This is a genomic window from Undibacterium sp. GrIS 1.8 (assembly GCF_040544445.1).
Lineage (GTDB): Bacteria > Pseudomonadota > Gammaproteobacteria > Burkholderiales > Burkholderiaceae_D > Undibacterium.
In genome coordinates this window covers 57,672-110,761 of record NZ_JBEONQ010000013.1, presented here as the reverse complement: position 1 = coordinate 110,761, position 53,090 = coordinate 57,672, and the positions used below count along the sequence as shown (strand labels likewise).

Annotated in this window: 46 protein-coding genes, 2 tRNA genes and 1 riboswitch (1 of these 49 only partly in view); of the genes, 23 read left to right on the top strand and 25 right to left on the bottom strand. The window is 47.5% G+C overall.

Features of this window, described 5'->3' with window-relative positions:
- The coding region (locus AAKU64_RS08475; protein WP_354362005.1) for an ExbD/TolR family protein at positions 1–195 on the top strand (195 nt) is incomplete at its 5' end.
- Between the two features lie 129 nt (positions 196–324).
- On the opposite strand, the gene AAKU64_RS08470 is transcribed toward AAKU64_RS08475, so the two are convergent.
- The gene (locus AAKU64_RS08470; protein WP_354334357.1) at positions 325–1,257 is read right to left on the bottom strand and encodes a sulfurtransferase; all 933 of its coding nucleotides are present in this window, start codon (positions 1,255–1,257) and stop codon (positions 325–327) included.
- Between the two features lie 150 nt (positions 1,258–1,407).
- Here AAKU64_RS08470 and dnaE point away from each other — a divergent pair, with 150 nt between their 5' ends.
- The 4 genes from dnaE to waaF all read left to right on the top strand — a co-directional run bounded on the left by dnaE (position 1,408) and on the right by waaF (position 9,256).
- Entirely contained in the window at positions 1,408–5,004 is a 3,597-nt protein-coding gene (dnaE, locus tag AAKU64_RS08465) for a DNA polymerase III subunit alpha (protein ID WP_354334355.1), read from the top strand.
- Positions 4,997–6,367 carry an O-antigen ligase family protein gene (locus AAKU64_RS08460; RefSeq protein ID WP_354334353.1) on the top strand — a complete coding sequence of 457 codons (1,371 nt, stop codon included), beginning with the start codon at positions 4,997–4,999 and terminating at the stop codon, positions 6,365–6,367. The genes dnaE and AAKU64_RS08460 overlap by 8 nt, the downstream gene beginning before the upstream one ends.
- Positions 6,368–6,461: 94 nt before the next feature.
- Positions 6,462–8,210, top strand: coding sequence for a lipid A export permease/ATP-binding protein MsbA (msbA, locus tag AAKU64_RS08455; protein ID WP_354334351.1), 1,749 nt, complete (start codon positions 6,462–6,464; stop codon positions 8,208–8,210).
- Positions 8,211–8,218: 8 nt separating this feature from the next.
- Positions 8,219–9,256, top strand: a complete 1,038-nt coding sequence (waaF, locus tag AAKU64_RS08450) for a lipopolysaccharide heptosyltransferase II (RefSeq protein ID WP_354334350.1) — start codon at positions 8,219–8,221, stop codon at positions 9,254–9,256.
- A gap of 18 nt (positions 9,257–9,274) precedes the next feature.
- Here waaF and AAKU64_RS08445 read toward each other — a convergent pair whose 3' ends face one another.
- From AAKU64_RS08445 to AAKU64_RS08405, 9 genes are all read right to left on the bottom strand, one after another.
- Positions 9,275–10,369: an acyltransferase family protein gene (locus AAKU64_RS08445; protein WP_354334348.1), complete on the bottom strand. Its 1,095-nt coding sequence runs from the start codon at positions 10,367–10,369 to the stop codon at positions 9,275–9,277.
- 256 nt (positions 10,370–10,625) lie between these two features.
- Positions 10,626–12,089 (bottom strand): ribonuclease G, encoded by a 1,464-nt coding sequence (gene rng, locus AAKU64_RS08440; protein ID WP_354334346.1) that lies wholly within the window; start codon positions 12,087–12,089, stop codon positions 10,626–10,628.
- Between the two features lie 35 nt (positions 12,090–12,124).
- Entirely contained in the window at positions 12,125–12,757 is a 633-nt protein-coding gene (locus AAKU64_RS08435; protein WP_354334344.1) for a Maf family protein, read from the bottom strand.
- Between the two features lie 19 nt (positions 12,758–12,776).
- Positions 12,777–13,247, bottom strand: coding sequence for a 23S rRNA (pseudouridine(1915)-N(3))-methyltransferase RlmH (rlmH, locus tag AAKU64_RS08430; protein WP_322119912.1), 471 nt, complete (start codon positions 13,245–13,247; stop codon positions 12,777–12,779).
- Positions 13,248–13,555: 308 nt separating this feature from the next.
- The gene (gene rsfS / locus AAKU64_RS08425) at positions 13,556–14,290 is read right to left on the bottom strand and encodes a ribosome silencing factor (protein WP_354334342.1); all 735 of its coding nucleotides are present in this window, start codon (positions 14,288–14,290) and stop codon (positions 13,556–13,558) included.
- Positions 14,290–15,093: a nicotinate (nicotinamide) nucleotide adenylyltransferase gene (gene nadD, locus AAKU64_RS08420; RefSeq protein WP_354334363.1), complete on the bottom strand. Its 804-nt coding sequence runs from the start codon at positions 15,091–15,093 to the stop codon at positions 14,290–14,292. Before nadD ends, rsfS begins: the two co-directional genes overlap by 1 nt.
- A gap of 39 nt (positions 15,094–15,132) precedes the next feature.
- Entirely contained in the window at positions 15,133–16,032 is a 900-nt protein-coding gene (gene hemF / locus AAKU64_RS08415; protein WP_354334340.1) for an oxygen-dependent coproporphyrinogen oxidase, read from the bottom strand.
- Positions 16,033–16,052: 20 nt separating this feature from the next.
- The gene (purD, locus tag AAKU64_RS08410; protein ID WP_354334338.1) at positions 16,053–17,327 is read right to left on the bottom strand and encodes a phosphoribosylamine--glycine ligase; all 1,275 of its coding nucleotides are present in this window, start codon (positions 17,325–17,327) and stop codon (positions 16,053–16,055) included.
- Between the two features lie 77 nt (positions 17,328–17,404).
- Entirely contained in the window at positions 17,405–18,130 is a 726-nt protein-coding gene (locus AAKU64_RS08405; protein WP_354334336.1) for a YebC/PmpR family DNA-binding transcriptional regulator, read from the bottom strand.
- 131 nt (positions 18,131–18,261) lie between these two features.
- Between AAKU64_RS08405 and AAKU64_RS08400 the strand changes: the two genes are divergently transcribed.
- Entirely contained in the window at positions 18,262–19,893 is a 1,632-nt protein-coding gene (locus AAKU64_RS08400) for a helicase HerA-like C-terminal domain-containing protein (RefSeq protein ID WP_354362004.1), read from the top strand.
- 104 nt (positions 19,894–19,997) lie between these two features.
- Here the strand turns inward: AAKU64_RS08400 and fghA are convergent, their stop codons facing one another.
- The 5 genes from fghA to glyA form a co-directional block, all read right to left on the bottom strand.
- Positions 19,998–20,858, bottom strand: coding sequence for an S-formylglutathione hydrolase (fghA, locus tag AAKU64_RS08395; protein ID WP_354334332.1), 861 nt, complete (start codon positions 20,856–20,858; stop codon positions 19,998–20,000).
- A gap of 36 nt (positions 20,859–20,894) precedes the next feature.
- Positions 20,895–22,001: an S-(hydroxymethyl)glutathione dehydrogenase/class III alcohol dehydrogenase gene (locus tag AAKU64_RS08390; protein WP_354334331.1), complete on the bottom strand. Its 1,107-nt coding sequence runs from the start codon at positions 21,999–22,001 to the stop codon at positions 20,895–20,897.
- 127 nt (positions 22,002–22,128) lie between these two features.
- Complete coding sequence (locus tag AAKU64_RS08385; protein ID WP_354334329.1) at positions 22,129–22,830, bottom strand: GAF domain-containing protein; 702 nt, start codon at positions 22,828–22,830, stop codon at positions 22,129–22,131.
- Positions 22,831–22,959: 129 nt separating this feature from the next.
- A complete protein-coding gene (nrdR, locus tag AAKU64_RS08380; RefSeq protein ID WP_322119903.1) occupies positions 22,960–23,427 on the bottom strand; it encodes a transcriptional regulator NrdR in 468 nt (155 codons plus the stop codon).
- A gap of 280 nt (positions 23,428–23,707) precedes the next feature.
- Positions 23,708–24,958 (bottom strand): serine hydroxymethyltransferase, encoded by a 1,251-nt coding sequence (gene glyA, locus AAKU64_RS08375; RefSeq protein WP_354334327.1) that lies wholly within the window; start codon positions 24,956–24,958, stop codon positions 23,708–23,710.
- A gap of 87 nt (positions 24,959–25,045) precedes the next feature.
- Positions 25,046–25,182: riboswitch (ZMP/ZTP riboswitch) on the bottom strand.
- Between the two features lie 286 nt (positions 25,183–25,468).
- On the opposite strand from glyA, the gene AAKU64_RS08370 reads away from it, so the two are divergent.
- The 14 genes from AAKU64_RS08370 to AAKU64_RS08305 all read left to right on the top strand — a co-directional run bounded on the left by AAKU64_RS08370 (position 25,469) and on the right by AAKU64_RS08305 (position 41,970).
- Positions 25,469–26,221 carry an SDR family NAD(P)-dependent oxidoreductase gene (locus AAKU64_RS08370; protein WP_354334325.1) on the top strand — a complete coding sequence of 251 codons (753 nt, stop codon included), beginning with the start codon at positions 25,469–25,471 and terminating at the stop codon, positions 26,219–26,221.
- Positions 26,222–26,353: 132 nt separating this feature from the next.
- A complete protein-coding gene (gene ybgC, locus AAKU64_RS08365; RefSeq protein WP_354362003.1) occupies positions 26,354–26,755 on the top strand; it encodes a tol-pal system-associated acyl-CoA thioesterase in 402 nt (133 codons plus the stop codon).
- Positions 26,756–26,914: 159 nt separating this feature from the next.
- Positions 26,915–27,610: a protein TolQ gene (gene tolQ / locus AAKU64_RS08360; protein WP_354334361.1), complete on the top strand. Its 696-nt coding sequence runs from the start codon at positions 26,915–26,917 to the stop codon at positions 27,608–27,610.
- A 5-nt stretch (positions 27,611–27,615) separates the two neighbouring features.
- Positions 27,616–28,068 carry an ExbD/TolR family protein gene (locus AAKU64_RS08355; protein WP_322119898.1) on the top strand — a complete coding sequence of 151 codons (453 nt, stop codon included), beginning with the start codon at positions 27,616–27,618 and terminating at the stop codon, positions 28,066–28,068.
- Positions 28,068–30,071, top strand: coding sequence for an autotransporter assembly complex protein TamA (locus tag AAKU64_RS08350; protein WP_354362002.1), 2,004 nt, complete (start codon positions 28,068–28,070; stop codon positions 30,069–30,071). The genes AAKU64_RS08355 and AAKU64_RS08350 overlap by 1 nt, the downstream gene beginning before the upstream one ends.
- A 58-nt stretch (positions 30,072–30,129) precedes the next feature.
- The gene (locus AAKU64_RS08345; protein WP_354362001.1) at positions 30,130–34,629 is read left to right on the top strand and encodes a translocation/assembly module TamB domain-containing protein; all 4,500 of its coding nucleotides are present in this window, start codon (positions 30,130–30,132) and stop codon (positions 34,627–34,629) included.
- A 339-nt stretch (positions 34,630–34,968) separates the two neighbouring features.
- Complete coding sequence (gene tolA / locus AAKU64_RS08340; RefSeq protein WP_354362000.1) at positions 34,969–35,907, top strand: cell envelope integrity protein TolA; 939 nt, start codon at positions 34,969–34,971, stop codon at positions 35,905–35,907.
- 7 nt (positions 35,908–35,914) lie between these two features.
- Positions 35,915–37,180 (top strand): Tol-Pal system beta propeller repeat protein TolB, encoded by a 1,266-nt coding sequence (gene tolB / locus AAKU64_RS08335; RefSeq protein WP_354362006.1) that lies wholly within the window; start codon positions 35,915–35,917, stop codon positions 37,178–37,180.
- 65 nt (positions 37,181–37,245) lie between these two features.
- Complete coding sequence (pal, locus tag AAKU64_RS08330) at positions 37,246–37,785, top strand: peptidoglycan-associated lipoprotein Pal (protein ID WP_322119893.1); 540 nt, start codon at positions 37,246–37,248, stop codon at positions 37,783–37,785.
- Between the two features lie 186 nt (positions 37,786–37,971).
- Positions 37,972–38,742: a tol-pal system protein YbgF gene (ybgF, locus tag AAKU64_RS08325; protein ID WP_416200120.1), complete on the top strand. Its 771-nt coding sequence runs from the start codon at positions 37,972–37,974 to the stop codon at positions 38,740–38,742.
- A gap of 91 nt (positions 38,743–38,833) precedes the next feature.
- Positions 38,834–38,909: transfer RNA gene (locus AAKU64_RS08320), tRNA-Lys, on the top strand.
- Positions 38,910–39,025: 116 nt separating this feature from the next.
- Positions 39,026–39,101 (top strand) — tRNA-Lys (locus AAKU64_RS08315).
- A 198-nt stretch (positions 39,102–39,299) separates the two neighbouring features.
- On the top strand, positions 39,300–40,193 hold the full coding sequence (locus AAKU64_RS08310; protein ID WP_354361999.1) for a class I SAM-dependent methyltransferase: 894 nt from the start codon (positions 39,300–39,302) through the stop codon (positions 40,191–40,193).
- Positions 40,194–40,512: 319 nt separating this feature from the next.
- Positions 40,513–41,970, top strand: a complete 1,458-nt coding sequence (locus AAKU64_RS08305) for a Ppx/GppA phosphatase family protein (RefSeq protein ID WP_354361998.1) — start codon at positions 40,513–40,515, stop codon at positions 41,968–41,970.
- Here the strand turns inward: AAKU64_RS08305 and AAKU64_RS08300 are convergent.
- Positions 41,967–42,515, bottom strand: coding sequence for a GNAT family N-acetyltransferase (locus tag AAKU64_RS08300; RefSeq protein WP_354361997.1), 549 nt, complete (start codon positions 42,513–42,515; stop codon positions 41,967–41,969). The two genes, AAKU64_RS08305 and AAKU64_RS08300, sit on opposite strands and share 4 nt — an antisense overlap.
- Before the next feature lie 256 nt (positions 42,516–42,771).
- On the opposite strand from AAKU64_RS08300, the gene AAKU64_RS08295 reads away from it, so the two are divergent.
- Positions 42,772–43,368: a hypothetical protein gene (locus AAKU64_RS08295; protein ID WP_354361996.1), complete on the top strand. Its 597-nt coding sequence runs from the start codon at positions 42,772–42,774 to the stop codon at positions 43,366–43,368.
- A gap of 154 nt (positions 43,369–43,522) precedes the next feature.
- On the opposite strand, the gene AAKU64_RS08290 is transcribed toward AAKU64_RS08295, so the two are convergent.
- Genes AAKU64_RS08290 through AAKU64_RS08275 form a run of 4 tightly spaced genes read right to left on the bottom strand, consistent with a single transcriptional unit; the run spans position 43,523 to position 46,029 of the window.
- Positions 43,523–43,981 carry a DoxX family protein gene (locus AAKU64_RS08290; protein ID WP_354361995.1) on the bottom strand — a complete coding sequence of 153 codons (459 nt, stop codon included), beginning with the start codon at positions 43,979–43,981 and terminating at the stop codon, positions 43,523–43,525.
- Between the two features lie 51 nt (positions 43,982–44,032).
- Positions 44,033–44,839: an HvfC/BufC N-terminal domain-containing protein gene (locus tag AAKU64_RS08285; RefSeq protein ID WP_354361994.1), complete on the bottom strand. Its 807-nt coding sequence runs from the start codon at positions 44,837–44,839 to the stop codon at positions 44,033–44,035.
- On the bottom strand, positions 44,832–45,755 hold the full coding sequence (bufB, locus tag AAKU64_RS08280) for an MNIO family bufferin maturase (RefSeq protein WP_354361993.1): 924 nt from the start codon (positions 45,753–45,755) through the stop codon (positions 44,832–44,834). Before bufB ends, AAKU64_RS08285 begins: the two co-directional genes overlap by 8 nt.
- 22 nt (positions 45,756–45,777) lie before the next feature.
- Entirely contained in the window at positions 45,778–46,029 is a 252-nt protein-coding gene (locus AAKU64_RS08275; RefSeq protein WP_354332975.1) for a BufA1 family periplasmic bufferin-type metallophore, read from the bottom strand.
- A 276-nt stretch (positions 46,030–46,305) separates the two neighbouring features.
- Between AAKU64_RS08275 and AAKU64_RS08270 the strand changes: the two genes are divergently transcribed.
- The gene (locus tag AAKU64_RS08270) at positions 46,306–46,524 is read left to right on the top strand and encodes an RNA-binding S4 domain-containing protein (protein WP_322117903.1); all 219 of its coding nucleotides are present in this window, start codon (positions 46,306–46,308) and stop codon (positions 46,522–46,524) included.
- 35 nt (positions 46,525–46,559) lie between these two features.
- On the opposite strand, the gene AAKU64_RS08265 is transcribed toward AAKU64_RS08270, so the two are convergent.
- The 3 genes from AAKU64_RS08265 to mobB all read right to left on the bottom strand — a co-directional run bounded on the left by AAKU64_RS08265 (position 46,560) and on the right by mobB (position 48,108).
- A complete protein-coding gene (locus tag AAKU64_RS08265; RefSeq protein WP_354361992.1) occupies positions 46,560–47,024 on the bottom strand; it encodes a hemerythrin domain-containing protein in 465 nt (154 codons plus the stop codon).
- Positions 47,025–47,323: 299 nt separating this feature from the next.
- Entirely contained in the window at positions 47,324–47,524 is a 201-nt protein-coding gene (locus AAKU64_RS08260; RefSeq protein ID WP_322117905.1) for a YjfB family protein, read from the bottom strand.
- Positions 47,525–47,577: 53 nt separating this feature from the next.
- Positions 47,578–48,108 carry a molybdopterin-guanine dinucleotide biosynthesis protein B gene (gene mobB / locus AAKU64_RS08255; protein WP_354361991.1) on the bottom strand — a complete coding sequence of 177 codons (531 nt, stop codon included), beginning with the start codon at positions 48,106–48,108 and terminating at the stop codon, positions 47,578–47,580.
- Between the two features lie 123 nt (positions 48,109–48,231).
- Between mobB and AAKU64_RS08250 the strand changes: the two genes are divergently transcribed.
- A complete protein-coding gene (locus AAKU64_RS08250) occupies positions 48,232–48,795 on the top strand; it encodes an outer membrane beta-barrel protein (protein ID WP_354332967.1) in 564 nt (187 codons plus the stop codon).
- Between the two features lie 118 nt (positions 48,796–48,913).
- Here AAKU64_RS08250 and ppc read toward each other — a convergent pair whose 3' ends face one another.
- Together ppc and pgi are read right to left on the bottom strand one after the other, a co-directional pair.
- Positions 48,914–51,664, bottom strand: coding sequence for a phosphoenolpyruvate carboxylase (gene ppc / locus AAKU64_RS08245; protein ID WP_354361990.1), 2,751 nt, complete (start codon positions 51,662–51,664; stop codon positions 48,914–48,916).
- A gap of 263 nt (positions 51,665–51,927) precedes the next feature.
- Positions 51,928–53,090 carry the 3' portion of a glucose-6-phosphate isomerase gene (gene pgi, locus AAKU64_RS08240; protein WP_354361989.1) on the bottom strand. It continues 457 nt past the right edge of the window, so the window shows 1,163 of its 1,620 coding nt (coding positions 458–1,620); its start codon lies beyond the right edge, outside the window; its stop codon occupies positions 51,928–51,930.

The window sequence follows — 53,090 nt, the reverse complement described above, 5'->3', positions numbered from 1 at the left end:
GGTGTAGCGATTCAGAACAATGCCGAGTTGGAATCCAAACTGACGGCAGTGGCGGCGACGCCGAATCAACCGGAAGTGCACTTACGTCCGAACAAACTGGTACCGTATAAAGCGGTGGCGCATGTGATGGCGGAGGCGCAACGACTGGGCGTCAATAAGATCGGTATGGTTGGTAATGAGCAGTTCTTGAAGTGATGCGTTAAAAATTGATCGAAAAATCACTTTGATGATAGCTTAAAGCTAGATCAAATAAAAAAGGCTCCAATTGGAGCCTTTTTTACGACTACTGATATGACTTTATGGCCTATCGCTAGCCTGGTAATATTATTTTGAAACTCGCTCTGCCTGTTCCGATCCAGCTTCGGGCGCGATACTGGTGATCTCTAATTTTTTGCAATGAGGACATGACTTGCCTGGCACATACCATGAGGAAAGCTGCTCTCGTGGTGTGACAACGGCTCGGCATGCGTAGCATTGTTCGGTGTCTGTCGCTTCTAACTGCGGGTTAAGTGCAGTTCTATAATCGAAGACAAAGCAGTCGCCGTGATAATGCGCGCCACCGACCTCTTCAAAATATTTCAAAATGCCACCTTCAAGCTGATAGACATTATCAAATCCTACATTTTGCATGTGAATGGCGGCTTTTTCGCAGCGAATTCCACCTGTGCAAAAGGTAACGACCGTCTTGTCGTTTAATGCATCGCGGTTTGCTTCAATCACCGCAGGGAATTCAGTAAATTTTGTAATACGATAATCAATCGTATTGTCGAAACTACCGACGTCTACTTCAAAGTCGTTGCGGGTATCAACCATTACGACGGTTTTGCCTTGATCGTCATGGCCTTGGTCTAGCCAGCGTTTAAGCGTCTGCGCATCCACCGCTGGAGCGCGACCAAGTTCTGGCTTAATCAGCGGCATGCGCATTGTGATGATTTCTGCTTTCAGCTTGATTAATAATTTGGTGAATGGCTGCGTCGCAGAGAGACTTTCTTTCGCCACAATATCGGCAAAGCGCGGATCGGTATGTAGCCATTCCATGTAGGCATCAATCTCATGGCGTAAGCCCGCCAGGAACATATTGATACCTTCTGGTGTCAATAAAACGGTACCTTTGAGCTTGAGCTCCTGGCATTTAGCGATAAATTCTGGACGTTTTTCAGCAGTATCGTTAAAGGTAATAAATTTATAAGCCGAGATGTTTACGTAAGGCAGGTCAGGCGAATTAGGACTTGCCAAGGTAGAAGTTGCAGACGACATGGAATAGTTTCAGTAAGTCATTGATTTGGCAGCATTATAAACTTTTCTGCTAGTGATTTTCCAGTTTTGCTCATTAAAACTAGAAAACCAAATCCCGATTTTGACTGCACAGAAATCGTTTTCCCTTCGCCAGCACGGTAAAATATCGGAATGACTACTGAACTAACTCTTCCCCAAGATTCAAGCCTTGCTATCGCTGCAACTGTTGACGCCGCTGCCGTGGTGGTTGCAACACCCGCTACAACATTAGCCCCAGCCTCAGCCTCATATCAAAACACTTTTCCTCAATTTGTACATTTGCGTTTGCATTCCGAATATTCGATTGTCGATGGCTTAGTGCGCATTGATGACGTGATTAAGGCGGCGGTTAAAGACAAGCAGCCTGCGTTAGCGATCACCGATTTAGCTAACTTGTTTGCGATGGTGAAGTTTTACAAAGGTGCTCGCAGTAAAGGGGTTAAGCCGATTGCAGGTTGCGATACATGGATCACGAATGATGCAGACCGGGATAAACCATCTCGCCTGTTGTTGCTGGTAAAAAATCGCAAAGGATATTTGCAGTTATGCGAGTTGTTAGCGCAAGCCTGGTTGAGCAATCAACATCGTGGCCGTGCAGAAATTCGCTTTGAATGGTTGCAGGCATTATTTGAAGCAGATCAGAAAACGGGTGAGCAACCAGGCTTAATCGTTTTATCCGGTGCTCATTTTGGCGATGTTGGTATTGCGATCGATAATGGTAATTTAGATGCAGCTGAGGCCAATGCTCAACGTTGGGCGACTATTTTCCCTAATCACTTTTATATTGAAATCCAACGTGCAGGGCAGCCGAATATGGAGGCGCATGTACGTCAAGCGCTTGCATTAGCAACTAAATTACGCTTGCCAGTCGTTGCTACTCATCCTATCCAGTTCATCAACAAAGAAGACTTTATTGCCCATGAGGCGCGTACCTGTATCGCAGAGGGCGATATGTTAGCCAATGGTCGTCGCGTGCGACGCTTTAATGATCAGCAATGCTTTAAAACGCAAGCTGAAATGGTCGAGTTATTTGCCGATCTGCCGGGGGCCTTACAGAATGCAGTTGAGATCGCCAAACGCTGTAATTTGACTTTGGAATTAGGTAAGCCAAAGTTGCCAGATTTCCCTACACCGGATGGCATGACGATTAATGATTTTTTGGTCGCAGAGGTTGAAAAAGGATTAGAGCTAAGACTGGCGCAACTTTATCCCGATGTGGAAAAGCGTGAACTACAAAGAGAGCGCTACGAATCGCGCCTTAAGTTTGAGACCGATACGATCATCAAGATGGGCTTTCCAGGTTACTTCTTGATTGTTGCTGACTTCATTCAATGGGCAAAAAATAATGGCGTACCAGTTGGCCCCGGTCGTGGATCAGGTGCTGGTTCATTGGTTGCGTATTCCTTGTTGATTACTGATCTGGATCCACTTGAATACAATTTGCTGTTCGAGCGTTTCTTGAATCCAGAACGGGTATCGATGCCCGATTTTGATATTGATTTTTGCCAAGAAGGGCGTGATCGCGTCATTCAATATGTTAAAGATCGCTATGGAAAAGAGGCGGTATCGCAGATCGCAACCTTCGGTACCATGGCCGCAAAAGGTGCAATCCGTGACGTTGGCCGCGTACTCGATTTTGGCTATATGTTTTGCGATGGTATCTCAAAATTGATTCCGTTTAAACCGGGCAAACAAGTCACTATTGCCGAGGCGATTATTGAAGAGCCAATGCTGGCCGAGCGGCAGGAAAACGAAGAAGAAGTCAAAACACTGCTCGATCTGGCACAACAAGTTGAAGGTATTACCCGCAATATTGGTATGCATGCCGGTGGTGTTTTAATCGCTCCTGGCAAGCTCACAGATTTTTGCCCTTTGTACACGCAAGGTGGCGATTCTGGTGTGGTTTCTCAATATGACAAAGATGATGTCGAAGCTGTTGGTCTAGTTAAGTTCGACTTTTTGGGTTTGACTACGCTGACGATTTTGGATCGTGCCGTTCGCTACATCAAAATGTTAGACCCAGCGATGGCCGATTTTGATCTGGCTAAATTGCCACTGAATGACAGACCGTCTTATGAGTTATTAACCAAAGCGAAAACTGTTGCCGTATTCCAGCTAGAAAGCCGTGGCATGCAAGGCATGTTAAAGGATGCGCGCCCGGATCGGTTTGAAGACATCATCGCTCTGGTCGCTTTATATCGTCCTGGTCCAATGGACCTTATCCCTGATTTTTGTAAACGTAAGCATGGTGAGAAGTTTGATTATCCTGATCCGCGTACCGAAGGCATTTTGTCCGAAACCTACGGCATCATGGTGTATCAAGAGCAGGTAATGCAGATGGCACAGGTGGTCGGTGGTTACTCACTCGGCGGCGCCGATTTGTTGCGTCGCGCGATGGGTAAAAAGAAAGCGGAAGAAATGGCGGAGCATCGTCAGATTTTCCGTGATGGTGCCGCTAAAGACGGTTTGCCGCAATCCAAAGCCGACGAGATTTTCGATTTGATGGAAAAGTTTGCCGGCTACGGATTTAACAAATCTCATGCTGCGGCTTACGCGTTGTTGTCTTATCACACGGCTTATCTCAAAGCACATCATCCTGCCGCGTTTATGGCAGCCAACTTGTCGCTGGCAATGGATGACACCGACAAGATTAAAATTTTGGTAGAAGATACGCTGGATGTCTGCAAACTGACTTTGCTGCCGCCGGATATTAACCAATCAGATTATCGCTTTATTCCTGTTGGTGAGCCGGGTAAAAAGGCAATGCAGATTCGCTACGGTCTGGGCGCCGTAAAAGGCTCAGGACAAAACGCGATTGAAAGTATTGTTGCCGCCCGCACTGCGGGCGGACCCTTTGTCAGTTTGTTTGACTTTGCCAAGCGTGTAGACAAACGCCAAGTGAATCGCCGCACGTTTGAATCATTGATACGCGCCGGTGCAATGGACAGTCTGGGCAAAGATCGTGCAGTTTTATTAGCGACCGTGCCGCTGGCGATGGAAGCTGCAGAACAGGCAGAAGCAGAGATTAACCAAGTGAGCTTATTTGGCGATCATGAAGATATGATCCCACCTCCGGAGTATGTGAAAGCGGAGCATTGGTCTGATAAGCAGCGCTTGATGGAAGAGAAATTAGCACTTGGCTTTTATCTGTCGGGTCATTTGTTTGATGCCTATGCACCGGAGGTTCGGCAGTTTATCAAAACCACTTTGTTGAAGTTAGAACCTTCACGTGATTTACGTTTGATTGGCGGTGTGATAGCTGCTTTGCGTACTCAGATGACACAACGCGGCAAGATACTAATCGTCACCTTAGACGATGGTACTGCTACCGTCGATGTAACGGTCTACAGCGAAATGCTGGACGAGTATAAAAACTTATTTAAAGAGGATGAATTCTTAGCCGTACTCGGCAAAGTATCCGAAGATAGATTCTCAGGCGGACTTAGAATCACTGCCGAAAAAATTATGGATATCGGCAGGGCGCGTGTTCAGTTTTCGCAAGGTTTACGTTTGTCATTAGATGCAGGTACTGACCTGAAGAAATTGCAAGACCTACTCAAGCCAAGTCTTAATCCAGAGGGTTGTCCAGTGTTGATACGCTATCAAAATAAAGATTCAAGTGCTGAATTATATTTATCTGATCAATGGCGCGTCAGTCCAGACGATCATTTGCGACAAAAATTAGGTGAGTGGTTATCGCCGGACAAAGTGCAGATTGAGTATGCCTGATCAATTATCTAAACTTGGTTTGGATCTGAGCAATAATCAAGTATCCCCGACGGGATCTTTTCGTTTGCTGCCGCAAGTGCCATCTCACATATTGGCCTACTTACCGTTGACTTTGTTTTTTCCAGTCGGTGTGATGTATGGCGGTGTTTTGCTGTTTTATATCGGCCTGATCGCCTCAGGTGGATTCGCGCAAAAGTGGCAGCGTATCCGCCAAAGTCCCATGTTGTGGCCGGTACTAACGCTAAGTGCTGTCAGTGTTTTGATTGCGTTGATACACGACAGACCAGATGGTGAGTTCTGGTCTGGCTTTTGGCATTATCAGACCTTTCTGTTTCTGTTTCCGTTTCTCAGTATTGGTGCCGGAATATGGCAAAAAAAAGCGCTGAAGATTTTTTTTGCTGGCGCGATTTACGCCGCTACTTTGTACTATTTAAATTTTTTACACTTATTGCCAAACAACACTTTATTCCGTAGTTATGTGGTGTACGAGGGGAATAAGTCCATCTTACTTGGCATCTTGCTGGCCATAGCTGCGGCTTGGATGTTGCACGAATTGTTCCTGAGAAAGAACCATCAGGTCATCAGAATCATCGTGCTAATTTATGTTGTGACCGCGTTGGTATTGCTGGCAAAGACCCGCACGGCAAGTTTAATTTTTGTACTGTTATGTGCATTGATGGCATGTCGTAATTTACGTTGCTCGTGGCGCAATGCGGCAGTGCTTGGATGTTTCTGCGCTGGGCTTGCCGGCGCCTGGCAATACGTACTCAGCTTGCCAACACCTAGCATTTGCGCTGTAAATGAGATGCGGCAAATCGGCCCGCTTCAGATATTGATCACTCGCGCTGAATGCACTATTCATCAAATTCATTCCTTTAGTGAGGGAAAGAATATTGGCGAAGATGGAATGCGCCTGGAGATTGATAAAATCACCACACAGATCATTATTGAGCAGCCATGGATCGGGCACGGAATCGCCAGTTGGATGCCGATTTACCAGCAGCGTGCTAAGGGCATGATGAGTGGCACAATGACGACTCCGCATAACGATTATCTGTTGTACTTTACCGAGCTTGGATTCGCAGGAGTAGTCGCGCTTTTGTATATTTGGTTTACGCAATTGCTGGTAGCGTATCGTATGCGCAGTTCGGCGTTACATCGTGAACGCGCTATGTTGCTGGCTATGTTGGTTATCACGATGATGGTTGGCGGTATGTTTAACGCCATCTTGCGCGACGGCGTATTTGGTATGGCGTTTATGATTTTACTGAGCATACCGCTGGCAGGTGTAGAACGTCGCTCTATGAATAAAGATGCAGACGTTGAAGAATATAACGATCCATCGCATATTAAAACTAATTAAAAAAACGAAAAAGGATTGTCCAATAAATATGCGCCTCCCAGCAATAAAATGCTCTGTAAGCCTTATAAGATCTGGACAATGAAAAATATAGACAATGGCATTATTTAATAAACAGACAGTACAAATTTCCCAACGCTTGTGGACTTCCATGCATGAGCATAGAAATATGTTGTGGGTAACGGCGCTTACCATGCTCTTGACGGCGTTGACCGAGGCAATGTTCCCACGGGTCTTTGGTTACTTGTTGGATCATGGTTTTAAAGGTGAGAAAACTAATCTGGCACTCTGGAAAATTCCTGCCGCCATTGTTGGTATTTTTATTTTGCGCGGACTGTGTACCTTTACCACCAGCTATCTCATGTCATGGATTGCAGCTAGTCAGTTAAACGATTTACGCGCCCAAGTTTTTGCCCGAATTTTAAATGTCCCGATTAATTTTTATCAAACAGAATCCAGCGGACGCGTGATTAATACCATCATGTTTGAGGCGCAGCAAATCGTAGAAATGGTCAAAGTATCGATCACGACTTTATTCCGTGATTCATTTACTGTCGCGGTATTGTTCATCTATTTGCTGTGGATTAATTGGAAATTGACTTTGGTTACTTTGATCCTGATTCCTGCAATGGCCTTGCTGATACGCAGGGTCAGTAAGCGACTGCGCAAGCTCAATCATGATCAGTTAGAAGTCAATGGCGAGCTGACGCAGGTCATTGAGGAAACCACTCGCGCTAGCCAGGTGATCCGTATTTTTGGTGGGCAAAAATATGAGCAACAGCGCTTCGATCTAAAGAATGAAAAGCTGCGTGGCTATGCGATGAAAACCACGATTGCGGTCGCATCAACCACGCCAATTACTCAGATTCTTGCGGCTTGTGCAGTCTCCGTAGTTGTCATGTTGGCGGTTGTGCAAAATAAAACTTCAGTGGGTAATTTCGTTGAATTTATTATGGCGATGATGCTGTTATTAGCACCCTTAAAAAGACTAGCTGATCTTAACGGCCCCTTACAACGTGGCATGGCCGCAGCAGAATCTGTGTTCTCCATGATAGACGCAGCGCCAGAAAATGATAGCCCTAGCGCCACTGCATTAACTGCCAGAGCTCAAGGCAAGCTGGAGTTTATTAACACTAGCTTTAGCTATCCAGGCCAAGAGCAAATCGCATTGAAAAATATCAATCTCAGCATCCAGCCTGGAGAGACCTTGGCCTTGGTGGGTATGTCTGGCGGTGGCAAGACCTCGCTGGTGAATTTGGTGCCGCGGTTTTATCAGGCAACTGGCGGAGATATTTTATTGGATGGCGTTTCGCTCAACCATATTTCACTCACTAGTTTGCGCGCTCAAATCGCAATGGTCAGCCAAAGTGTGGTCTTGTTTGATGATACGGTTGCTGCCAATATTGCCTATGGCGATGCGCAGCCAGACAGGGCTCGGATTGCTGCTGCTGTGACTGCGGCACATATGGATGATGTTGTGCAGGAATTGCCTGAGGGCCTGCAAACCATGATTGGTGACAACGGTAGCCGTTTATCCGGCGGTCAGCGTCAACGCTTAGCAATTGCCCGGGCGATCTATAAAGATGCGCCGATTCTGATTTTGGATGAGGCAACTTCAGCCTTGGATTCTGAGTCCGAACGCGCGGTGCAATCGGCATTGGACGAGCTGATGCAAGGCAGAACGACTTTAGTGATTGCACATCGTTTATCTACGATAGAACGCGCCAGCCGGATTGCCGTGTTAGTCGACGGTAGTATCAGCGAGATAGGGACACACGCAGAGCTGCAGGCAAAAGACGGTGTGTACGCTAATTTATATCGCCTGCAGTTCACGGCATCAGCATAAGTCTCAATATGAACGCAGAACCAATCAGCAAGGCACGCATCTTAGTCATCGCCCCAAACTGGATTGGTGATGCAGTCATGGCGCAGCCTTTGTTGCAGCTCTTAAAACAACGCTACCCACAGCATGCGATTGATGTACTGGCAGCGGCTTGGGTTGCGCCCGTATTGCGCGCCATGCCGGAAGTCGATAACGTGCTGGAGACACCGTTCAAACATGGCTCTTTGCAATTGCGTGAGCGCTGGCGCTATGCCCGACAATTACGTCAGCGAGCTTATGTTGCTGCCTATATTTTGCCGAATACCTTGAAGTTTGCTTTAATCCCCTGGCTGGCCGGTATTCCGAAACGGATCGGCTATAAAGGAGAGAGTCGCTACGGACTGATCAATGTTATGCATCATGACGATCCGCTTGCCGCGCGCGCGATGGTACCGTTTTATGCCGCATTAGCCAGTGCGCCAGCGAGTACAGTAGTCACAACGATTCCACGTCCAAGCTTGTCGGTTGCACCTGCGCAAATTGCCAAGGTGTTAGAGCAGCTTGGCTTGTTGGTAGAAAAGCCGGTGATCGCTCTCGCACCGGGGGCAGAATTTGGCAATGCAAAACGCTGGCCTACCAGCCATTTTGCACAGTTGGCAATACAGATTTTACAGATGCGGCCAGATACCCAAATCGTTTTGCTAGGTTCACCCAAAGATCAGGCGGTGTGTGAAGAAATTCGCCAGCTTTGCCCACAAGCCCATCATCTGGCAGGCAAGACCAGTCTGGATCAAGCTATTGCGCTGATCGCCAGCGCCGCTACGATCGTCAGTAATGACTCGGGCCTGCTGCATATCGCCTCGGCATTAAATCGTCCTGTGATCGCCTTATACGGGCCTACGGACCCTGACCATGCGCCGCCATTTTCAGATATCGCTTATTCACTGTCCTTGCGCTTAAGCTGCTCGCCATGTAAACAGCGTGAGTGTCCGTTAGGCCATCAAAATTGTATGCAGCAATTAAGCAGTGATAGCGTCTGGAAGATCGTAGAGCAGATAGAGCAAGCTTGATATTGCAGTCTCTGATCCCTAGCCGGGTTTATTTTCCGAACCCGGTTTGAGAGACAATCTTCGTGGTGGATAAAATAAATACTTTAGTGATGAGAACGCTGATTGCTTACTCAAGCGATCAATCAGGATTGGTATCGCAACACCGGCAAGGCAGCCAAGCAGCAAATGTACCGCTAGATTATTCACTCCCAATAATTTGCTTAGCACTATCCGCAGGCCGCTTGCCACCAGCACATGCATCAGATAAATCGTCATGGAGCATGAACCAATTAATGACAGCAAAGCTAGCCATGGTGGTAAGCCAGCCTGTGCCGTAGGTTGCGATAATTGGGCTAGAAAAACAGCAATGCTACAAATGAAGACGATAGAAATCACCGCCAGTAACAGACTCAGTAGACCTTGGTGCAGATAGGTGAAACCTAACCCTTGATGAAAGCCCCATTGTGCCGCCACAAATGCGCACCCACTTGTGGTCAGCCATAGCATAGGCCGTTTGGTGATGACTTCAGCAAGCTGTTCGGATTGTATGCCCAGTACAAAAAATACAAAGTAAGCCATAAGATAATCAATGGGGAAGGGCGCAGCAATGCTGCCGTTGCCATTCTCAATGTACAGCGCAGAAGCAATAAGCAATACCAAGGCCAAGGGACGCAACTTGGATGACGCTACATTCAACTGAAGAAAACGATGCAGTAAGGTCGCTAATATAAATACCAAAAACAGTACATATAAAAACCAAAAGTGCGCACGAGGCATCCAGAATAAAGCCAGCACTTCTGCAATACTGACTTTGCCATTCGTGTACTTAGATAAAAATACTGCGACCATGCCTTGCAGCAGAGACCAAACTACGTAAGGATAGGCAATGGTTTCCAGCTTACCAATGAGCAGATTTTTAGCGCCATATTTTTGGAATGAGGCATTAAAAAATAGACCCGATAAAAAGAAAAACAATGGCATGTGAAAGCTATAAATCACACTATCGATCAATGAGTAGGTCGTTTGATCAAAAGGGATTCCGGCATTCCAGACACCGCGGGCAACATGACCATACACCACCAGTAAAATGCCGATGGCTTTAGCATAGTCAACCCAGATAGCTCGATTTGTCATAGGTGATGTTGTCGGCAGATTTTTTATTGAATATCAGACGTCCAATCATTCTGAGGCTTACAAGCCTAAAATGCGCCAGAGGCCGCAGAATGATTGGACGTTCTAAGTTTAGAAGTTCCCTTTTATATTCTTTAGTTCAGTAAGGTGCGCCATGCGCGACGCTTCACTTAAGCAACGTCATTTCTAGCGCAAATTATTTCCTCTGCTTGATTGGTGTGCATGGCGCATCCTGCTGGCTACTAACTGGCAGAAACCTTTACATCAAAATAATATCGTACTGTTCTTGCGGGAATACGCTTTCTACTTGCAGCGATATCGGCTTACCGATGAAGTCTCCTAACATAGCTAAATGCTGCGACTCTTCTTCCAAAAACATATCGACTACGACTTGCGACGCCATCACGCGGAATTCTCGCGGGTTGAATTGTTTGGCTTCACGCAGCAGTTCGCGCAGGATTTCGTAGCAGATGGTGCGTGCAGTTTTGACTTGACCTTTGCCGCTACAGGCTGGGCAAGGTTCACACAAAATGTGTGCCAGTGATTCTCGCGTGCGTTTGCGGGTTACTTCCACTAAGCCCAAGGCCGAGAAGTTGGATACCGATAATTTGGTACGGTCGCGGGATAAGGCTTTGTTCAATTCTGCCAGTACGGCGGTTTTATGTTCCTCATTCTCCATATCAATAATATCGAGAATGATGATGCCACCCAGATTGCGTAAGCGTAGCTGGCGGGCAATTGCGTGCGCCGCTTCCAGATTGGTTTTGAAGATGGTGTCATCAAAGTTACGACCAGCGACAAAGCTCCCAGTATTGACGTCGATGGTGGTCATGGCCTCGGTCTGATCGATGATCAGATAACCACCCGATTTAAGATCGACCCGGCGTCCTAATGCACGCTGAATTTCTTCCTCTACGCCATACAAATCAAACAGTGGACGCTCGCCCGTGTAGTGCTGTAGTTTAGGTAAAACAGAGGGCGTGTAGGTGGTGCCAAATTCATGCAGCATCACGTAATTTTCACGCGAGTCAATCTGTATCGTGGCGGTTTCTTCGTTGACGAAGTCACGTAATACGCGCTGCGCCAGATTTAAATCTTGATGTAATAAGGTGGCTGGCGGTTGGGTCTTTGCCATTTGCGTAATGTTAGCCCAGGTGCGACGCAAATATTCGACGTCGGCTTTCAGATCCTGATCCGAGGCATCTTCTGCCATGGTGCGTACGATGAAGCCACCTTTTTCGCCCGGCTGCTGCAAGCTTAATACCTTGGCGCGCAGAGCTTCGCGCTCGGCTTCGTTTTCTATTCTTTGTGAAATGCCGATATGGGAATCTTGCGGCAGATATACCAGCATGCGGCCAGCGATAGAGATTTGGGTAGAGAGTCTGGCACCCTTGGTACCGATAGGATCTTTAATCACTTGTACTGTCACGGATTGACCGTCATACAGCAATTTTTCTATCGGTGTCAGCGCGTTATTGCCACTCTCTTGTGAGCGTGCATCCCAGATATCGGCGACATGTAAAAATGCGGCACGCTCTAAACCAATGTCGATAAACGCAGATTGCATACCGGGTAACACGCGGACCACTTTGCCGAGGTAAACATTGCCAACCAGACCGCGGGACAGGGTGCGTTCGATATGAAGTTCTTGCACCGCACCCTGAAAAATCAGGGCAACACGAGTTTCTTGTGGGGTGATGTTGATGAGGAGATTTTCGCTCATAATTTAATAAAATATTCGATACAATAAATAAGCAATTAGGGGATGTGAATACCAGCTTGACGTAGCAGCGTGGTGGTCTCAAATAAGGGCAGTCCCATGATGCCAGAATAACTGCCGCTGATGTGGGAAATAAAGCGCGCCGCAGCACCTTGGATGCCATACCCGCCCGCTTTGTCGTAGGGTTCTGCGGTGATGCAATAGGCCAGAATTTGTTCTTCGCTTATATCTGAAAAAGTTACTTCAGAGCGCTGTGTTATGTGCCAGTGTTCATGCCCATGCCCATGCATGCCAACTACCGCAAGGCTAGTCAACACCGCATGAGTTTGACCCGATAAAGCACGTAACATGTCGCAGGCTTCAGCCTGATCTGCGGGCTTGCCAAGAATACGGTCATGGATGACCACGGTTGTATCTGCCGCCAATACCGGACGCGGCGCTAATTTGCGCTGTTGCATGATGCTCCAGGCGACTTGGGCTTTTTCCTGGGTCACGCGTTTAACGTAATCCATGGGCAATTCGCCAGGCAAGACGATTTCAGTGACATCGGGACCGCGTGGCGCGGTATCACGTAATAAGAGCAGATCAAAATCGATACCAACCTGGCGCAGTAACTTACGACGGCGCGGACTTTTGGAGGCAAGATAGATTTTGTTGTCGGTGATGGCCATAGGGTGTCCTTTTATCTTGTCAGACCCGATGGTAAGGATGATTTTGCGTAATCGACCAGGCACGGTACAACTGCTCGGCTAATAGTACGCGCACCATGCCATGCGGCAATGTCAGGCTAGAAATGCGGATCAGCATATCGGCTTTCGCTTTAAATTCTGCATCCAGACCGTCTGCACCACCAATCACAAAAGCTACATCACCACCGGCTTGTTGCCATTGCGTGAGTTGCTGCGACAGGCCGACGCTGCTTAGATCTTTGCCGCGCTCATCGAGTGCAATGATGCGTGTATTTTTGGGGAGCACAGCTTCAATTTTAGCGCGTTCTAAGGCCATGACGGTCTCGGCGGTTTTGCTGCCGGAGCGCTCGACAGGTTTGATTTCTTTCAGCACGATACGACAATCGGCAGGCATGCGCTTGCTGTATTCGTTAAAACCCGTCTCTATCCAGGCAGGCATTTTGTGACCGACGGCGGCGATGATGAGTTGCATATAATTGATAAAAAATGGCGTGGTAATTAAACCAAAAGAAATAAAAATGAGTTTAGCTGAAAATATACTCCTAGTAAGTATATTTTAATTGTCCATAAATTCCATGGTCAATGGTGCATATTTATATAAAATAATGGGGAGTATATTCATATTCCTCAATATCACATCGTGACACAGCCAGCATCGTCAGGATGCCATGATTTTTAGCCAGCACAAAAAAATTGGCTCCTGTTATGTACAGGAGCCAATCAGGAGTCACTTAAAAGTCACTGAGTTGAGGCACTTATCAGCACCGCACTAACAAAGATTTACTCAGCAGTTTTACGGCGGGTCGTCGCTTTTTTATCAGCGGCTTTTTTAGCAGAAGCAACCGATGTTTTAGTTGACGCGACTTTTACGCGCGCACCACTTGGTGTTTTTGGAGCACGTTTTTTTGGTGCTGCATCAGTTGCTGCTGCACCGGTGGCAGTTTTACGCGTTGCTGGTTTACGTGTTGGTTTCAGTGTTGATGTAGCGGCCATATCATCCGTCGCTGCTTTGGTGGCACGCGGTTTGCGGGCTGGCTTTTTAGGCTCGTCATCCAAGGTAGTCTGACTTGCCATCATGTCGTGCGTTACTTCGACGGGTGCCGCTTTGCTACGGCTGCGTTTAGGTTTGTCTTCTTCTTCAACCGATGCCGTCGCTAGTTTGGTGCTGCGTTTTGCCGCGCCAAATTTAATTTCTTTATCGCCCCATAACTCTTCCAGACGGTAGTAAGCACGGATCGCGGGTTGCATGATGTGAACGATCAGATCGCCCAGATCGACCAGTACCCACTCACCAGTTCCTTCGCCTTCCATACTGACGACGGTGCCGCCGTTTTCTTTAACTTTGTCGCGTACCGATGCCGCTAAGGCTTTGGTCTGGCGATTTGAAGTACCTGATGCGATTACAACGCGATCGAACAGGCTGGTCAGATGCATCGTGTCGAATAGTTGAATGTCTTGTGCCTTGACGTCTTCCAGAGCGTCAATGACGAGGGCTTGTAGTTTTTTGATATCCATTATTTTTTCGTATTTTCGTATAAATGATGTTGTTGTATGTAGTCTAGCACCTTAATTGGGACTAACCTCGGAACCAACCGCGAGACTAACCCCGAGACCAAGGTGCTTGCTGCGCCACGCTCCAGTTCTTCTCGAATCTGGGTAGCTGAAATATCCACTTGCAGATCATCTGCCAGATAGGTCAGCCCAGCGGGGGTGGTGCGAATCTGTTCGGGTGTCGCCGCTGCTTGCCTGAACTTGCTTAGTACTTGATTGACTACTTGATTAACTTGCTGTGTTTCTGTATCGGTATTTATATCTGTATCTTTCTGCTGTGCTTCCTTTGCTGCTGCCTGTGGCAAGTTTGTTTGATCCAGTTGGAAGCCGGGTCGTGAGGCCGCGCAGATATGCGCCAGATCAAACAAGTATTGCCATTGGTGCCAGCTAGACAAATTCTGCAACTGGTCGGCACCGATTAAAAAAACGATTGAAGTAGTATCACCGTACTCTGCGCGCAAATGCCGCAAGGTATCGATGGTGTAATTAGTTTGCTGTCGTTCTGCCGCTAGGATTTCCTGACGATCAATCACCACCGGACAATTAACTTGGTCTGCAAACGCCAGTTCCAACATCGCACATCGCTGCGCGGCATTGGCAGTTAAGCCATTTTTTTGCCAGGGATTTCCGGTTGGGATAATCCTTAACTCTTGTGGCTGTAATAAATCCACGAAACGTCGGGCCAGTGCCACATGCCCAAGATGCACCGGATCAAAACTACCGCCCAATACCACAACACATTTCACGTGAGTCTGTTCACTGAGCATATCCGATGAATCTGGGGCTGAATCCAAATTCACATTCATTTAAACCCAGTCCCTATGCGGCAAAAAGTCTCTTACCAGCGCGGCTTCAGGACTGTTGTCTTCTGGTTGCCAGTCGTAACGCCATTTGACGATCGGTGGCATGGACATCAGTATCGATTCAGTACGGCCACCCGATTGCAGTCCAAATAGAGTGCCGCGATCAAACACCAGGTTAAATTCGACATAGCGACCACGGCGGTAAGCCTGAAAGTCACGCTCGCGTTCACCATAGGACATATCCTTGCGCTTTTCAAGGATGGCGCTATACGCGGGCACGAAGGCGTTACCTACCTCTTGTGTCATCGCAAAGCTGCTGGCGAAATCAAGCTGGTTAAAATCATCAAAGAAAATACCACCGACGCCGCGTGCTTCTTTGCGATGCTTGAGGTAAAAGTACTCGTCACACCAATTCTTAAAACGCGGATGCAAGTCAGCGCCAAACGGACTTACAGCATTTTTGCAGCTTTGGTGAAAATGCTGTGCATCTTCGATAAAACCATAATACGGCGTTAAATCCATGCCGCCGCCAAACCACCAGACGTCAGGCTGACCTTCGGCATAAGTGGTAAAAAAGCGCACGTTCATATGTACCGTCGGTGCATAAGGATTACGCGGATGCATGACCAAGGACACGCCCATCGCTTCCCATCTACGACCTGCCAGTTCTGGCCGGTGCGCTGCCGCAGAGGGCGGTAAATTGCTACCCATTACATGTGAGAAATTCACCCCGCCGCGCTCAAAGACATCGCCTTCTTCAATCACGCGTGAGATACCGCCGCCACCTTCTGGTCTGTCCCAGCTATCAGTCATGAACTGCTTGCCATCAATCTGCTGCATTGCTGCCACGATACGTGTTTGCAGATCAAGCAGATAAGTTTTTACGGCGCTGGAATCAGTCATGCGTTTGGTTTATCTCGTGATTAATGTTTTTTATTCATAGCGCGCCAGCCGATATCACGACGATATTGTGCGCCATTGAAATGAATTTTTTCGACTACTTCATAAGCATGTTTTTGCGCTAGCTTGACCGTATCACCCAAACCAACGACGCAGAGAACGCGGCCACCTGTCGCTGTCAGCTTGCCATCGGCCAACGCAGTTCCCGCATGAAAAGTTACACTCTCTGGCGTCTCTGGAGGTATACCTGTAATCACATCACCTTTACGCGGTGCGTCTGGATAGCCTGCCGCTGCCATTACCACGCCCATTGCCGTGCGTCTGTCCCATTCCAGTTCTACTGTATCTAGTGTGCCGTTGACCGCGTGCTCCATGACATGCACCAGATCGGTTTTCAGTCGCGCCATAATTGGCTGCGTTTCAGGATCACCCATGCGACAGTTAAATTCCAGTGTCTTAGGATTGCCGTGATCATCAATCATCAAACCTGCATAAAGAAAGCCAGTGAAAACAATGCCGTCTTTAGCCATGCCTTGTACTGTCGGGACAATGATCTCGCGCATGACACGGGCGTGCAATTGCGGTGTCACGATAGGCGCAGGGGAGTACGCACCCATGCCGCCAGTATTCGGCCCTTCATCATTGTCCAGTAAACGTTTGTGATCCTGACTCGTCGCTAATGGCAAAATATTTTTGCCATCAACCATCACGATGAAACTCGCTTCTTCTCCCGCCAAAAATTCTTCAATCACGACACGGGCGCCAGCGTCGCCTAGTTTGTTGTCGGACAACATCATGTCGACAGCACCATGCGCTTCTTCCAGACTCATCGCGACGACGACGCCTTTACCAGCAGACAGTCCGTCGGCTTTGATGACGATTGGCGCACCTTTTTGTGCGATATATTCATGCGCCGCAGCCAGGTCAGAAAAGGTTTTGTATTCTGCAGTCGGGATGGCATGACGTTGCATAAAGGATTTTGCAAAATCCTTAGAGCTTTCCAATTGTGCTGCTTCTTTACTCGGGCCAAAAATCTTTAGACCGCGTTCACGGAATACATTGACGATACCTGCTGCCAACGGCACTTCCGGACCAACTACGGTCAAACTGATTTGCTCTTTTTCGACAAAATCAGCCAAGGCAACGGAATCGGTTAAAGCGATATTTTTCAGGCGGGAATCCTGCACTGTCCCGCCATTACCCGGAGCGACAAAGATTGTTTGCACACGCTCGGATTGGGCGAGTTTCCACGCCAATGCATGTTCACGACCACCTGAGCCTACGACGAGAATTTTCATATCAGTTTTCTATTTAATATTCTGGATTGAATCCAGAATTAGTTTTCGAACTTAGTCTTCAAAGCTATTTTTCGAAATTACTCTTCAATAATGGCATTGGTGAACACTTCTTGCACATCATCCAGATTTTCTAACGCATCCAATAATTTTTGCATTTTGATCGCGTCATCGCCAGCAAAAATGGTCTCTGTGCCCGGCTTCATAATCACCTCTGCGACCTCGGGTACAAAGCCTGATTTTTCTAAACTATCTTTAATGCCGGACATATCGTAAGGCTGGCACAACACTTCAATACCGCCTTCGTCATCGGTCATCACATCATCCGCACCAGCTTCTAAAGCGGCTTCCATCAAAGCATCTTCATTAGTGCCAGGTGCAAATAACATTTGTCCACAATGCGTGAATAAAAATGCGACCGAACCTTCAGTTCCCATGTTGCCGCCAAATTTACTGAAAGCATGGCGTACTTCAGCTACGGTACGTACTTTGTTATCGGTCATACAGTCAACAATGATCGCTGCACCCCCAATGCCATAGCCCTCGTACCGGATTTCTTCGTAATTTGCGCCTTCCAATGTGCCGCTGCCGCGTTGAATCGCGCGCGTGACATTCTCTTTCGGCATATTGGCATCAGCTGCTTTGTCTACCGCGAGACGTAAGCGTGGGTTGGAGGCGATGTCTTCGCCGCCCATGCGCGATGCAACCGTAATTTCTTTGATTAAGCGCGTCCAGACTTTGCCGCGTTTTGCGTCAGTGGCCGCTTTTTTGTGCTTAATATTGGCCCATTTACTATGTCCTGCCATGATTGCTCTCTCTTGAATTGGCAATTGTTTACCAAATGCTGAGAAAATTCGCTCAGCTGTGGTTCTATAATGAAGTCCGGCATTTTAACATAGTGATTTTATTCAAATCCCCCTATAGAACGACCTAAATCATGTCCAAACCACTGCTGATCGCAAAAACATCGTCGCAAGAGCTGTATTTATTGTCTGATTGGGCGAATCGCCACGGCTGTATTACCGGTGCCACGGGTACTGGCAAGACGGTGACCTTGCAAGTAATGGCACAGGCCTTTTCCAGTATTGGCGTACCTGTGTTCATGGCAGACGTTAAAGGGGATCTGTCCGGCATGGCAAATCCCGGTCAAATCAGTCCGAAGATGCAGCAACGGTGTGAACAGATCGGCGCTGATATCCCAGTCTGGCAAGCATGTCCTGTCACTTTTTGGGATGTGTTTGGTAAACAAGGGCATCCAGTGCGCGCCACAATTTCTGATCTGGGGCCGCTGATGCTGGGACGCATGCTGAATCTGAACGAAACCCAAGAAGGCGTATTACAACTCGCCTTTAAAATTGCTGACGACAATGGCTTGTTGCTGCTCGATACCAAAAACCTGCGCGCAATGTTGCAGCATCTGGGCGATAACGCCAGCGAGTTTCAGACCGAATACGGCAATATTTCTGCTGCCAGCATAGGTGCGATACAACGCGGCTTACTGGCGATTTCTGAGCAGGGCGGTGAGCAATTCTTTGGCGAACCGATGTTGAATCTGGACGATATGCTGCAAACCGATGCCAGCGGTAAAGGCATTATTAATATTCTGGCGGCGGACCAATTACTTCAATCACCGCGTTTGTATTCGACTTTCTTGCTATGGATGCTATCTGAGTTGTATGAACATTTGCCAGAAGTCGGGGATTTGGATCAGCCAAAGATGGTGTTCTTTTTCGATGAAGCACATTTACTGTTCGACGAAGCTCCCAAAGTTTTACTGCAAAAAATTGAGCAGGTCGTACGCTTAATTCGCTCTAAAGGTGTCGGCGTGTATTTTGTCACGCAAAATCCGCTCGATATTCCCGATACGGTGTTAGGACAACTCGGCAATCGCGTCCAGCAGGCTTTACGCGCATATACTCCACGCGATCAGAAAGCAGTGCAGGCAGCGGCAGAAACTTTCCGTCCTAATCCTGATTTGAATACCGCGCAAGTCATCGGTGAACTCGGTGTTGGCGAGGCGCTGATTTCTTTCCTTGATGAAAAAGGTAGACCGAATATCGTACAGCGTGGATTTGTATTGCCGCCAGCGTCCCAGATCGGTCCCATTTCGGTAGAAGAGCGTCAACAGATCATCGCTAGTTCGATTGTTGCAGGCGTATATGAAAAGACCATAGACCGTGATTCTGCTTATGAAAAACTCAAAGGCAGAGTCGCCAATACTCAAGCGCAGAGTGCACCATCCTCTGGTAATTCTGGCGGTATGAGTGATGGCTGGGGCAACTCTGGCGGCAATGTTGGTACCAGTGCGTCAACTCGCCCGACGCAAGATTCTGCACCAGGTATACCTTCACAAAGACAAGCGCCAACTCAGCAGCAGCCCCAAGAAGAGGGCGGCATTGGAGACACGCTGAAAAGCGTGTTTGGTAATTTGCTGGGAGGTAGCAGTGGAATACGCCGTCGTGATAACGTCGCAGAGACGATGGTCAAATCAGCCGTGCGGACGATAGGATCACAGGTCGGGCGTGAGATTATTCGCGGTGTGTTGGGTTCTATTTTGAAGAAAAAATAAATAAACTTTGATGATATCGTACTGCTGAATTTTGAATGTTCGATATCTAGCAATTAGTCATCGAAAAAACCGTATTGAAGTTAGTATTTCAATACGGCTTTTCTTTATGCAGCGTTCAAAATCGCAGCATGAAACCGCAAATGATCTTCAATAAAACTAGTGATGAAGTAGTAGCCATGGTCATAGCCTGCATGACGTCGCAGGGTTAATGGCTGGTTTGCCATTTTGCACGCCATTTCAAACTCTTCTGGCAGTAATTGCTCGGCCAAAAATTTGTCACTTAAGCCCTGATCAATCAATATGCCATTTGGAAACGGCGTATCAGTATTCGCCATCAAGATCGATGCATCGTAATCCAGCCAGTGACTTTGATCCGATCCTAAATAACCGCGAAATGCTTTTTGACCCCACGGACATTTAGTCGGCGCTGCTATCGGTGCAAAGGCAGAGACCGAGCGGTAGATGTCACGGTTGCGCAAGGCTAGCGTCAGCGCACCGTGACCGCCCATGGAGTGACCAAAGATGCCGATACGATCTTCACGTGCAGTAAAATTGTTCAGTACTTTTTGGCGTAACTCATGTACTACGTAAGAATACATGCGGTAATGTTTTTCCCACGGTAGTTCTATGGCATCCAGATAAAATCCTGCTGCTAAACCAAAATCCCAGCTTTCGCTTTCGCCTGGCACATCCGCTCCGCGCGGGCTGGTATCTGGTGCGACTAACATGATGCCGAGTTCCGCCGCCAGTCTTTGCGCACCAGCTTTGATCATGAAGGTTTCTTCATTACAGGTCAGTCCTGCCAGATAGAACAAGACAGGGACTGCGCGCTGTTTGGCTTGCGGTGGCTGGAATACCGAAAACCGCATAGGCAATCCGATCTCACTCGACTCATGTCGATAAAAACCTTGCACGCCACCGTAGCAGGCGTGCTCGCTGATTGTTTCTAATGCGGTCGCGGTCATCTTGACTCCTGTTTCAGTTCACTTAAATTAGTTAGCTCAGAATTCAACAACGGAGCGAATCGACTCTCCGCTCTTCATTAAGTCAAAGCCTTCGTTGATGCGTTCTAATGGCAGTTTGTGCGTGATCAGATCATCGATGTTGAGCTTGCCTTCCATGTACCAGTCTACGATTTTTGGTACGTCGGTGCGGCCACGGGCACCACCGAAAGCCGAGCCTTTCCAGACCCGGCCAGTGACCAGCTGGAATGGGCGTGTACTGATTTCTTGTCCCGCTGCGGCAACGCCGATGATGATCGATTGACCCCAGCCCTTGTGACTGGATTCCAGTGACTGACGCATCGTCGTGGTGTTGCCAATACATTCGAAGCTATAGTCTGAGCCGCCATCGGTCAGGCCGATAATTGCATCCACGACGTTACCGACTTCGGTCGGATTGACGAAGTGTGTCATACCGAATTTGCGCGCCATGGCTTCACGAGCCGGATTGATATCAACGCCAATAATTTTATTTGCTCCCACCATGCGCGCCGCCTGAATCACGTTGAGTCCGATGCCGCCGAGACCAAACACGACCACGTTGGCACCCGCTTCGACTTTAGCCGTGAACAACACAGCGCCGACGCCGGTAGTGACGCCGCAACCGATGTAGCAGACTTTGTCGAAAGGCGCATCTTCACGAATTTTTGCGAGAGCGATTTCTGGCACTACGATGTAATTGGAGAAAGTCGATGTACCCATGTAGTGATATAGCGGCTTGCCATCTAATGAGAAACGGCTAGTCGCATCTGGCATCAGACCGCGACCTTGGGTGCTGCGGATTGCCTGACAGAGATTGGTTTTTTGTGAGAGGCAAAATTTACATTCACGGCACTCAGGCGTATAGAGCGGGATCACATGATCATCTTTTTTCAAACTCTTAACGCCGGGGCCGACATCGACCACGACGCCTGCGCCTTCATGCCCAAGAATCGCCGGGAAAATACCTTCAGGATCAGCGCCAGACAAGGTGTAGTAATCGGTGTGGCAAATGCCAGTGGCTTTGATTTCGACTAAGACTTCACCGGCTCTGGGGCCGCCCAGTTCAACTTCTTCAATCGTCAGTGGTTTGCCGGCTTGCCATGCGACTGCTGCTTTGGTTTTCATGTCTGTCCTTTGTCGTGATAGGAGGTAGGGTGAACTGTAATAAGTAGAACTGTAATGTGTAAACCCGTAATGGGTAGATCCGTAATGTATAGATTCGTAATAAATGACTAAAAGCTGACAGCAATTTTTAGCCGAGAATACTAGACAAGCTAGTAGCTACCGCGACGAGCAAAGCGAGCTCAGCACCGGTAAAAATATTCTGTGTAAATGCTTCTGAATCGATAATCCCTAACACGCGACCATCTACTGCCAGGATCGGCAAGCAAGCTTCTGCCTGCACTTTTGGATCGCAGGTGTAATACTCGCCGCCGGTTGCAAGATAGGCGCTGACGTTATTGATAATCCGCCCCTTACCGCTGATGCCGACGGTGCTGTTATTACTGTTAGCAGCAAATTCAGGTGTGAGCGGAAATTCGGCACGCGACGCGGCGCCAAAGTAGGCTAGTTTGACCAGCACGGAATTACCATCTGACCCTGTAGGTGTTTGATCGATTTTTTTATACACGCCAAACCACTGGCTACCGCTGTGTTGCTGATAAAACTTGACCAGCGCGGTCACTCGTTGCAAGAGCCGCAGATTGTCAGACGTTTGTCCGCCCAAGCTGGCGGCGAGATCGTAGGGCGTGGCGGATAGCTGATCAAACAAAGAGCATGATCCGCCTTCGCCCAATTCTGGCACTTGATATTGCCATTGGACTTGCGTGTCTTTTTCAGTGGATCTGATGAACTGCTGCAGTTGTTCTTGGTAGCTGGAAACTTGCGTCGCAAAATCAAGCGGTAATTGTGCTTGATCGATGCCGCTGTGTGCCATAAAAAATGCGATTGACATTGGTCTGCCCGAGGTTCTGAAAAGTACCTGAGTTTATCAGATGTCTCATATCAATGTGGCATAGGACGGAACGCTGAAAAAGCCCGGCAGTGCAGCGCCCGGCGCCCACTTTTCCAGCAGTTTAGCAATCTATTTCTTTGGCTTTTTTTCTTGTGCAATTTCTTGAATCGCTTCGGCAAATTCTGATACGTCTTCAAAACTTTTATACACCGAGGCAAATCGGATGTAGGCGACTTTGTCCAGACGTTTTAGTTCGCGCATAACCAGTTCACCGACGTGGCCAGAAACGACTTCTCGCTCACCGCTGGCCAGGAGTTTTTCTTCTATGCGCTGGATGGCATTGTCCACCGCTTCTGCCGATACGGGACGCTTGCGCAAGGCTAGCATCAGGCTGCCGCGTAGTTTGGCGGTTTCAAATTCGGTTCTACTGCCATTCTTTTTGACGATGACAGGCATCGCCAGTTCGATCCGCTCATACGTTGTGAAGCGTTTATCGCAATTGGCGCAACGGCGGCGGCGGCGGATGGTATTGCCGTCATCCGGCACGCGGGTGTCGATTACTTGCGTGTCATCGTGGTGACAGAACGGACATTTCATACTGACTCCAAGTCGGGAAGAAAATGCAGCGTAGAGTGCATACTCCCCATTATTTTTATAGAAAATGCCTGATTGTCCAGTCTTTCTATGGACGATTAAAATATACAGGTAGATAGTATATTTATTCTTATTGTATTACTTATGAGCTGAATTTGGCAAAACGGGCACAAAAACTACCAGTTATTACAACAACGCCACTCGGTCTGAGTGGCGTTGGTTTTACTGCGATCCGTATTTACACTATCGCTAATATTTTACGGTGGATTACTTATGCTGCGTTTTATGCAGAATATACAGGGAAGGCATCGGTCAGTTTCTTGACTTCGACTTTAACGCGCTCTATGGTCGCAGCATCATTTGGGTTGTCCAACACATCGGCGATCAGATGGCCGACTTTGATCGCTTCTGCCTCTTTAAAACCACGTGTAGTAAATGCCGGGCTGCCCAGGCGGATACCGGAGGTGATCATCGGTTTTTGCGGATCGTTAGGAATGCCGTTTTTGTTGCAGGTCATATGGGCGGAGCCGAGGATGGCTTCTGCTTCTTTGCCTGTCAAACCTTTAGGGCGTAAATCAACCAGCATCACATGCGATTCTGTACGGCCGGAGACGATGCGTAGACCACGTTCAGTCAGGGTTTGTGCCAGTGCAGCGGCATTTTTGACGACTTGTTGCTGGTAGGCTTTGAACTCTGGCGTCAGTGCTTCTTTGAACGCCACTGCTTTGCCTGCGATCACGTGCATCAATGGGCCGCCTTGGATGCCGGGGAAAATCGCTGAATTGATCTTTTTGGCAATCGCTTCATCATTCGACAAAATAATCCCGCCGCGAGGGCCGCGCAGACTCTTGTGCGTGGTGGAAGTTACTACGTCGGCGAATGGCATAGGGTTAGGATAAACGCCTGCCGCGATCAGGCCGGCATAGTGCGCCATATCGACCATAAAGTAGGCGCCGATTTCTTTGGCGATTTTGCTGAAGCGTTCAAAGTCGATGCGCAGAGAAAATGCGGATGCGCCAGCGATGATGATTTTTGGTTTGGCTTCGCGCGCGAGTTTTTCCATCGCATCGTAATCGATGTCTTCAGCGGCGTTCAGGCCGTAAGAGACCACGTTAAACCATTTGCCTGACATGTTGAGAGGCATGCCGTGGGTCAGATGTCCGCCTTCTGCCAGACTCATACCCATGATGGTATCGCCCGGATTTAACAACGCGAAGAACACGCCTTGGTTCGCTTGGGAGCCGGAATTAGGTTGGACGTTAGCGAAGTTCGCGCCGAATAATTCTTTCAGGCGATCAATCGCCATTTGCTCAACCACGTCCACATATTCGCAACCGCCGTAGTAGCGCTTGCCCGGGTAGCCTTCAGCGTATTTGTTAGTGAGTTGCGAGCCCTGGGCTTCCATCACTGCTGGCGAGGTATAGTTTTCTGAGGCGATCAATTCAATATGTTCTTGCTGGCGGTGATTCTCTTGTTGAATCACGGCAAACAATTCTGGATCGGTATTGGCGAGGGTGTGAGTTTTTGCGAACATGACAAGCTTCCTGTTTAATTAGAAGGTAATTGCAGATGATCTGGTGCCCTGAAAAGGGAACGGGCAGCCTAAATCGCTATGTCCATATCAGGCTACCCAGGCGCACGGCTATTGAAATCTCACGCTTCCCGATGGATCTCCATCTTTGTCGTCAAGCGCAGCGTTTGTTGCTAATTGAGCAAACTGCTGCGTTTAAGACATTTTCGCCAGTCACGTGAGACGAAATGGTGCCCAAATTTTACGCCAAGCCCCATTTTTGAGCAAGATTTGGATGCGATTTGCCGAATAACGGTATTTTAGTCTGATGAATACTTCGCGTTAAATAAATTGAAGGTGTTTGCCCATTGGAGGTTACAAGGCGTCACAAGCTCAGGCATAACGATTGTAGAAAAACCGCATAGAATGACGGCAGGCGTTTTCGCGACGATGTTCGCCATGCAAAAAATTAGTCACATCATCAGCATCAAATCCAGTATCACATCCAAAATCACATCAAACTAAGAGGAAATCATGATCGTTTTAATCACCGGTGCAAGTTCAGGTTTTGGCGAAGAGATGGCGCGTAAGTTCGCGTCGAATGGTCATAAAGTGATTGCTGCCGCCCGCCGCACGGATCGTCTGGACGCCTTGCAGGCTGAGCTGGGTGCGGCCTTGTTACCTATCAAGATGGATGTCACTGACAAAGCATCCATCAGCGCGGCGCTGGCGCAGTTACCCGCAGAATGGAAAGAAATCGATGTGCTCATCAATAATGCCGGACTGGCGCTGGGCACAGAGCCAGCACACTTAGCCAATCTGGATGACTGGGAAACCATGATCGATACTAATACTAAGGGATTAGTCAGAATGACCCGCGCTATTTTGCCTGCGATGGTGGAGCGTGGCAGCGGTCTGGTGATTAATATCGGTTCCATCGCTGGTTCTACGCCCTATCCGGGCGGCAATGTGTATGGCGCAACCAAGGCATTTGTTGATCAATTTACGCTTAACCTGCGCGCCGATCTGGTTGGCACTGGCGTGCGGGCAACCAATATTGCGCCAGGCTTATGCGGCGGTACCGAATTCTCTAATGTCCGCTTCAAAGGGAATGATGAGGCAGCGGCCAAAGTGTACGAAGGCACTGTCCCATTGACGGCAGTTGATATTGCGGAATCTGCTTATTGGATTGCGACATTGCCCAAGCATATCAACATCAATTACATAGAAATGATGCCGACTTGCCAGGGTTTCGGCGCTTTCAATATCAAGCGTAATCCGGCGTAAAATCCCGCATATAGTCGCCTAGGTTGAAATTTTATACTGGATGGGGTATTTTAAAGTGTTCAGGTAATCTATGGACACTAAGTATATAAAATGGGGATACTCCCCAATTTCTACCTTATTTATTGCTAAATTATGGCTAAAGAATTCAACTGGTTTGTACGCGTGTACTATGAAGACACCGATGCGGGCGGCATCGTCTTCTATGCCAATTATCTAAAGTTTTTTGAGCGCGCCAGAACCGAGTGGTTGCGCGCGGCCGGTATCAGCCAGCAAATCATGACTACGCAGCATCAAGTCATGTTTGTCGTCAAAGGCACGGCAGTCGAGTATCATGCACCCGCCAGACTGGATGATGAACTCAAACTTACCGTTGTGGTCGAAAGGCTGGGGCGCGCCTCAGTCCAGTTTGTGCAAGAAGCCTGGTGCGGTGATCGCTTACTGGCAACCGGCACGATTAAAGTAGGATGCGTGGGTACCGCCAGCGTACGCCCTAGCGCTATTCCGGCGGAAGTGCTGGCAAAGCTGAGCGAGTAAAATCAGCAAAACTCAGGTAGCTAAAGTCAAACGAATACTGTCAAGCGAATTAGCTAAACCAATCAGCCAAGCAAGTTACAAAGCCAGGCACCAGTTGCGCGAACGTACACTACCGTGTGCATACGAATAATTAACTCACACACATAGACTATGAATGTTATGAATGTTACTCAAGACCTCTCATTTTTTACCCTGATTTCCGAAGCCTCTATCTTGGTACAACTGGTACTGCTCTTGCTGGTGGGCGTGTCAGTGACGAGCTGGAATTATATTTTCAGAAAAATGTTTGCGATAAGCAAAGCGCGCAAGCAGACGGAAGAATTTGAACGCAATTTCTGGTCCGGCGGCAACCTAGGTGAGTTGTATCAGGCTGCAATGAGCAATCGCCGTAACAGTGGCAATAACACCGGCGCGCTAGAGCGTATTTTTGAAGCCGGTATGAGCGAATATCAAAAGGTCAAATCAGCCAATAAAGCGAGCTTAGATGCAACTGCCATGCTGGACGGTGCGCGTCGTGCGATGCGCGCCGCCTATCAGCGCGAGATGGATCATCTGGAAGCGCACTTATCATTTTTAGCCTCAGTCGGTTCGGTCTCCCCATATGTAGGTTTGTTCGGTACGGTCTGGGGGATTATGAATGCCTTCCGAGGTTTGGCAAATGTACAGCAAGCCACACTGGCTGCGGTGGCTCCCGGTATTGCCGAGGCGCTGATTGCCACTGCCATTGGTCTGTTTGCGGCGATCCCTGCAGTGCTGGCATACAACCGCTACTCACATGATATTGATCGTCTGGCGATCCGGTTTGAAACTTTTATTGAAGAGTTCTCCAATATTTTGCAGAGACAATCTCGTTAAATTGTATGAGTTCTCTGCGTGGCGAACGTAAACGCAAATTCAAAGCAGAAATCAATGTCGTGCCTTATATCGACGTGATGTTGGTACTGCTGATTATTTTTATGGTGGCTGCTCCGATGACCAATCCCAGCGTCATCAATTTGCCGACTGCCGGACAATCAACCCAGCCGCCGTCTGAATATATTGAGGTAACGCTAGACACTAACAAATATGTGATCAGTATCAATACCAAAGGCGCTAACGGAAAAACTGGCAATGGTAACAACCAGCAAGAGGCCAAAGAAACCGCTGCCAATCGTGCCCAGTTAATGCAAAAGTTGAGCGAATATCACACGGCAAAACCCGATTTGGCCGTACTTGTATCGGCTGATAAAGAAATGAAATACGACGAGATTATTCAAGTTATTTCCGAAGCCAAAAAGCTTGGTATTAATCGGGTTGGTTTGGCGACCAAGTGATGCGTCTGCAACCAGTATTCTTATTGGTAGCATTTATAGGCGTGACAAATTTTTGTCACGCCGAGGCGCCGTCTGCCGAGCTTCCTGCCCTCCCAGTGTCAAGCGTGATGTCTGCGCCAAGCTCGACAGCAGCGTCGACAGGAACACCGGCGGAAGCACAAACACAAGCAGAAATTCCAACATCAACACTAGCGTCCACCACCGATACGAAGATCGCGCCCGATGCGGAAGAAGAGATTTTGGTAGCGAAATCGAATTTACGTCGTTTCCAGATAGGTGTTGCTAAAGGTGATTGGCTGGCTCTGTTGACACAACATATTCCAGAATTATCGTCAGATACCGATCCGCAAAACGTCACACCAACGCTGATCCGAAAATTGCGTCAGGACATCGGCAATATATTGGCGACAGAGGGATACTTTTCGCCCGTCATCACATTTGATGCCGGAAAAGATGGCCAAAATGGCGGCTCGCTTTTCCGTGGTGGCATTGGAAACCTCAGTAGCAACCTCAGTAGCAACCTCAGCAGTAATGTCATCCGCGTCAATATTGATGCCGGCCCAAGAACTACAATACAGCAAGTCGATTTGCAATTTTCCGGTGCTCTCGAAGACGCGGCCAAGCAAGGCAAGGTAGATGCAGTTAAACGTCGCCAGGCGCTGATTGCCGATTGGCGCTTACCTGTGGGATCTGTTTTCAGGGATGAAGAGTGGGATAAGGCAAAAACCGATATTACCGAGAGTCTGCGCTCCGATGTCTATGCTTCGGCCAGCATCATCAATAGCAACGCGACGATAGATGCAGATAGCCAGTCCGGTAGCTTAAAGGTGGAGATCGACAGTGGTCCGCCATTTACTCTTGGCGATCCGGTGATTACGGGTTTGCAGCGCTATCCTCCCTGGTTGCTTGATCGCTATTTGCCTCCTAAAAAAGGTGAACCTTATTCCCGCTCGCGCCTGCTGGAATACCAGAGAGCTTTGCAAAATTCGGCCTATTTTTCTGCTGTGGCAGTAAGTGTTGATCCCGATCCGAGCAAAGCTGACGGCGTGCCGGTGGATGTGTCGGTCGTTGAGCGCCGCCCCCGTGATCTGGCGTTCGGCGTGGGTTACAGCAGCAATACCGGTTTCCGCACAGAAGTGTCTTATCGTGACCGCGATCTACTCGACAGAGCTTGGGATTTACGCAGTGCAGTCCGCCTAGAGCAAAGGCGTCAGCTGGCTTATGCAGACATTTATTTGCCACCACGGGACAATCAATTTTTAGATTCTTTTGGCGTCTTACTAGACAAATCTAATCTCGCTGGTTTAGATCAGACTCGCACCGCGATTGGTGTCAAGCGTACCAGCACACGTGGGCATCTGGAGCAGCGTTTAGGTTTGAATTTATCGCGTGAAAAGGTAGCGCTGGATGGCGAGCCGCAATCGGTCAGTAAGGCCTTAGTCAGTTCGGTAGGCTGGACATGGCGCGATGTAGATGACAGCTTTGCACCGCGCAAAGGACAAATTTTGCAGCTCGATTTTGCTGTCTCAGAAAAAGCCTTAATTTCGGATCAGCGCTTTATCCGTACTTATGCCAAATATCAGCAATGGATACCGGTCGCCAAGCGCGACGTCCTGTTACTCAGAGCAGAAATAGGGCAGGTCTTGGCGCCAAGTATTGACGGTATTCCTGAGGATTATTTATTCCGTGCCGGTGGCAGCAGCACGGTGCGCGGTTATAGCTATCAAAGTCTGGGTATTCAGCATCCTACTGGCGTGACTGGCGGCATGGTGATGGGTGTTGCCAGTGCCGAGTATGTACACTGGACTCAGGCGAATTGGGGCGCTGCTGCTTTTATCGATGCCGGTGACGCAGCGGATGATTGGAATACCTATAAAGTTAAACAAGGTTTTGGTGTTGGCGGAAGGTATAAAACACCTGCTGGTCCGATTGCACTTGATCTTGCGTACGGCAAAAACATAAAAAAATTCCGTTTGGATTTTTCGATTGCGGTCGCATTTTAATGATGGCGAAATATTCTACTGAAGCCGTTTTTTCTAAGCTCACAATGAGCATTTGCTTATGACACAAACGCCTTCAAATCCTGATGAAAAAAACTCACCCCCGGTGGTTAGCGCTGCTGCTGCGTCTGCTGCGCCCGCTACTGTTGCAGAATTAGCTAATGTTAATGTACCGAAGCGCAGAAGTTTGCTTAGGATTTTTTTCCTAATTTTTAGCGCTTTACTGGTTATTCTATGTCTGACTTTAGGATGGGCAAGCTGGACCCAGCATGGCACGCGTACTATTCTCAATTGGTTACAAAATGCCAGCGGCGGCGAATTGCAGCTAAGCGATGTCCGCGGACGTTTGTCGGACCATGTATCGATTGGCGAGTTGTCGTATCAAACGAAGACGCTGCATCTTAAAGCAAGTGGAATACAGCTTGACTGGCATCCATTGAGTTTGGCTAACGGCAAATTATCCATCAGCAGTTTACAGATTGCCGCGTTGACGATTGCAAGCCTGGAGAGTAAATCATCACCACAATTGCCAGGCGATCTCGATGTTGTTATTGAAGTCGCCTTGCAGCAAGCCGCGATTGGCCGCCTGACGATTGCCACGCTATATGCCGATGGTCACACTACACCTGTTACCGCACTGACCGGATTAACAGGGCAATTAATCTCCAACCAAAAGCAGCATCAGTTACAAGCCAAAGTCACCACTGATTTTGGTATCGTACAAGCACAAGCGACCGTCGCTGTTCACCGGCCATTTGTAGTGCAGGGGCAGTTTGATTATCAGGGTCAGATCGATCAGCACATACCACGTATGGGCATCACCGGAAGTCTGACTGGTTCTTTGCAAGAATTAGTTCTCAATGCCAAAGCCAAAGTTAGCGATGAACTCGCTAGGGAAAAACCAGTTGATTCTGCCCAAGTTACCTCCGCATCTGTCCTGCCTAAGTTATCTAAATTAAAGGGTGAACTTAAAGCAGTACTGGCACCATTTTCTACAGAAATACTGCATTCATTACAGGCCACGATTGATGGACTGGACCCCGCCGAATTTGCAGCACAGGCACCGCATGCACAATTAAAAGTAGCTGCTGACCTAAAGCCCGATACCAAACTTGGCCTCAATGGATTAGCGGGTACGATTAAACTGAGTAATGCGCAACCAGACACGATAGACAAAAACGGAATACCCGTCAGCGCGATGACTTCTGCCTTACGCTGGTCGGGTGATCGTCTTGAGTTGAGTCAAACCTTGCTGCAATTAATGGGTAAGGGGAAAATCTCCGGCGCTGCACAAATACAGTTTACGACCAGCGCTTTCCCTATCTTTGATACCCGGCTTAAAGTGAGTGAGGTGGATCTGGCGCAGATCGATACGCGGATTCGTCCGACACAGATTAAAGGCAATATTCAAGCGCAGACAAGAGCGCAGAAAGACGGTGATCATCAGATTACTTTTCAGGCGCAGTTGCATGATCCGCGCGCTAGTCTAAATGTCGATGCGAGTTACCAGCCAGGAAGTAGCGGTCAGACTGAGGCTAAAGATAAGACTACAGCGCAAACTAAAACGCAGACTATTTCAAAGATTACGTTAGCGAAGCTAGAACTGCTTGCCGTAGATTCTCGTTTGCAAGGGCAGGGCGAGATCATCTTGAGCGGTAATGCGCAGCCATTTAATTTTAAAGGGGTAATTCAGAATTTTGACCCTTCGCGCTGGATCGCGGCGCCAGCAGGCAAGATCAGTGCTGATTTTTCAGTCGCGGGACAATTGCAACCTAAGCTGGATGTGTCCGTGCAACTCCCTTCTTTGCAAGGGCAATATGCGGGACAAGCGCTGAGTGGCGCAATTGATGCGCGTTGGCAGCAAGATGCGGCCTTGACTTTGCATAAGCTGGATGTGCATTGGGGTAAAAATGGTGTCACGGGCAGCGGTGCTTGGGGGAGCGACAAGGAACAGTTGCAATTAGCAATCGATATCCAGGAGTTGGATGCCTTATCGCATTTAATCCCGACCACTCAGGATGTGCCGCATCTGGGTGGAAGCCTGAAAGCGAATTTGGTCTTGCAGGGGAAAATGAGTGAGCCTGCAGGTAAGCTCGATTTAATTGGACAAAATCTAAACTACAGTCAGCAATTGGGTCAGCAAATCAGCATTGATAGTTTGACCGCGAAACTAGATCTGGCTCGCGGTTCACAAGGTATGTTTGACGGTAATATCATTGCTCAAACAGTGCGCAGTAATTTGATGAAGGCAGATGCTGCTGATACCACCTATACATATGGTTCAGCTGCAAATCCTGGCACCAATCCAGGTGCAAATCCAGCATCAGGTAAAGAAACAAGTAGGGGGGCAAACGCTGCCCCAACTATCGTCGCAAATAAGCCAAATGATAAGAGTTTACCGGTACTGGCAGAGCAAATTAGCTTATCCATTAATGGAACTCGTGAGTCACATAATATTGCTCTCAACAGCCGGTTTAATAACAGACGATCTGTCAGCATGACTGCTGCGGGCGGTTTAAACGCCATTGGAAAAACTACAAAAATAGTCAGCAATAAATCTGCTGGCTCAGCTAGCCAGGCCGTTGTTGCTGCGCCTGTCAATTCAGTAGCGCAATGGCAGGGACAATTATTGAGTTTTGTACTTAGCGGAAAACCCGATGTCAAATTACTGGCGCCTATGAGTATTGTTGCCTCCAGCCAGTCGGTGCGCTTAGGATCCGCAGAATTTTCGGGCGTGGTTGGTAAGCTGGTACTCAAGCAATTGGAGTGGTCGCCCGACGGTTTAAAAACGCAAGGGCAATGGAATGCCATGAACGTCATTGCAGTGGCTAACTTGCTTAAACCGCAGTACGCAGTGGATGGCGATTTACTGTTGAATGCCATATGGGATTTACAGTTAAAGGACCATTTGCAAGGCGAAATCAGCTTGCAGCGCCAGAGTGGCGACGTTCGTATCAATGATGCGGATGGCACTGGAAAAGCGATACCGCTTGGTATCCGCGACCTGCAAATGAAGATGCTATTTGGTGGTCTGGTCGTTGGTAGTGACGCAGAAAAAATGGCTTTGACCATAACCGCTGATGGGGCTCGTTTGGGGACTTGGCAAGCTCGTATTAATTCTGCTTTGAGTAAAAAAACCGGGACATGGGCGATTGCCCCGGATGCGCCTTTAGAAGGGCAGATCAAAGCGAATATCCCAGACGTGCAGTGGCTAGGGCCATGGATTAATCCTGGTCTGGCGCTTAAAGGCCAATTACAAGTTGATGCCCAATTAGCAGGACAATTTAGCCAGCCGCGTTATCAGGCAAAAATTAGTGGAAGCGGATTAGAAGTCGCTTTTGCGGCGGAGGGTTTGTTGTTACCGAATGGTCGTCTGGAGGCGGTGATAGACGAAAACCGCGTTCGCCTAAATAGTTTGGAATTTTCTAATGTAGTGTCCGTCATGCCGCGCCATTCTAAATTTCAGGATGTGAATTGGGTTGGTCAAAAGGGTGAATTAAAAGCCAGCGGTGATATTGATATTCGCAATCAGACCGGCAATATTCAGGCTCAACTGAACCAGTTTCCTCTGCTCCAGCGCAATGACCGGTGGTTGGTTGCGAGCGGTGATTTAGGTGTGGCGAATATTAAAGATGTCTGGAATGTGACGGGCAAAATAAGAGCCGACGGTGCCTATTTTAAATTGCCAAAATTGCCGCCGCCAAGTTTGTCTAGCGACGTGGTAGTGATTCGCAGCAAAGATAAGGCAGCACAAAATAAAGCGGCTGACGATGCCAATAAAAAGGCGCTCAAGTCGCGGCTTGATATGAGCTTCGATATGGGCTCACGTTTTGTATTTGTCGGACGTGGACTAGATACGGCGTTGGCGGGTAGCATCCGCTTACGTTCCTCCGATGGCAATCCGGTGCAAGCCAGCGGTTCGATCAGCACTGTCGGTGGTGCGTATGAAGGTTACGGGCAACAACTGGCGATAGAGCGGGGCATCTTAAACTTTCAAGGTCCGCCAGCTAATCCGGGCTTGAATATCCGTGCCTTGCGCCTGGGTTTGGCGGTAGAAGCCGGCGTAGAAGTGGTTGGTACAGTTGCTGCGCCGCAAGTCCGGCTGGTTTCTGAGCCCACTGTACCCGATGCAGAAAAATTATCCTGGCTAGTATTGGGACGAGGCTCCGACCAAATTGCAGGCAATGACGCGTCTTTGCTGATGTCGGCAGCCAGTGCAATTTTTGGCGGCGATGGTAGCCGCAATGTTCCAAGGGACATCGTACAAGGCTTAGGTTTTGATGAATTTTCCCTAGGCACTGCGGATACTAGCAATGGCTCTAAATTACCTAGCCAAACCGTAGCTGGCACCACATCGACTAGCGGAGCGACCTCTGGCGATCAGGTCGTTTCGGTCGGTAAGCGCTTAGCGCCTGGCATGGTATTGTCGGTTGAGCGCGGCTTGTCGGACGCCAGCGGCGCGATTAAATTAAGTTGGCAACTGACCCGAAGAGTCAGCATTATTGGCCGCACTGGTACTGATTCGTCGATTGACGCTTACTATACGTTTTCATTTAATTAGGATGCAGAGTCAGGGTAGTAAGTTAAATACTCCAGGTAGGTATATTTAAATTGTCCATAGAATCATTGGGCAATAAGGCAGTTATTAAAAATAAAATGGGGAGTATATTTACTTTCTCTTCTTTAAACTTGCCAGAAATAAGAATTTACCCGTATGTTTTTAGTGCCGATTTGATAGGACTTCTTTGTTAAACCAGCAAAGATGATTTGAATCGGTTTGGATCGGAATGCCGATTATAATTTTATTCATCGTATATTTTTCTAAAGAAAGACGGCCTCAGCCAGCTTTTGGACGGAAAATAAACGGAACTAAGCAGCGATAGAAGCATCATATAAAGTCATGAAAGAATTTTCTCCGAACGTCCCTACGCATTCTTCAACTCGTGATTTCCCCCGTGAGGCTGGTCAGTGGCGCTCTTTTACCTTGGCTGCTTTGGTGCATGTCGTGTTGATTGCCTTTTTGTGGGTAGGCGTTCAATGGCAAAATAAAGAAACTACTGCAGTAGAAGCAGAGGTTTGGGATATGACCACCAGACAGGCCGCGCCCAAGCCAATTCCAGAGGAAGAAGTACAGCCAGAGCCTGAGAAAATTGCGCCGCCAGTGGCACCAACGCCAGTCGTTAAAGACGAGCCGGTGGTTGATCCCGAGATCGCGTTAGCCCAAGAAAAAAAGCGTCTGCTAGTTGAGAAAAAGAAAATAGAAGATCAGAAAAAAGCTGAGTTGCAAGAAGTAAAGCTTAAGCAAGAGCAAGAACTGGCACTCAAAAAAGCCAAAGAAAAGCTGGCGGAAGAAAAAAAGAAAGCCGATAAATTGCTTGCCGATGAGGCCGAGAAGAAAAAACTAGCCGATTCCAAAGCGCAATCAAAAACGCAGCAAAATAAAGAACAAGCCGCCCGCGATAAGGTTTTTGAAGAAAATATGCGCCGTCTGAATGGGCAAGCGGCAGTCACGGGTACCGGTGGTACGGGCGATGCGCCTAAATCCACCGGCAATAATCGTGGCGATCCAAGTTATGCAGCCCGTATTGCTTCCAAGGTAAGACAAAATACGGTATTCAACGCAGTTGATAATTCAAATACCAACCCCACAGTAGAATATAGAATTGATTTGTTACCAGATGGTTCTTTGCGTGGCCCGGTGCGTAAATTAAAATCTTCTGGCGCACCTGGTTTTGATGAAGCGGTAGAAAAAGGGATAGAAAAGTCAGCACCTTTCCCACGTGATAAATCTGGCGATGTCCCTACCAGTATTGTCCTCAGTTATAAAATGAAAGAGTAAATTGAAGATAGTTTCCTTGATTAAAGTGTTCTCAGCGAGCACATTATTGATAACCAGTGTGGTGCAGGCTCAGCTTAGGGTCGAGGTATCTGGCGTTGGTTCCACCCAAATCCCGGTTGCGATTGCGAGCTTTGCTGATGAGGCTCTGACACCGCAGCAAATTACTGCTATCGTCAAAGACGATTTAACCCGCAGCGGTTATTTCAAAATTATTGATACTGGTAGCGTCATTACCGAGACAACCGCCGTCAATTTCGATGACTGGAAATCACGCGGAGCCGAAGCCTTAGTCGTTGGCAGCGTGCAAAAACTCAGCGATGGTCGTTTTGACGTGCGTTACAAATTATTGGATACGATTAAGTCATCCACATTATCTGGCCTTGCCATTGCAACGTCCTCAGCGAATACCCGGGTGACTGCGCACAAAATCGCCGATGATATTTATGAAAAATTAATTGGCGTGCGTGGCGTATTCTCAACCCGTATCGCTTATGTGACCAAGTCCGGTAAGGAATATCGTCTGGAAGTTGCCGATGCAGATGGAGACGGCACACAAGTGGCTTTGCGCTCGAATGAACCTATCATTTCACCAGCTTGGTCGCCTGACGGCACCAAGGTTGCTTATGTGTCGTTTGAGGCTAAGAAGCCCGTCATTTACGTGCAAAATCTGATCACGCGCGAACGCACAGTGATTGCCAACTACAAAGGCAGCAACTCAGCACCTGCATGGTCACCGGACGGTAATAAATTAGCGATAGCCTTGTCGCGCGATGGTTTGACTCAGGTATATACCGTCAACGCCAATGGCACGGGTTTGCAGCGCTTGACTCAAACCAGCGGCATAGACACTGAGCCACAATTTTCTGCCGATGGACAAAGCATTTATTTCCTAAGCGACCGTAGCGGCGGACCTCAAATTTATCGCATGGGCGTGACTGGTGGTGAGGCAAAGCGCGTCACTTTTAACGGCAGCTATAACATCACGCCGAGGATTTCACCTGACGGAAAAACACTGGCGTATATTTCTCGCCGTGATGGCAAATTCCAGTTGTATTCACTGGATATTGCCAGCGGCCAAGAACAGCGCTTATCGGATACCGTTAAAGATGAATCACCAAGCTTTTCACCTAACGGTAAATATATTATGTACGCTACTGAGTCTGGTCGTCGCGGCACATTGGCGGTAGTATCGGTCGACGGCAGAGTGAAGCAAAAATTGACCTTGCAAGCTGGAGATGTTCGGGAACCCACATGGGGACCTTTTATGAAGTAATGGTCAAATTTTGAAGTCTGTTTAATTCATTTGCTTTATTTAGTTTTTAAAAAAAGGAGAAATACATGCGCTCAGCAATTAATTCTAAAACTCTGGCTTTGCTGTTGACCAGCGTCGCTCTTATCTCAGCTTGTAGCACGCCAGTTAAATTGGACGAGAAGCCACCTGTCGTTGAAGATAAGTCTGCAATGAATAAACCAGTAGAAGACAACACCCGCACTGTTAAACCAGTTGAAGTCGTTTCTGTTGACCCTTTAAACGACCCGCAAGGCGTGTTGGCGAAACGTAGTGTGTATTTTGACTATGATAGCTATGTGGTTAAAGATGAGTTCAAATCTTTAGTCGAAGCCCATGCTAAATATCTGGTCGGCAATAAAGCTCGTAAAATTTTAATCCAAGGTAATACGGATGAACGCGGTGGTCGTGAATACAATCTGGCTTTGGGACAAAAACGTGCAGAAGCAGTGCGTAAAGCTCTGGCTTTGTTAGGTGTGCCAGAAGCCCAAGTAGAGGCGGTTTCTTTAGGTAAAGAGAAGCCAAAAGCAACGGGTAGCGACGAGGCTTCATGGGCAGAAAACCGCCGTTCTGATATCGTCTACCAGTAAGTATTCAATACGTATTGAATACGTATTAAGTTATCCTCATTAATACAGATTGCCGCTAAACATATTGATTGCTGCAATCTGTATTTTGAGAGACGCTTCGATAGCGACAAGCTTCGAATGATGTTCCCTTCTTTGTCCTCCAGCATGCTGGATCACTTCAAGATCAATTCTTATTGAACTCTTCCCATGAAATTTTTTACTTTCTCTAAAACAGCGCGCTCGGTTGCCTTCGCCATGATGTTGACACCAATGCTGCCATCAGTTGCAGCGGCGGGTATCTTTGATGACGATGAAGCACGTAAAGCAATTTTAGATTTGCGTTCTAAAGTGGATGAGGTAAGTAACAAACTCGATACGAAGTTAGATACCAAAGCCGATAAAAGTAGTGCGCTTGATCTGGCGAACCAAAATGAGCAATTGCGCTCAGAGATCGCAAAATTGCGCGGACAGATAGAAGTGCTGACCAATGATTTAGCAAATACTCAGCGCCGTCAGCAAGACTTTTATGTCGATCTGGACAACCGTGTTCGCAAACTAGAGCCAAAGAAAATGACGGTCGATGGCAAAGAGGCGACGGTAGAAATCAATGAGCAACGTGCCTATGACGCAGCTTTATCTTTATTTAAAGCAGGCGATTACAAAAATGCAAGTGCTGCATTTACAGCCTTCAATGTGAACTATCCGCAATCGGCTTTTGCCGGATCTGCGCAATATTGGTTGGGTAATTCCTGGTATGCACAGCGTGATTGCAAGAATACGATTTCGTCTCTGCAGGTTTTGGTTAGAAATTATCCTGATCATCCAAAAGCACCAGATGCGATGTTGAATATCTCTGCTTGTCAGCTGGAATTAAAAGACAAATCAGGAAGCAAAAAAACGCTGGAGGCAGTGATTGCACAGTACCCGGAAACTGAAGCCGCACAGGCAGCAAAGAGTCGCTTGGCCGCCACAAAATAAGACTAACTCCCGAGAGAATACTGCTTCGGTGGAAAAAATCCAGCAAGCTCGTTGACAGCGGTATTGGAACATACTATAATTTCGTTCTTTCGGGTCGTTAGCTCAGCTGGTAGAGCAGCGGACTTTTAATCCGTTGGTCGCAGGTTCGAATCCCGCACGGCCTACCACGAAATTCGGAAGACTTAGATGAAAATCTAAGTCTTTTTTATTTATAAATATGATGTCTGGTGTGGATTAGTTTTGTTTTCTGCACGCATTTTATGTTTATAAAGCGCAAGTCTTTGGGTCGTTAGCTCAGCTGGTAGAGCAGCGGACTTTTAATCCGTTGGTCGCAGGTTCGAATCCCGCACGGCCTACCAAAGTTTTAAGAATAAAAGGACTCAGGTGAAAGCCTGAGTCCTTTTTGTTTTTCGGCGATGAGAAGTGTCTATACTTGATGTATCGCCACGCACACTTATCCTATTTTTAAATCATGTGTTCACCGAATCGTAAGCGACAATCTTGATTTAAAAATCACATGAAATAGAATTATTCCGTAATTCAGTAAAGGACGTCTGATGAAGCAAAAACAGAATAGCGGCAAGCTCAAAACGGAACAAAAATCAAAGCCAAAGCCAGAACAGCATCATGAAATTCGCCTAGGACAATCGATAGAATTACTCAAAGAATTGCACATCCTCACGCGTGACGGCAAGATGAATCAAGATAGCCGGCGCAAGTTAAAGCAGGTCTATCATCTGTACCAATTTATCGAGCCCTTGTTGCAGCAATTACGCGAAGATCATAGCGACCTCACTCTGGTCGATCATGGTGCGGGTAAATCGTATCTTGGTTTTATTTTGTATGACCTGTTTTTTAAAGCAACGGCAAGTCAAAATCAGTCCCGTATTTACGGCATAGAGACTCGTGATGAATTAGTACAAAAGTCTGTCGAGCTGGCCACCAGACTAGATTTTCCCGGTATGTCATTCTTAAATTTATCTGTCGCTGACTCCATTACTTCTACCCAGTTGCCCGATCAAATTGATATTGTTACTGCGTTGCATGCTTGTAATACGGCGACGGATGATGCGATTCAATTTGCATTAAAAAAGAAGGCAAAATTTATGGTGTTAGTGCCTTGCTGTCAGGCAGAAGTGGCGGCAGAGCTGCGCAAACATAAGGGTGATGCTGTACGCGACAATCCTTTATCAGAGATGTGGCGCCACCCGATTCATACGCGTGAATTTGGTAGCCAGATCACTAACGTGCTACGGTGTCTGCAATTAGAAGCGCATGGCTATCAGGTTAGAGTAACCGAGCTGGTTGGTTGGGAGCATTCAATGAAGAATGAACTGATCATTGCTGAGTACAAAGGCTTACCGGCTAAACGTCCTGCCGAACGCTTGGCTGAGGTGCTGAGGACTACTGGCTTAGAATCTATGCAGGCACGGTTTTTTACGCCACACTAATTTCAACATTCGTCGTGCGTTAGTTTTAAATGCAATTTGAAGACAGAAAAATGACACACTAATTGACATGTAATTTGGTGATTTACACCGAAGTCACCGGCACGTCACAAACAATTATTAATATCATTTATCTTATAAATAAGACTTAAGCAAAACCGCCCTAGCTGCGTTTTAGCTCCTAGCTGTACTAGAAACTATCTTCGTCGCTAGACCTTGCTAGGGCAATTTTGCGTAAGTCCTGATAAAGTTTTTGAACCTAGTTGCCAATTGAGAATTTAGATTTTCATCGCTATCAAAAAATCGTTTGGAGAATTACCGTATGTTCGCTGCAGTCGATCTTGGTTCTAACAGTTTTCGCTTGCACATAGGTCGTCATGAGGGTGATGTGATTCGCGTTGTCAAAAGTGCTCGCGATCCTATTCGTCTAGCGGCTGGCCTGGATCAGCAAGGAAATCTGTCGCCTGCAGCAATACAAAGCGCGATTGCGTGTCTCGCGCGCTTTAAACAAATCTTAGATAGCTACCCGCTAGATGCCGTCCGCGTAGTAGCAACCAACACCATACGTATTGCAAAAAATAGTGCCGATTTTATGCCCGCAGCGGAAGCTGCTATTGGCTATCCGATCGATATTATTTCTGGTGAAGAAGAAGGACGTCTGATTTATATGGGCGTTTCCAACTCGATTGCTATTCCAGGCGAGCGTCGGTTAGCGCTGGATATCGGTGGTGGCTCTACCGAAGTGATACTTGGTCGCGGCCATGAGGTGGTTAAGGTGGAGTCTTTTAGTATTGGTACGGTGAAGCACAGCAGTACTTTTTTCCCGCAAGGTAGAATCACTGAAGCAGGATTTGAAGCCGCTATTCTGTCAGCACGATCGATGTTTGAGGATGCCGCACCGCCGTATCAGCCTGAGCATTGGCGCAATGCTTATGGCTCTTCGGGCACGATACGGGCGATCTCTGATGCAATCGCAAAAAATAATTTAGGTGACGGTAGTATTACGCTCAAAAGCCTGATAGCGTTAAAACAATACTGCGTCCAATGTGGGCAGGTGAGTCAGCTAGAATTAACGGGTATTAAACCCGAGCGCGTCGCCATGGTGGTCGGCGGACTTGCGATCTTGATCGCCTTGTTGCAAGAATTTAATATCACTGTATTGCAACCCATAGAAGCAGGTTTGCGCATGGGGGTTATGTGGGATTTATACCTGCGTGCGACCAAGCGTGACCGGCGTGAGCAAGCCGTGCATAACGTCGCCACTATGTTCTATGTTGATGTCACACGCGCTAGTCGGGTAGCCGATATGGTACGTTCTTTGTATGCACAATTAAAACCGGCAACGGATACCTATATCCGGCATTTACACTGGAGTGCTATGTTGCATGAGGTCGGTATGGCGATATCGCATACCGGCTATCATAAGCACGGCGCATACATGATAGAGAACGCTGATATGGCCGGTTTCACTACCCGCGAACAGCGTGTAATGAGTAAATTAATTTTGAGTCAAAAAGGTAATCTGAGAAAAATCAGTGACAGCTTTGCCGACTTGGATTTTGCTAAAGCGGTACTTGCATTGCGTCTCTCAGTCACCTTTATGCATTCGCGGATAGAACTCGACTATGCTGATTTTAGTTTAAAAATGAAGAGCAAAATCGAGCTGGAAATTCGACAAGACTGGGTGACTTTACATCCGACAGTTGCTTTTTGGCTGCAAAAAGAAATCGAATTTTGGCGCGAAGTGGGCGTGGAGTTTGTCGTTAAGGCGAATATTTAAGCCGCCAATATTGCGTAGTATTCCATATCGACAAATCGATTATTTTTCCAGGCAACTTCCCGGCGTCTGCCTTCTAATGCGAAACCTAATTTTTGTAAAAGCTGACTGCTAGCTTTGTTCTCTGGTTCTACCTCAGCTTCAATCCGGTGTAAGCGCAGTTGCTGAAAACCATAGTGTAAAATTAGCGACAAACACTCATGCATGACTGCCTGACGCCAATACTCCGGATGCAACCAATAACCAAAATCTGCGTTTTGATTTTCTGTATCTAATTCGTAAAAACCACACGCGCCGATTAGCTGATCGGGTGTGGCTTGCGGACAGATCGCCCACCAGATACCACTTTCTTCTTGCTCAATCCGTCGATACCAGTCTACCTGTTCTTGTGTCGCCACCAGGCTATCGTATGAGATGCCATAGTAGGCGATGACTTTAGGATGCGATAAGCCCTTAAAAATATTACCAATATCCGACTGAACAATTTTTCTCAATACAAAGCGCTTACTCTGTAGTACAGGAAAACTGATGCGTGGTTGGAAATTCATACTTGCAACCTTTCATCTGGATCATTAGATATTGTTAAGTGTTGTTTAACACAATGTATCGTCTGAACACCATTCAGTAATAATTTGTAATAGTCACATGACAAATGTGTGTGAAAGATTATATTAATCATGTTTTATGTACTTTTCTTGATCCCACTCCCGAAGTGGTTTAGAGCTACGCCTACATGGTGTAGCTTTTTTTTGCCCAGATATTTTGTCCTGACATTTCAGCTACCTTGCTCTAATTGGAGAAATCATGCCCATACAATTTCCGCGACATAGAATTAAATCCATTTTGCTTACGCTCTCGTTGATGCTTGGTTCTGCTGCCACGATGCCTGCGATGGCGATTCCGGTAGCTGATTTTCGTGCGGAAGATGCTTTACCTATTTTGACGGAATTTAAAAAGAATGTGAATCTGAATCCCAATCAGCAATTGCTTTGGCAACAAACCGAAAGCAAGGTACGTAATATTTTGAGAATACGAGAACTACGCCGCCGGGCAATACAAGATGCTGTTAAAGCCGGTTTAGAAAAAAAGAACACAGAACTTCGTGATCTCACAAAATCAATGGATCAGGATGAGGTTATATCTCTGCAAGAGAATCAGCAATTAAGAGAACTTTGGCTGACCATGTACGACGCTTTGGATGACAAGCAGCGAGATATGGTCGTCGATTTATTAATGGATCAGTTGAACCGGGTAGAAGACCAAACGAAGGATCGTGGCTCGCGTAGCGATTTGCCTAAAGCCAGTGGCGGTCGTCGCGGCAAAGGCGGATCTGGTGGAGCAGGTGGCCCAAATGGCGGTAGCCAAGGTGGTATGGGGCAGAATATACCGTCCGGTGAGTGAATGGCACATTAGAATATTTTAGAAGATTTTGTTTTGTAAAGTCCAATGATTATGCGGCCTCTAGCCTGATATTGGCTTGAACGCCTTATAGTCATTGGACAATCTAATTTGAAAAATGCTTTTTAATAAAATTAGACTAGTTTGCCAGCACAAACTAATAGCGAGATTTGATCCAGTTATCTATCGCAATTTTCCCAGGTCCAAATACGGCTAATACAGCCAGCAGCAAACCCCAATACAGATGATCATTGATGGCCGCCGGACACTCAAATGACCAAAGCTGCGGATATGATATGACCGCCATTGCATTGACTGCAAATAATCCTAAAGCGGCAGGACGTGAGAATAAGCCTGTAATTAACAAAATCGGGAAAAACAATTCTCCACCTGCGCCAGTAATCGCGGCTAGCTCCGGCGGCAAGACGGGAACATGATATTCCTCGCGGAATAGGGATAAAGTTGCATCCCAGTCCTGAATCTTTACCATCCCAGATTTTAGAAATTGCCAGCCTACAAAAATCCGCAAACCAAGATTGAGCAATGCGCCGCCCCATTCTTGTATTAGTTGATCGATGCTAGTACTGAGTTGATGCAGCCGCAAAAATTGGTTCATTTTTATTCTCCGTGTTAGTTATGCAAGTCAGTCGGAGCAGGGCGGTTTTCCTTACATGCGTTCATCGCTGAAAGACAGTTTACTCTCTACAAAAATGCCCCAGTTAAACCATTGCTGTAGTTGATCCGCAATTTGGAAATCGGGATCGTGTTCCATCGCTCGCTCCAATGCCGATCCGATACTTTTTCCTTGTGATAAGGCTAGCAATCCAAGATACGACGCTATGCCTAATGCATGTACCTCGACTGACCAATGTTGACGGTTGACTAGGCAATAGTTTTTTACCTCTAATTGCTCTGGATAAGCGACATCGGTATTTGGTTGGTGTGCTTGCCAAATGGTTGCACAAGCCCACTCCGATGTTATTAAGCGGCAAGCTGGGTGTAGGCGCAAACGGGTTTGTCCAAAATGTTCTCCTGTTTTTTCAATCACTTCGGTCAGGCCCAACGGCGCTGTATTGGCTGCGTAATAGGCCGTATGCACATGCCACTCTAAGTTGGCGACATCTGGAAAATAGGGATAGTCATTGATGATACCGATACCAGTTATCGGATCGGCTAAAAAAATGGCTAGCTGCGATCCAAATTCGTTTAAATCGCCTGAAGTAGACGGATGGGCGCGTCCGTAGGCTTTGGCCATTTGCTCAAAAAATTCTGCGCCGACCAATTGATATAAAACAGGATAGGTATTTTGTAAGGCTTGAGTCCAGATAGCGGACACATTCCCCCTATAAATCCCCAAGCGTTCTTGTGCTTGTTCCGGCGAGGATTTGAACAATGGCCTTGTACTTTGATCGGGAAACAATAAAGCATCTGCAAACTGCTGTTGTATCGCAGAGAGGCTGCGAGGGTCAGCCATGATGTGCCGCTGATATTGAGTTACTGACACTACTTGCGTTGATGATGTTGGCACGAGCCGCATCCCTGTAATGCGTCGCCTTAGCCGCTTCGGCCAGTAGAACCGGTAGCGCTGGAATATCGGTATCCCATTCAATCAACACAGGGATTTCTGTACCCAGTAGCGAGCACGTTGTTTGGTATAAATCCCATACCTCCGGCGCTAGTTCACAACCATGATGATCGATCAGGCAGTCATCAGTACGCAAATGTCCCGCCAGATGAATCTCACCAATCACACCTTGTGGCAAACCAGAGAAATGACGTAGCGCTGCTAAGGCATCTTCCCCGTGATTATGCTGATTGACGTAGAGGTTATTGACGTCTAATAAAATGCCGCAGCCTGTACGTTTTGCCAGTTGTACCAGAAATTCTGCCTCGGACATTTCATCTTGGGCGAAGCGTAAATAGGTCGAAACGTTTTCGATCAGCACACTTCTTTGCAATAGATTTTGTATCTGATCAACCCGCTCGCATATCAACTCTAAAGCATCTTGTCGCAGTGGTAGCGGCAATAAATCATTCAAATGACGGCCAGTCACAGCACCCCAACACAAATGTTCGGATATCAGAGCGGGTTGTATGCGTTGAACCAGTAGGTGTAATTTTTGCAGATGGGCGTCGTTGTATGCGCTGTAACCAACGGCAGAGCCGAGAGCTAAACCGACACCATGCAGGCTGATGGGATAATCTTGACGCAGTTGCTGCAAAACATGCAGATCGTAACCGCCATCGCCAAAATAATTTTCTGAATGCACCTCTAACCAGTCGATTGCTACTGGTGCATTCAGAAAATCACGATAATGCTGACTGCGCAAACCAACTCCAACACCTAGGTTGACGGTCGGTTTGCGCATCGTTTCGAACGCGGAGTTCAAGCTGTATTAAATTTAGCTAAAATCAGGCTGCTTTGTCTACTTTGCCGCCCATTTTTTCACAGGTGCCTGCCGGGACTTTTTTCCATTCACTAGGGTCCATATCTTTCTTGCCTTGGCCAGCGCAAGAATGGGAGCCAGTTTTAGTAGCGCAATCATTTTGACCTGCTTTGGCAACGCCAAAACATTTTTCTGTTTTTGCTGGCTCAGCGGCGACTGCCATAGCGGAACCAAGCAAACCTGCTAATGCAACTGCGATCATGGCTTTGTTGTTCATGTTTATCTCCAATAAATTAAAAAGGGTTTAAGTTGAATCAATACACATCACTTACAACGAATAGTCGATCAAAGCAGAGATACCTTACACATCTTTTTAAAAAATGTCCTGCTTTTATATGGATTTTGTATTCATTGTTAATTTTTACGAAACAAATTTCAAATTAGATTCAATCTTGACTGGGCACTAATTTTTAGCTTCAGTTTGGGTTATTGGGCGGATAGGTTATTCTTCGCCTGGTAGCTAACAAGAAGCTTAATTTTGATCAGGAATTTTATGCAAGAACTTACTTTTAGCCTGGATGGCGAATTCGTTGAATTGAATCAATTATTAAAACTGGTCGGACTATGCGACAGTGGCGGTGCGGGCAAAGTGATTGTCGCCAGTGGCGCTGTCGCAGTTGACGGTAAGCAGGAATTACGTAAAACAGCCAAAATCCGGCAAGGACAAAAAGTAGTCCTGGGCGATGTTCGCATCAAGGTGATTGCCGCTTAATTCACCCTAATGCGTTTTGCTTATTTGTTGAATAATCAGACGGCTGCTGTGCCGGCGCTGACTGGCTCTTCAGGCAATGTTGCAAGCTGATTTTGCTGCATCTGCTCAGTTTGCTCATTACTCATAAAGCGCGCCAACATATTGTCCATGGTATCAACATGATGTTCAAACCAATGCGGCAATTCTTCTGCCAGGCGCGCGCCTAAATCGGTTTCTCCCAATTCTATCCGGCGCCGTACTTCTTGCATCACTTGCAGTATGGTGTTGTGCTCTGTGATATGACAGCCACCTGGTGGAAATTGGGTTTCAGTCATCCATTGATTTTCTTGATCGAAGTGTTCGACTGAATGTGCGATCAAGGCATCTAAACGCTTGATGTAGGTAGCCGGATTATCTTCTGCCAGCGCAGCGCAAAGTGTGACAAATTCTTGATGTGTTTCATCCATAGGTGCATAGCTCAAACTTAGCCGATCCGACCATCCCCATTGTGTATCAGTCATTATTTTTCCTTGTCGCGTCAGTTTCAACGTCGATTAACATTACTCAGTATTCTCGACAGGATTATCACTGATTGTAGATTTTTTTGCTGCTGGATTTTTGACAGTTTGGGCGTAACTTTTCAGTCCATTGAGTTGAACTTCGATTTAGGTTTGCAAGCTTGGCTGACAACAGAGTTGTTGGTGAAGTGAGGAGGTGCGAGAAAACTGAAGACGTAGCTCAAATGTAATTCACAAGAATGAACTACAGTAAAAATAAAGTTGCGCGACGCACATGCATGTACGTCGGCAACAAAATAGGACTAAGCAGTTGTATTGATATTTCTGCCAAGATTTGGCGGTAAATTCGATACTGTTGGAGCGCTTGGAATCGCTTCTATCAGAGCAGTTGCGCTGTCCTTGCTAATGTCTTGTGCTTTTTTTAGCACAGCAATACTAACTGCCTGGCTAGTACCTACATCGGCCAAAGTTGTGGCAACACTGGCAATACCTGTAACATCCATTATGTTCTCCCATTAATGCATGTCTTCTTTAACGGCTAGAACTGGGTGCGACTTTATAGCGAGGCCGAAAATAACTTTTCTGCTAGCGCAAGTTGTAGCCATTTTAGTATCTGCTCCGGTCGATTTAGATCGAGCCAGACTATGCCGGCGCGTAGATCTTCGGGTGCTGGCGTATCTGCTGCAACTGCCACCACACGTAGATCGCTTGAGTACAGAGCAGGTTTGCCGAGGCCGGGACGATGGATTTCTAGTTTTGGAATGGGCTCCCACTTATAACCTTCTACTAAAGTCAGGTCGGCGGCTGCCAGACGGGGGAGCAAGTCAGACAACGAGGGTTCTGGCTGTTGCCGTAACTCTGTGATTAATGAAACACGATAAGGCGAGGCCAGCAGCACTTCATTCGCGCCTGCCATACGTAATCTCGCGCTATCTTTGTGCGCCGGTTCTAAAACAATGTCGTGATGACTATGTTTGATCACATTTACACTTGTGCCGGTAGCAACTAGTTGTGCGATGACATATTCCAGCAATGTGGTTTTGCCGCTACCTGACCAGCCGATGACGCCGAGTAATTGAGTTGACATTTTGTATGGGGAATTGATTTCTTGATAAGTTATTTATTTCTCTGTTACAATATGGTACTCGCAATAGATAAAACACATATTAGTTGCGTGTAGTTAATAACATATTTAAATTCAAGGTAAAAAATGTTCAATAAGAAAATTATTGCTGCTGCATTAGCAGTTTCTGGTTTATTCATCACTGCAAGCGCAAGTGCGCAATATTATGCCGGCGCTACAGTTGGTCAAGCCCGTTGGAATGGCGATTGCTCAGGCACTACAAGCTGCAAAACAACTGATACAGCATTCAAAGTGCTGGGTGGTTACAACATCGACAATACAAACTGGGGTGTTGAGGCTAGTTACTTCAATCTGGGTAAAGTAACTGTTAGCGATGGCGCATTAAAAGGCGAAATTAAAGGTAGCGGCGTTGATTTGTCTGGCGTGTATCGCGCTAGTTTCAACAATCAATGGGGCGGCTTCGCTAAGTTGGGTATTGCTTACGTTAAAGGCGAAGTAGAAGCATCTTTGGGTTCTGCTCATGCTTCTCAGTCAACTAACTCCACTCAAGCAGTTGTTGGTGCTGGCGTTACTTATGCATTCGACAAAAACATTTCAGTTCGCGCTGAAGTTGAAAGCCGTAAAGTTGAAGTGCCAAATTCTAGCGGCAATGTCACTAACTTCAATATCGGTCTGCAATTTGCATTCTAAGTTTTAAGAATTTAAAAAGTCTTAGAAGTTTTAAATGTAAAAAAGCCCTCACTTGGTTCAACTCAAGTGAGGGCTTTTTTTATTTAAAACTTATTCAACCACGATTTCAACCACGATTTCAACCACTATTACGCAAGCCAGCAGCAATCCCGTTGATGGACAAATGGATGCCGCGCCTTACCCGTTCATCCGGGTCGCCATTGCGATAGCGCTCCAGTAACTCAACCTGCACATGGTTTAGCGGCGATAAATACGGGAAGCGATTGCTGATTGAGCGTTTTAGCAAAGGGTTCGCAGACAATAATTCTGACTGCCCAGAGATCGACGTTAAAGCGGCAATAGTCGCTTCATGTTCGGCTTTTAAACGCGGGAAGATACGATTACGTAAAGCCTCGTCCTTGACCAGTTGCGCATAGCGGCTGGCGATACCGATATCGCTTTTGGATAACACCATCTCCATATTCGATAAGACGGTAGAAAAGAACGACCAGTCTTTAAACATCGCTTGCAGAGTTTGTAGCCCATGGTCTGGATGTGCTTGCAAGTAGCTTGTGACGGCTGAGCCAAAACCAAACCAGCCCGGCAACATCAGGCGACATTGTGACCAGCTAAATACCCAAGGAATCGCTCGTAAATCCTCTATCGCAGTAGATTTTTTACGCGATGCCGGACGGCTGCCAATATTCAGTCCCGCGATTTCTGAGATCACCGTGGATTCCCAAAAATACTGCTCAAAACCCTCGGTCTCATAGACCATATTCCGATAAGCGCGGAACGCGTGATCGGATAACTCTTCCATCACTTTTAAAAATGCGGGTGGCGGTGCGGGCTCTTTATCCGACAGCAGGCTGGCTTCCAGAGTCGCTGCTGCCAACACTTCCAGATTGCGACGGCCAACTTCAGGATTGCCGTATTTAGCGGTGATCACTTCGCCTTGTTCAGTCAGCCGAATTTGTCCTTGTACCGCACCTGCTGGTTGCGCCAGAATCGCCTGATAACTTGGGCCACCACCACGACCGACCGAGCCGCCACGGCCATGGAACAAGCGCAAGCGTACTTGATGTTTAGCGAATATTGTTACCAGATCTAACTCAGCTTTATACAGTTCCCAACCTGATGTCAGGAAGCCGCCGTCTTTGTTGCTGTCGGAGTAGCCCAGCATGACTTCTTGCGCATGGTTGCGACTTGCCAGTAAGCGTGCGTAAGCGGGTAGAGCGAGCAATCTATCCATCGACGGTGCGCTGTTTTGTAAATCACCAATGGTTTCAAACAGCGGAATAATATTCACATCCAGACTGCCCTCTAGCGGATGCAGTAAGCCTGCTTCTTTCAGCAATAAAGCCAGTTCCAGCATGTCCGATACGCCATCGGTTTTGGAGATAATGCAGTTGGGGACAGCACCCTTGCCGTAACGCAATTGCGCCGTTCGGGCGCCACGATAAATCGCCAGCTCAGATTGGGTCTCTTCCGAGTAAGTAATATAGGGCGAGGCCAGTGGGCGTGCTGAGGCGATTTCAGCCGCCAGCAAACTGATGCGCTGTTCTTCATTCAATTGCAGATAGTTGCTGCCGGGTTTGGCGGCTTCTAATAATTCAGCCACAACCCGCTCATGTACATCGGAATTTTGGCGCAGATCGACAGGTGCTAAATAAAATCCAAACACGCGCACGGCACGGCGCAGGTGACGCAAACGACCCCTTGTAATCGCAGCCGAGCCGTTATCCAGTAATGACTGATGGACGATATCCAGGTCGGCTGATAATTCTTCCGCCGTGGCATAAGGCGTCGCATCGCCGGATGCATGAATCACCGGGTCTGCGCCCAGCAATTGTTTGTAGGTGCCAGCCAGCCGCGCATAAATGCCACTGACGGCAAGGCGGTAGGGTTCATCTGCGCGATGCGGTGAGTGATCGGGCGAACGTTGCGCCAGATCCAGCAAGTCTGCCGACACATTTACCAGTAAAGTCGCCATCGACAATTGCGAACCCAGCGTATGCAATTCATCCAGATAAAATTTGAGGGCGCGGGTTGCTTGCATGGACAGAGTCTGTTCCAGCACGCTGGCGGTGACAAATGGATTGCCATCGCGGTCGCCGCCGATCCAGCTTCCCATTTTCATAAAACTCGGTAAATCAACCGGTGTATGGCTGTCTTCTTTGCTGCTCAGCAAATCCTCTAAACCTGCATACAAACTCGGTAGCTCGCGTAAGAAAGTGGCATCGTAAAAACTCAGACCGTTTTCCACTTCATCCAGCACCGATAATTTAGAGGTGCGCAACATACGGGTTTGCCATAAGGTCAGCACGGCACGATTGAGCGCCTCATCATTGGCGTCCGATTCTTCCGGCGTCAATTGCATACGATCACGCTCATCCAAGAGGCGAGTGATCACGGTCTGGCAATTCAAAATACTTTTTCGCTGCACCTCAGTCGGATGCGCTGTCAGCACAGGACTAACTTCTGCGGTCTGAAAAAAATCCAGTAACTGTTGGGTACTGCGACCGCTGTTGTACAAGGATTCTATCGTGTGCGCCAGACTGCCTGCGCGTGGTGTTGAGCCAGCGATCAGATGCTTGCGGGTACGGCGGATATGATGCTGATCTTCTGCCAGATTCACCAGATGGGAAAAGTAACTGAAGGCGCGGATGACTTGCGTCGTCTGGTCATTGGTCAGCGTGTCCAGCGTCGACTCCAGTTCTTCCCGCGCAGCCTCATCTGCATCGCGACGGAAGCGGATCGAGTTTTGTCGCACGGTCTCAATCAAATCAAACACGACGTCACCATGCTGATTGCGTACTGTATCGCCGAGTATTCGTCCCAGACGACGAATGTCTTCGCGCAGGCTTTGGTCTTTGTCGTCTTCAGTCATATCGATTCTTGATAGTGGTTGAGTCATATTCGCTTGAGTAATTGTTATTGAATACTGATTGCACGAACATTCAGCGGGCGAACTTATCGTTGATCAGAAGTGTCATGCTTGGTATTACTCCGGGTGGGTATATTTAAGTTGTCCATATAATCATTGGGTAATACTGAATATTGATGAAAATAAAAGGGGAGTATGTAAAATTCGGCTGCGATAGTGACCGGCGAAAGGATTTTGCAGTGAACCATAGCGCTACTCAATTCGCCCTATTTATTCCGTTTGCCAATCGCGTTCAGCAAGCCACGGGTAGAGCTATCGTAATCTTCCTTTACCGCGGACGGATCCAGACTAATCAATTGCTGTGCCAGCGATTTACCGAGTTCTACACCCCATTGATCAAACGCATTAATATCCCAGATCACTGATTGTACAAATACTTTGTGCTCGTACAGTGCAATCAATGCGCCTAATGAGCGTGGCGTGAGGGAATCTAGCAACAATGTTGATGTTGGACGATTGCCCTCAAAAACCCGTGGCGCCAATACCTGGTCTGACAAATCACCCAGCTCGGCGCGTACCTCGTTAATATCTTTACCCCATGCCATAGCTTTTGATTGTGCAAAGCAGTTGGCCAGTAGTGCTTTATTGTGTCCTGGCATGCCGGCATCATCTTCGGCTACGACAATAAAATCGGTCGGGATAATCGTCGCGCCTTGATGCAATAACTGGAAATATGCATGCTGACCGTTAGTGCCCGCTTCACCGAATAATATCGGTGAGGTGGCATAATCTACCCGCTGACCTTCTCTCGTCACCGACTTGCCATTGCTTTCCATTTCTAGCTGTTGCAGATAAGCAGGTAGGCGTGTCATACGCTGATGGTAAGGTGCAATCGACAGCGCCTGTAACCCAAGGAAGTTGATATTCCAGACGCCGATCAAGGCCATTAATACCGGCAAATTTTGCTCAAGCGGTGCCTGCGCGAAATGTAAATCCATCTCATGTGCGCCTGCCAGCATCTCTTCAAAGCGATCTGCGCCGACATAGAGCGCAATTGACAAACCAATAGCACTCCACATCGAATAGCGACCGCCAGCCCAATTCCAGAATGGAAATACACTTTCTGGCGCAATCCCAAAATCTACAGCGGCTTTCACATTCGTGCTGAGTGCCACAAAATGCTGACGGATTTGTTCTGCCGGACATCCGTGCGCCAGCATCCACTCGCGTGCAGTGCGGGCATTGGTTAAAGTTTCCATTGTGGTAAAGGTTTTGGATGCGACAACGAATAACGTCGTTTCAGGATTCGCATTTTTCAACGCATCGGCGACGTGGCGACCGTCCACATTGGAGACAAAGTGCAGGGATAAATTATTCTTCGACCACGGAGTCAGGGCGATGCACGCCATCTGTGGTCCCAGATCTGATC

Coding starts and splice junctions, on each gene's coding strand:
- AAKU64_RS08275 (WP_354332975.1), bottom strand. CDS start 46,029: ATGAACAACAAAGCCATGATCGCAGTTGCATTAGCAGGTTTGCTTGGT.
- waaF (WP_354334350.1), top strand. CDS start 8,219: ATGAACGCAGAACCAATCAGCAAGGCACGCATCTTAGTCATCGCCCCA.
- ppc (WP_354361990.1), bottom strand. CDS start 51,664: ATGACTGAAGACGACAAAGACCAAAGCCTGCGCGAAGACATTCGTCGT.
- AAKU64_RS08445 (WP_354334348.1), bottom strand. CDS start 10,369: ATGACAAATCGAGCTATCTGGGTTGACTATGCTAAAGCCATCGGCATT.
- rng (WP_354334346.1), bottom strand. CDS start 12,089: ATGAGCGAAAATCTCCTCATCAACATCACCCCACAAGAAACTCGTGTT.
- AAKU64_RS08400 (WP_354362004.1), top strand. CDS start 18,262: ATGTCCAAACCACTGCTGATCGCAAAAACATCGTCGCAAGAGCTGTAT.
- AAKU64_RS08300 (WP_354361997.1), bottom strand. CDS start 42,515: ATGAATTTCCAACCACGCATCAGTTTTCCTGTACTACAGAGTAAGCGC.
- msbA (WP_354334351.1), top strand. CDS start 6,462: ATGGCATTATTTAATAAACAGACAGTACAAATTTCCCAACGCTTGTGG.
- AAKU64_RS08355 (WP_322119898.1), top strand. CDS start 27,616: ATGAGTTCTCTGCGTGGCGAACGTAAACGCAAATTCAAAGCAGAAATC.
- AAKU64_RS08290 (WP_354361995.1), bottom strand. CDS start 43,981: ATGAACCAATTTTTGCGGCTGCATCAACTCAGTACTAGCATCGATCAA.
- AAKU64_RS08470 (WP_354334357.1), bottom strand. CDS start 1,257: ATGTCGTCTGCAACTTCTACCTTGGCAAGTCCTAATTCGCCTGACCTG.
- nadD (WP_354334363.1), bottom strand. CDS start 15,093: ATGCTCAGTGAACAGACTCACGTGAAATGTGTTGTGGTATTGGGCGGT.
- AAKU64_RS08370 (WP_354334325.1), top strand. CDS start 25,469: ATGATCGTTTTAATCACCGGTGCAAGTTCAGGTTTTGGCGAAGAGATG.
- AAKU64_RS08435 (WP_354334344.1), bottom strand. CDS start 12,757: ATGGCCATCACCGACAACAAAATCTATCTTGCCTCCAAAAGTCCGCGC.
- AAKU64_RS08390 (WP_354334331.1), bottom strand. CDS start 22,001: ATGAAAACCAAAGCAGCAGTCGCATGGCAAGCCGGCAAACCACTGACG.
- nrdR (WP_322119903.1), bottom strand. CDS start 23,427: ATGAAATGTCCGTTCTGTCACCACGATGACACGCAAGTAATCGACACC.
- rsfS (WP_354334342.1), bottom strand. CDS start 14,290: ATGGATATCAAAAAACTACAAGCCCTCGTCATTGACGCTCTGGAAGAC.
- AAKU64_RS08285 (WP_354361994.1), bottom strand. CDS start 44,839: ATGGCTGACCCTCGCAGCCTCTCTGCGATACAACAGCAGTTTGCAGAT.
- fghA (WP_354334332.1), bottom strand. CDS start 20,858: ATGACCGCGACCGCATTAGAAACAATCAGCGAGCACGCCTGCTACGGT.
- rlmH (WP_322119912.1), bottom strand. CDS start 13,247: ATGCAACTCATCATCGCCGCCGTCGGTCACAAAATGCCTGCCTGGATA.
- tolA (WP_354362000.1), top strand. CDS start 34,969: ATGAAAGAATTTTCTCCGAACGTCCCTACGCATTCTTCAACTCGTGAT.
- ybgF (WP_416200120.1), top strand. CDS start 37,972: ATGAAATTTTTTACTTTCTCTAAAACAGCGCGCTCGGTTGCCTTCGCC.
- AAKU64_RS08265 (WP_354361992.1), bottom strand. CDS start 47,024: ATGACTGATACACAATGGGGATGGTCGGATCGGCTAAGTTTGAGCTAT.
- AAKU64_RS08385 (WP_354334329.1), bottom strand. CDS start 22,830: ATGTCAATCGCATTTTTTATGGCACACAGCGGCATCGATCAAGCACAA.
- AAKU64_RS08460 (WP_354334353.1), top strand. CDS start 4,997: ATGCCTGATCAATTATCTAAACTTGGTTTGGATCTGAGCAATAATCAA.
- pal (WP_322119893.1), top strand. CDS start 37,246: ATGCGCTCAGCAATTAATTCTAAAACTCTGGCTTTGCTGTTGACCAGC.
- dnaE (WP_354334355.1), top strand. CDS start 1,408: ATGACTACTGAACTAACTCTTCCCCAAGATTCAAGCCTTGCTATCGCT.
- AAKU64_RS08270 (WP_322117903.1), top strand. CDS start 46,306: ATGCAAGAACTTACTTTTAGCCTGGATGGCGAATTCGTTGAATTGAAT.
- AAKU64_RS08345 (WP_354362001.1), top strand. CDS start 30,130: ATGACACAAACGCCTTCAAATCCTGATGAAAAAAACTCACCCCCGGTG.
- AAKU64_RS08295 (WP_354361996.1), top strand. CDS start 42,772: ATGCCCATACAATTTCCGCGACATAGAATTAAATCCATTTTGCTTACG.
- AAKU64_RS08250 (WP_354332967.1), top strand. CDS start 48,232: ATGTTCAATAAGAAAATTATTGCTGCTGCATTAGCAGTTTCTGGTTTA.
- glyA (WP_354334327.1), bottom strand. CDS start 24,958: ATGTTCGCAAAAACTCACACCCTCGCCAATACCGATCCAGAATTGTTT.
- purD (WP_354334338.1), bottom strand. CDS start 17,327: ATGAAAATTCTCGTCGTAGGCTCAGGTGGTCGTGAACATGCATTGGCG.
- AAKU64_RS08305 (WP_354361998.1), top strand. CDS start 40,513: ATGTTCGCTGCAGTCGATCTTGGTTCTAACAGTTTTCGCTTGCACATA.
- mobB (WP_354361991.1), bottom strand. CDS start 48,108: ATGTCAACTCAATTACTCGGCGTCATCGGCTGGTCAGGTAGCGGCAAA.
- AAKU64_RS08405 (WP_354334336.1), bottom strand. CDS start 18,130: ATGGCAGGACATAGTAAATGGGCCAATATTAAGCACAAAAAAGCGGCC.
- AAKU64_RS08310 (WP_354361999.1), top strand. CDS start 39,300: ATGAAGCAAAAACAGAATAGCGGCAAGCTCAAAACGGAACAAAAATCA.
- hemF (WP_354334340.1), bottom strand. CDS start 16,032: ATGACTGATTCCAGCGCCGTAAAAACTTATCTGCTTGATCTGCAAACA.
- AAKU64_RS08350 (WP_354362002.1), top strand. CDS start 28,068: ATGCGTCTGCAACCAGTATTCTTATTGGTAGCATTTATAGGCGTGACA.
- AAKU64_RS08260 (WP_322117905.1), bottom strand. CDS start 47,524: ATGGATGTTACAGGTATTGCCAGTGTTGCCACAACTTTGGCCGATGTA.
- tolQ (WP_354334361.1), top strand. CDS start 26,915: ATGAATGTTACTCAAGACCTCTCATTTTTTACCCTGATTTCCGAAGCC.
- ybgC (WP_354362003.1), top strand. CDS start 26,354: ATGGCTAAAGAATTCAACTGGTTTGTACGCGTGTACTATGAAGACACC.